This window comes from Streptomyces sp. NPDC102514 (assembly GCF_055584525.1).
This window is the reverse complement of the sequence record NZ_JBVJLW010000018.1, coordinates 1-40,820: the sequence shown is the minus strand read 5'-3', so window position 1 is coordinate 40,820 and position 40,820 is coordinate 1. Positions and strand designations below refer to the sequence as shown.

Here is a 40,820-nt window from a genome sequence, read left to right as displayed (position 1 = left end):
TCGTCGTACTCGGGCGCGGAGAGCAACTGCGTCGAGGTCGCCGACACGGCCGTCGGCGGTCGAGCGGTCCGCGACAGCAAGCAGCCGGAATCGGACGGCCCCCTGCTCACCGTCTCCCGCGAGAGCTGGCACGCGTTCCTGCGGCATCTCGGCTAGGCCGTTCCGCGTGGCTGCAGGCAGGCAGAGGGCTGCCCCCGTCCGCCCGGCATTCCTGGCCATGCGCGTCGGCTGACTGGCGCAGCGCGAGTACGCCACCCTGACGTGTCCCGGTATGACAGCTTCCGTGCCACGCTGACGCCTTCACAGCACCTTCGACGACACGACACGAAGGGGGACAGCTCATGCCATGGGAGGAGCTCAACCGGCGACTGAGGGACCTGAAAGCCCAGGTCCAGCGCACGGAGCCGTACTGGCTGGTGGAGTGGGGGGAGGACAGCTTCTCGGCGCACCCGGCGTTCCTGGACTCGCAGCGAGCTTCCGATGACTTCGCGGCCATGGTGGGCGGCGACGTCAATGTCCTGCACAAGAAGCGGGTGGTGACCAACGGGTGGCTGGCGCAGCAGATGCAGACGGTGTACAAGGCGCTCGGTGGAACCGCCCAGTACACCGACGTGAGCGACAAGATCCGTCTCCTGCGCCACTGGGATGGTGCCACGAAGATGGGCGTCTACCTCGGCGCCCAAAAGATCCTTCAGGATGCCGGTGCATTCGCCGTAGAACAAAAACCCACCACCTGCGCGGACTTCGTGCACGCGCAAGCCGCGTACCTGGCCGTCGGTCAGTCGCTGCCGCCGAACACGTACGTGTCCGGCGGTGACCAGTCGGAGCTGTTGAGGCGGTACCGCGTGGCGCTGGAGGCGGCGGGCATGGCGCAGCCCCTGCACATCGGAGACGAGAGCGTCTGGGCTGCCCACAGCCTCCCCTTCGCCGAGACACTGAAACAGCAATCGGGGAAGCTCACCTTCGGCAGCCCGCAGGTGGTCGTCGAGCACGCCCTCAAGCACCTGCCCCTCAATACGGGCGATCTGTCGGGGGAAGCGGGCGAGCAGCGGATACGCAGCCTCGTCGACGGCTATCTCACCGAGGCCACTGCCAAGATCCGCAATACCGATGCCGCGACGGTCACCAGCGCACTGGACCAGTGCGCAGGCAGCCGCACGTACTACTTCGGCGCGGGGGCGGAGGTGGCGATGGTCGCGGTGAGCCGCACCGGTCTGGTCTGGATCAGCACCTACTACGCGCCGCACCGGCGCTGAGCGGCTCAAGAACCCGTCCCCGGACGATGACGGGGCGCCCGGTATTGTCCGGGCGCCCCCATCGGCGTACGAGAAGTTCTACGCGAGAAGTTCTACGCGGAGAAGGTCAGAGCTTCTCGATCACGTAGTCGATGCACTTCGTCAGGGCCTCGACGTCCGACGGGTCGATCGCCGGGAACATCGCCACGCGGAGCTGGTTGCGGCCGAGCTTGCGGTAGGGCTCGGTGTCGACGATGCCGTTGGCGCGCAGGACCTTGGCGACGGCAGACGCGTCGACGTCGTCCGAGAAGTCGATCGTGCCGATGACCTGCGAGCGCTTGGCCGGGTCGGTGACGAACGGGTTCGCGTACTTGACGTCCTCGGCCCAGCCGTAGAGCGTCTGCGAGGAGGCGGCCGTGCGGCCGACCGACCAGTCCAGGCCGCCCTGGCCGTTGATCCACTCCAGCTGGTCGTTCAGCAGGAAGAGGGTGGCGAGCGCCGGGGTGTTGTACGTCTGGTTCTTGCGGGAGTTGTCGATCGCCGTGGGGAGCGAGAAGAACTCCGGTACGTGGCGCCCGCTCGCGTGGATGCGCTCCGCGCGCTCGATCGCGGCCGGGGAGAAGATGCCGATCCACAGGCCGCCGTCCGCCGCGAACGACTTCTGCGGGGCGAAGTAGTAGACGTCCGTCTCCGCGATGTCGACCGGGAGGCCGCCCGCGCCGGAGGTGGCGTCCACGAGGACGAGGGAGCCGTCGTCGGCGTTCGCGACCCGCTTGATGGGGGCGGCGACACCGGTGGAGGTCTCGTTGTGGGTGAGGGCGTAGACGTCCACGCCGGACTGGGCCACCGCCTCCGGGTGCGTACCCGGCTCGGAGGTGATGACGTCCGGGTCGGCCAGCCACGGCGCCAGCTTGGCGGCCTTGGCGAACTTCGACGAGAACTCGCCGAACGTCAGGTGCTGCGACTTGTTCTCGATCAGTCCGTGGGTCGCCACGTCCCAGAACGCGGTGGAGCCGCCGTTGCCGAGGACGACCTCGTATCCCTCGGGGAGCGAGAAGAGGTTGCTCACACCCTCGCGGACCTTCCCCACGAGGTTCTTGACCGGGGCCTGGCGGTGGGATGTGCCCATCAGGGACGTGCCGGTTGCGGCGAGCGCGCTGAGCGACTCCGTTCGCACCTTGGAGGGGCCCGCGCCGAAACGGCCGTCGGCGGGCTTGAGGTCTGCGGGGATCTGGATATCAGCCACAACGGGAGCGTAGCCGTTCCCGGAAACCTGGGTGAAACGTCGTCCGTCGGATGAGACACCCCGGGGGCTCGGAGTGGCGGGTTTTCGCCCCCGCCGCCCCTACCCTCCCCGTCACCGCATGGGGGCTCCGCCCCCTCGCCCCCGTCTGCGCAGTTCCCCGCGCCCCTAGATGCCCAGGGGCGCGCGGAACTGCGCAATGGGGGGGTAGGGGGCGGAGCCCCCATGCAGTGAACGGGAACGGGCAGGGGCGGCGGGGGCGACTGACGCCGTCAACCCCGCGGCGCCGTCGGCGTGAAGTGGACCGGCAATGTGGTCAGGCTGCCCAGCCAGGGGGAGGGGCGGCGGGTCAAGGAGGCCGTGGGGATCGCCAGGTCCAGGTCGGGGAGGCGGTCCAGGACCACCTCGATCGCCGTGCGCGCGACCACCTCCGCGATCTCCTGCGCCGGGAACGGACACCGGTGCTCCCCGTGCCCGAAGGAGAAGTGCGCGCTGTTCCCGCCGGTCAGGGCCGTGCCGTGCGTACGTATCTGCGGATCGTGGTTCGCGGCCTGGACACCGAGCAGCAGCAGATCCCCGGCGCGGACGGCCCGCCCGCCGAGCCGCGCGTCGCGGGACGCCCAGCGGCCGGCCACGGCCTGGGTGGGGGTGTCCTCCCACAGCACCTCGTTCATGGCCTCGGCGACACTGCGCCGCCCGCCGAACAGCGACGCGGCGAACCGCGCGTCCGTCAGCATCAGCCGCAGCGAGTTGCCGATCCAGCCCGCGGTCGGCTGCTGGCCCGCGGTCAGCATGACGATCAGGTCCTTGGCGATCTCCTCGTGCGTCAGCGCGGGGCCCGCCGCCGTACGCCCGGAGGCGAGCATGCGGCTGACCACGTCGTCCGCGGGCCGCACCGCCCGGTCCGCCACCAGCCGCGCCATGCACGCGGCCACGTGCAACTGCCCCGCGAGGGCGTCCTCGCGCCCGTCGACCATGTCGTTGAGCGCGGCGACGAGGCCCGGCCCCTGCTCGTCGGCGAATCCGTAGAGGCCGGCGAGGACCCGTACGGGGAGCAGGTCCGCGTAGTGCGCGACGAGGTCCGTCGTGCCGTCGGCGCACACCGCGTCGATCAGTTCGTCGGCGATCCGCTCGGCGCGGGCGCGCAGTTCGAAGGGGTCGACGGCTTCGAGGGCGCCGCCGATCACCGCCACGCGCGCGCGATGGCGTTCGCCGACGGTGTGCAGGACGGAGGAGTGCCCGCGCCCGATCATCGGCAGCAGCGGCCAGTCGTCGGGGACGCGCTCCCACTGGTTCCAGAGGCCCGAGTCACGGCTGAACAGCCCGGCGTCCCCGGTGACCTGGTGCAGCTCCCGGTAGCCGAGGACGAGCCACGCCGGGATGTCCGCGTCGAGCAGCACCGGGGCCACCGCGCCGAACTCCCGCCGCAACTCCCGGTACAGCGCGGCCGGTTCGGACCGGAACCGAAGACCGTCGAGGCGTACGGGGACGGGGTCCGGGCTCACGGGGACGCCTCCCGGTGACGGCACGCCCGGGAGGCGTCAGAGGTTGCGGAGTCCAACGAGCACCTGTTCCAGGATGTGGGGATCGGGCCGACCGCCGAGTTCGGCCCTGCGAGGATGGCGGGCGCTGACGCGGCCCTCGGCGAGCAGGTCGCAGAGCAGGATCTTCGTGATGGTGACCGGCAGCCGCAGCTCCGCGGCGACCTCGGCGACGGCGGTGGGCCGCCCGGTGAGGCGCAGGATCGCCGCGTGCTCCGACTGCATGCCGGGCACCGGATCGCACTCGGCGACGACGAGCGTCAGCAGGTCGAAGGGCGTGCCGGGCGCGGACCGGGTACGCCCCTGGGTGAGGGTGTAGAGCCGGTCGGGCGCGTCGTCTCTGCCCGGGCGGCTCATGGCAGGCGTGGTGGCGCGCTCAGGTGTCCGTCGAGTTGTTCCACGAGCTGACCCATGTTGTGTCCGACGAGCCCGGCGTCGGCCTCCTCGGCCGTGACCAGGGCCAGGTGCGCGCCCTCGCCCGCCTCGACGATGAACAGGATTCCGCCGTAGAACTCGGTCATCGCCGACCGTACGTCCCCGGTGCCGTCCCCGAACTGGAGCGAGGCCCCGTGGGACAGCGCCTGGATCCCGGCGGCGATGGCGGCGAGGTGGTCGGCCTGGTCGACGGAGAGTTCCGGCGAGCTGCACAGTTTGAGGCCGTCCCGGGAGAGCACGAGCGCGTGCCGGGCACCCGGCGTGCGCGCCAGCAGCCCCTGCACGAGCCAGCCGAGCTTCTCCTCGGTCGTCGACCTGGTGGAGGCGGCCGGGGCGGCGGAGGTGGTGTCGGTCGCCGAGGTGGTGCCGGTGTGGACGGTCATGACGTGGGGTCGCCTTCCGGGTGGGGGGTGGCAGGGCTCGTACGGGCCTGTACGGGCTCGTCCGCCGGAGGGCGGCGCACGGCTTGGCGGAAGCTGTTGAAGCGGGTGGCGCGGTTCATCACGTCGTCGGGGGTGCGGTCGGCGCCGGCCGGCCCCGTTCCCGCGGTGGCTTCCGCGGCGGCTTCCGTGGTGGCTTCGACCGCCGCCTCGGCCTCGGCGAGGGTGCGACCGCGGTGACGCCTGGGGAGCAGTTCGATGTGATCGGAATGGTCAGAGTGATCGGAACGGTCGGAGGTGCTGAGGGGGCTGGAGGGGTCGGGGTGGTCGGCGGGCCGGGGTCGGAAACCGTGGGCCGGAACCGGCTCAGGGTCCAGGTCGGGCACCGCGTGGGAAGCGGCGTACGACCCGTGGGAGCCGGACCAGGGGAACTCCTCCGGGTCGTCCGGGTCGGACCAGGGCCCGGGGCGCGGTCCGGGGAAGGGCGACGAGGACCCGCGTACGACCGGGGCGGCCGTGCCCGCCGGGCCCGTCGCGTCTGTGGCGTCTGTGGCGTCCGTGGCGTCCGTCGGGTCGGTCGGCTCGGGGATCAGGTACGGGGTCTGTACCGGGGGCGGGGTCGGGGCCGGGGCTGAAAAAGGTGCCCGGAACGGCGGTGGTGTCGAAGTGGGCGCGGAGGCCGTTGCGGCTGTCCGTCCGGACGTGGCTGTGGAAACGGGGGCCGGAGCCGACGCCGGGGTCGCGAGGATGTCCTGCGGGATGCGGACCAGGACGCCCGTGCCGCCGCGCGCCGAGGGGCGGAAGGAGACCGTCAGGCCGTACTTGCGGGCGAGCAGGCCGACGACCGTGAGGCCGAGCCGGGCGCCGGTGAGGCCGCCGAGCCCCGTCCGTGTACCGGAGACGGCCTGTTCGGCGCGGCGGAGCTGCGCCTCGCCCATCACCAGGCCGCTGTCCTCCACGGAGACGATGACCCCGGCCGGTACCTCCTCCACGTAGACGTGCACTTCGGCCGTCGGCGGTGAGAAGTTCGCGGCGTTGTCGAGGATCTCGGCGAGCGCGTGCATCACGGCCTCGGCGGCATGCCCGGCGACCGCCGCCTCGCTCGCCGAGTGGACGCGTACGCGCTGATAGCCGCCGATGCGGCCCATCGCGCCCCGCAGGATCGACTCCATGCCGATGGGCCGGGCCCAGCGGCGGCCGGAGCGCGCGCCCGTGAGGACGGCTACGGAGTCGGCGAGACGGCCCGCCTGCGCGGTGCTGTGGTCGAGGTGCAGGAGATCGGCGAGCACGTCCTCGTCGGCGTGCCGCTCCTCCATGGCACGCAGATCGGCCAGCATGCTCGTGGTGAGGGCCTGGAGGCGGCCGGCGGTGTTGGCGGAGGCCGAGATCGCGGTGGCCCGGTCGGTTCTCGCCTGCCGCAACTCGTCGGTCACGCGGGCGTTCTCGGCGCCGAGTCTGGTGCGCTCCCGGTCGAGTTCGGCGGCGAGCCGCACCTTCTGGTGGGCGTTCTGCTCGGCGAGCCGGGCGCGATCCCGGGTGAACTCGTCGGTGAGCCGGGCGTGTTCCCGGGCGGATTCCTCTGTGAGGGAGGCCTTCTCCTGGAGTAATCGGCCGGCTTCCTGGGAGACCGTTTCGAGTCGGCGGAGGAGTAATCGTGAGGTCTGCGCGGCATGGCCGGCCACGGCCACGGCCGTGCACAGCAGGAGGAGTGCCGCGCCCAGGCCCCAGCCGAGGGGGACGCGCGCCTGAGCGGGAGCCAGGGCGACCGCGGCTCCGACGGCGAATCCGGCCGGTACGACCGTCAGGAGCGGGGCGACCGCGACGGCACGCAGACGGGGGCGTGCGCTGCCGAGTTGTGCGAGGGACGGCCGATCTTTCGTGGGGCGCGCTTGCGAGGTGGGCGCGGTCATGAATCGTGTCCTCGGTCGTGTCCTGGGCGGGATGCGACACCTGGTGCTCAACTGGCGGTCACTATATGGGACTTCGTGATCGGAACGGGCACGTTCTGGCGCACTCTCACAATTCGTCCCCGAATCCCTGAGGAGCCGCCCCGGCGCACAACGGGGCGCACGAAACACCCCACCCCGGGCGCCCCCGTCAGGGGCGCGGGGAACGGCGCGCGCAACCACGACGGCGGTCGAGGCGGGGTCGAGGCGGGCGCCCCCGTTAGGGGCGCGGGGAACGGCGCGCGCAGCCCCGACGGCGGGCCAGCCGAAGCCCAGTCCCCAGGACACCCCTCCCCGCGCCGAAGGCGCACACTCCCGCCCATCCCCGGAGGGAGATGCATGCTTGGCCACATGAGGGAAACGGATCTCGGTACGCCGCAGCCGCAGCCGCAGCCGCAGCCGCAATCGAATCGCGAGCCGCAATTGAACCGCGGGCCGCAATCGAATCGCGAGCCGCAATCGAATCGCGGGCCGGAGCTGACACGTGAACTGACCGCCGCGCTCGCCAGAACCGTCCGCGGCGAGGTCACCTTCGACGCGACCGCGAGAGCCCTGCACACCATGGACGCGTCCAACTACCGCCGCGTCCCCCTGGGCGTGGTCGCCCCGAGAGACGCCGACGACGTGGCGGCAACCCTGTCGGCGTGCGCCGCACTGGACGTACCGGTCGTGGCCCGAGGCGCCGGCACCTCCATCGCCGGCCAGGCGACCGGCACGGGCGTCGTCCTCGACTTCACCCGCCACATGAACCGCGTCCTCTCCGTGGACGCGGACACCCGCACGGCCGTGGTCCAGCCGGGCGTCGTCCTGGACCGCCTCCAGGAGGCCTCCGCCCCGCACGGACTGCGCTTCGGCCCCGACCCCTCGACCCACGGCCGCTGCACGCTCGGCGGGATGATCGGCAACAACTCCTGCGGCTCGCACTCGGTGGCCTGGGGCACGACGGCGGACAACGTGAGCGAACTCTCCGTACTCACCGCCCAAGGCGTCCGCCTCCGTCCAGGACCCGACTGGGCGGGCGCGCCGGACGGCCTACGAGCCCTGGTGGAGGCCGAGTTGCAGACGCTCCGCACCGGCTTCCCCACCCTCCCGCGCCGCATCTCCGGATACGCACTCGACGCGCTGCTCCCCGAACGCGGCGCGGACGTGGCCCGCTTCCTCTGCGGCTCCGAGGGCACCCTCGGCATCCTCACGGAGGCGGTCGTACGCCTCGTGGAGGCACCACGCGCGCGTGCGCTCGCCGTCCTCGCCTACACGGACGAGAGCGCGGCGGCGGAGGCGGCGGCCGGCCTGCTGCCGCACGGGCCGCTGACGGTGGAGGGGATGGCGGCCGACCTCGTACCCCCGGACGCGGGGCTGCCGCGAGGCGGCGCCTGGCTGTTCGTGGAGACGGGCGGCGACACGGCGGCGCGGGCACGCGCGCGTGCCGAGGCGATCGCCCGCGCGGCGGACGTGACGGACTCCCTGGTCGTCACCGATCCCGCCGCCCAGCGCACCCTGTGGCGCATCCGCGAGGACGCCAGCGGCACGGCGACCCGGATGCCGGACGGCACCGAGGCCTGGCCCGGCTGGGAGGACTGCGCGGTGCCACCGGCCCGGCTGGGCGCGTATCTCCGGGACTTCCGGGGCCTGTTGACGTCGCACGGACTGCGCGGGGCGCCCTACGGCCACTTCGGCGACGGCTGCATCCACGTACGCATCGACTTCGACCTGCTGACATCCGCGGGCGTGGACCGCTTCCGCCGCTTCTCGGAGGAACTGGCCGAACTCGTCGTCTCGCACGGCGGCTCGCTGTCGGGGGAGCACGGGGACGGCCAGGCGCGGGCCGAACTGCTGCCGAAGATGTACGGGCCCCATGTCGTCGGTCTCTTCGAGCGGGTGAAGGACCTCTGGGACCCGGACGGCCTGCTCAACCCCGGCATGCTGGTCAGGCCGCACCGGCTGGACGAGAACCTGCGGTTCGCGGTCCTCCCGCGCGAACCGGTGGACGTCGAGTTCGGCTACCCCGCCGACGGTGGGGACTTCTCGGCGGCGGTACGCCGGTGCGTGGGCGTCGCCAAGTGCCGCACCACGACCGCGGCGGGCTCCTCGGTCATGTGCCCGTCCTTCCGCGTCACCGGTGAGGAGGAGCACTCCACACGGGGCCGCGCGCGGCTGCTGCACGAGATGCTGGCGGGCGAGGTGATCACGGACGGCTGGCGTTCCACGGAGGTACGCGACGCGCTGGACCTCTGCCTGTCCTGCAAGGGCTGCCGCTCGGACTGCCCGGTGGGCGTGGACATGGCCACGTACAAGGCGGAGTTCCTGCACCACCACTACAAGGGCCGCAGGCGCCCGGCCGCGCACTACGCGATGGGGTGGCTGCCGTGGTGGCTCCGCCTGGTGGACCGCACGCGTACGGCACGGCCGCTCAACTTCCTCGCCTCGGTACGGCCGTTGGCGGCGCTCGCCAAACGGCTGGGCGGCATCGCGCCGGAACGGGAGATCCCGCGGGTGGCGGGGGAGACGTTCAGCCGGTGGTGGGCCAGGGACGGCGGCGCGCGGACGGGACCCGGACCCGCGCACCCGGCGCCGGAATCCGCCGCGCCGAGGACGGTCCTCCTCTGGCCGGACACCTTCACGGAGCACCTCTCCCCGTCCGTCGGCAGGGCGGCCGTACGGGTCCTGGAGGCGGCGGGCCTGAACGTGACACCGGTGACCGCCGGCGGACGACCGTCCTCCCGCGGTCCCGGTCCGGGGGTCTGCTGCGGCCTGACCTACGTCTCGACGGGACAACTGGACCGCGCCCGTACGGTGATGCGCCGCACCCTCGACCTGATGGACCCGCTCCTGGACCCGGAGTCCGCCTCGGAACCCCCGCCCGTCGTCGTCCTCGAACCGAGCTGCGCGGCAGCCCTGCGTACGGATCTGCCGGAGCTGCTGCCCGACGATCCGCGCGCGCGACGTCTGGCGGCGGCGGTGGTGACGTTCGCGGAAGCCCTGGAACGCCACGCCCCGCACTGGACGCCCCCGCGTGTGGACCGCCCGGTCGTCGGCCAGACCCACTGCCACCAGCACGCGGTCCTGGGCGACGCGGCGGACCGCCGCCTGCGCGAGGCGGCGGGCCTGACCGGCACCCTGGCGGGCGGCTGCTGCGGTCTGGCGGGGAACTTCGGCTTCGAGAAGGGCCACTTCGAGGTGTCGACGGCCTGCGCCGAGGAACAACTGCTCCCGGCGATCCGAGTGGCGACCGAAGGAACCCTGATCCTGGCCGACGGCTTCTCCTGCCGCACCCAACTGCACCAGACGGCAAGGGCCCAGGCCCACCACTTGGCAGAGATCCTGGCAGAAGCCCTACCAGCCTCCTCCTAAGGAGGCTCATCTCTAAAGGGACGCGGGGAACGGCGCGCTCAGCCACAGCGGACCCGCACGGACCGTACGACGTCCACCCCCACCCCCTAAGGGGCGCGGGGAACGGCGCGCTCAGCCACGACGCACCGGCACCTCCCCACGCCCCGCACCCCCACCCCCAAGGGGCGCGGGGAACGGCGCGACCAGCCACAACGCACCCGCACCCCCCCCACGCCCCCATCCCCGCTCACAAGGGCACCCCACCCCCAGCGGAGCGCAAGCGTAAGCTCCAAACCCGCTTCACAACCCTGACGGAGTCCATTACCCTGGACTGGCAAGTCCACCACGATGTACACACCGTGCACCCACCCGAACTTCCTGGACGCCCCGTGACCATCCCCCGCGCCGACCAGCCCCTCCCGGTCGCCGACCCCGCGACCGCCGCAGCGACCCCGGACTCCATGTCCGAGCCGTCCGCGGAGGCGCCTCCCCGAGGCATCAGGGCTCTCGGCCCGGTCGGCCTGGTCCTGGCCGGCGGCATCAGCGTCCAGTTCGGCGGCGCCCTCGCCGTGAGCCTCATGCCACGCGCAGGGGCGCTCGGCGTGGTCTCCCTGCGCCTGGCGGTCGCCGCGATCGTCCTCATGGTCATCTGCCGGCCCAAACTGCGCGGACACTCCCGCGCGGACTGGGGCACCGTCGTCGTCTTCGGCATCACGATGGCCGCGATGAACGGCCTCTTCTACCAGTCGGTGGCCCGCATCCCGCTCGGCCCCGCCGTCACCCTCGAAGTGCTCGGCCCGCTGATCCTCTCGGTGGTCGTCTCGCGCCGGGCCGTCAACCTCGTCTGGGCGGGCCTCGCCCTCGGCGGTGTCTTCCTGCTGGGCGGCGGAGGCTTCAGCACCCTCGACCCCGCAGGCGTCGCCTTCGCCCTGTCGGCAGGCGCCATGTGGGCCGCGTACATAGTTTTCAGCGCACGTACGGGGCGTCGCTTCCCGCAGGCCGACGGGCTGGCGCTGGCGATGGTGGTCGCGGCCGTGGCGTTCCTGCCCCTGGGCCTCGTCGAGTCGGGCGACAAGCTCCTGAACCCGACCACGCTCGCCCTGGGCTCGGCCGTCGCGATCCTCTCCTCGGTCCTCCCGTACACGCTGGAACTGCTGGCCCTGCGCCGGATGCCCGCGTCCACCTTCGCGGTCCTGATGAGCCTGGAACCGGCCGTCGCCTCCATCGCCGGTTTCCTCGTCCTGAGCCAGACGCTGTCCGTCACCGAGGGCCTGGCGATCGGCCTGGTCATCGCGGCGAGCATGGGAGCGGTACGCACCCAGGTGGGCCGGGGCAAAGCCAGGAACGTGGCCTAGGACCTGTCCGGTCGATCACGGCGAAGACGCGGGGTGTGGCACGCACATCTGCGGCGTTGTCGTCGGTTGCCGACGCTCCGCGTCGACGCCCTCCTCCGCCTTGCAGCTGCACGCACCACACCCCGCTCACCGGCGCCCACACGGCACCGCAGCTTTCCTTCGCCGTGATCGACCGGACAGGTCCTAGTCGACCGCTGCGCGCCCGCGGACCGGAACGCTCCCCGGGGTGCGGGCCGGGGAGCCTTCGGGTTCTCAGGTTGCGGGTGCGACCGGCATCGGACCTCGATTCGGGTCCAGGCGGTGGGTCTTCGCCTGCTGCGACAGCTTCGTCAGGTAGGCGAAGGAGATGTTCTTGCTGGTGTACCCCAAGATGCGCAGGTAGACGAGAATGTCGAACAGGACCGTGTCCCAGTGGGTGATTGCGGTGGGGAGTCCGTACTCGACGCGCCCGTCTATGTGGTCGCGCACTTCGATGGGCAACGAGTTGTCGGCGGCGACGAAGGCTTTGACCTTGAGCAGGTTGGCTTCCGCGGTCTCGCACTGTGTGTCGAGGTTCTTGCCCTGCGAGCTGGTGTAGTGGAAGTTGTACGACCGCCAGACACCCCTCTCGTTCGGGTCGGGGTGCTGTTCGTAGAGGTTGTCCACGCTCACGTGCATGATCTCGTGCAGGATGCAGGCGGTGCGGAACGCCGTCTCGTCGATGTTGGCGTTTCCCATGGTGAAGGTCGAGTCGTAGGTGATTTTGGGGCCTGCGGCGGGAAACGTCGCATGGGCCACCTGCTTGTCCTGCACCTTGACGAAATTGATGGTGGGGAGCAACTGCGCGCACTCGTCGATGAGTTCGGTGAAGTGTGGCTCATCGGGTGTGTTGTCGGGCAGCGCTGTTCCGCCTGCGTCCTTGATGATGGCGTCCAGGGCTGAACTGCGCACCGGCTCTGCGTGGGTGCTCATGTGATCCTTCCCTTGACCTGTCGGAACCGGATCCGGATGGGGAGACGTGCGCCCCCGCCGTACACCGCATGCTGCTCCCGGGTGAAGTGTCCGGCAATGCCTGGAACGCACCTCAATAGGCGCATGTGTGTTGCCTGACCCATGAGGTCGCGACAATCCATGGCATGGGCCCACGTGTGCTCAGCCCCTGTGCCCGCATCAATCAATGCAAGCACGCTTGATTGTTTCTCCGGCCGCTGCCATGCTCCAGAACGCACCGCACGCCATGCACCGCGCACCGCACACCGTCGTGCCCCGAGGGGAGCGCCATCGTGTCCGACCCATCGTCCGTGATCGACGATCTGAGCCGGGAGAGCGAGCAACTCGACGCCCTGGTGGGTGAGTTGGGGGATGAGCGCTGGGCGCTCGCCACCCCGGCCCCCCGGTGGACCGTCGCCCACCAGATCGCGCACCTCGCCTGGACCGACCGTTCCGCCCTGCTCGCCGTGACCGACGGGGCGGCCTTCGCGCGGGAGGTCGAGAAGGCGCTCGCCTCGCCGGACGGCTTCGTGGACGAGGGCGCGGACGAGGGGGCCGCGCTGCCCCCGGACCGGCTTCTCGCGAAGTGGCGTGCCGGACGGCAGGCGCTGGAGAAGGCCCTGCGCGCGGCACCCGCCGGAACGCGCTTCCCCTGGTACGGGCCGCCCATGTCGGTGGCCTCCATGGCGACGGGCCGCCTCATGGAGACCTGGGCCCACGGTCAGGACATCGCGGACACCTTGCATGTGACGAGGCCACCCACGGACCGCCTCCGGCATGTGGTGCGCATCGGTGTGCGGGCCCGGAACTTCGCCTTCGGGGTACGCGGGCTCACCCCGCCCGAGGAGGAGTTCCGCGTCGAGCTCACCGCACCTTCGGGCGAGCTGTGGGCGTACGGACCCGAGGACGCGGCCCAGCGCGTCACCGGCCCCGCGCTCGACTTCTGCCTCCTGGTCACCCAGCGGGCGAACCGCGTCGACCTCGCGGTCCGGGCGGAAGGCCCCGACGCCGACCGCTGGCTGGACATCGCCCAGGCCTTCGCGGGCCCGCCCGGCACGGGCCGCGCACCGAAGGGGACCGCGGAATGACCGGCGGCCCCGCGACCGGTGACCCCACCACGGACGGCCCCACCAAGGGCGGCCCCGCCACCGGCGCACCCGGCCCGGCGCAGGGCCCGGTCACCCGTCCCCTGCGCATAGGCAACGCCTCCGGCTTCTACGGCGACCGTTTCGACGCCCTGCGAGAGATGCTCACCGGCGGCCCGCTGGACGTCCTGACCGGCGACTACCTCGCCGAACTGACCATGCTCATCCTCGGCCGCGACCGCCTCAAGAACCCGGCCGGCGGCTACGCCCGCACCTTCCTGCGCCAGCTGGAGGAGTGCCTGGGTCTCGCCCACGAGCGGGGCGTACGGATCGTGGCCAACGCGGGCGGCCTCAACCCGGCCGGACTCGCCGACGCCGTGCGGGAGTTGGCGGCCAGGCTCGGCATCCCGGCGCGGGTCGCCCACGTCGAGGGCGACGACCTCACCGCCCGCTACCCCGGCCCCGGGCACCTCGCCGCCCACGCCTACCTGGGCGGCGCGGGCATCGCCGCCTGTCTGCGTGAGGGCGCGGACATCGTCGTCACCGGCCGGGTTACCGACGCCGCCCTGGTCACCGGGCCCGCGGTCGCCCACTTCGGCTGGGCGCCCGACGCCTACGACCGCCTCGCGGGAGCCGTCGTCGCCGGACACGTGCTGGAGTGCGGTACCCAGGCCACCGGCGGCAACTACGCCTTCTTCGCCGAGCACGACCCGGCCCGGCTGCACCACCCGGGCTTCCCGGTCGCCGAGCTCCACGAGGACGGCACGAGCGTCATCACCAAGCACGACGGCACCGGCGGCGTCGTGGACCTCGGCACGGTCACCGCCCAGCTCCTGTACGAGACGGCGGGCGCCCGGTACGCGGGACCCGACGTCACCGCCCGCCTCGACTCGGTCCGCCTCACCCAGGAGGGGCCCGACCGCGTACGCATCGACGGAGTGCGGGGCGCAGGCGTGCGGGGCGAGGCGCCGCCGCCCACGCTCAAGGTCGGGCTCAACCGGCTCGGCGGCTTCCGCAACGAGGTCGCCTTCGTGCTGACCGGGCTCGACATCGAGGCGAAGGCCGCGTTCGTGCGGGCCCAGCTGGAGGCCGCGCTCGCGGGAGCCAAGTCCCGTCCCGCCGAGGTCCGCTGGGAACTCGTCCGCACCGACCGCCCCGACGCGCCCACCGAGGAGACCGCGAGCGCCCTGCTCCGGCTCGTCGTGCGCGACCCCGACCAGGACGCCGTGGGCCGCACCCTCAGCGGAGCCGCCATCGAACTGGCCCTGGGCAGCTACCCCGGATTCCATGTGATGGCACCACCGGGAAAGGGCGCCCCCTATGGGGTCTTCGAGGATGTGTACGTCCCCCATGTGGACGTGGACCATGTGGCGGTCCTCCACGACGGGCGCCGGATCGCTGTGTCGCCACCCCACGACACCCTCGTACTCCAGCCTCCCGGGCCCTCTCAGGAACCGTCGCTCCCCGCACCTCTCCCGACCGCCGGGTCCGCCGTGCGCCGTGCGCCCCTCGGCCTCGTCGCCGGGGCCCGAAGCGGCGACAAGGGCGGGAACGCGAACGTCGGCGTCTGGGTGCGCACGGACGACGCCTGGCGCTGGCTCGCCCACACCCTCACCACCGGGAAGTTCCGCGAACTCCTGCCGGAGACGGCAGAGTTGACCGTCGTACGGCACGTCCTGCCCAACCTGCGCGCCCTGAACTTCGTCGTCGAGGGGATCCTCGGCGAGGGCGTGGCCGCGCAGCACCGCTTCGACCCGCAGGCCAAGGCCCTCGGCGAATGGCTGCGCTCCCGCCACCTCGACATACCGGAGGTACTGCTGTGACGGTCCTGGCGTCCGCGCTGGACACCTCCTCCGCCGACTACGCGGCCCACCGCGAGACCATGCTCGGCAAGCTCGCCGACCTCGGCACCGAGCACGCCAAGGCCCTCGCGGGCGGCGGCGAGAAGTACGTGGCCCGGCACCGCAAGCGCGGCAAACTGCTCGCCCGGGAGCGCATCGAGCTGCTCCTCGACCCCGACACGCCGTTCCTCGAACTGTCGCCGCTCGCCGCCTGGGGGAGCGACTGGACGGTCGGCGCCTCGCTCGTCACGGGCATCGGTGTCGTCGAGGGCGTCGAGTGCCTGATCACGGCCAACGACCCGACCGTACGCGGCGGAGCCAGCAACCCCTGGAGCCTGAAGAAGGCTTTGCGGGCCAACGACATCGCGTACGCCAACCGTCTCCCGAGCATCAGCCTCGTCGAGTCGGGCGGCGCCGATCTGCCCTCCCAGAAGGAGATCTTCATCCCCGGGGGCGCCATCTTCCGGGACATCACCCGGCTCTCGGCGGCCGGCATCCCGACCGTCGCCGTCGTCTTCGGCAACTCCACCGCGGGCGGCGCGTACATCCCCGGCATGTCCGACCACGTGATCATGGTCAAGGAGCGCGCGAAGGTCTTCCTCGGCGGGCCGCCGCTGGTGAAGATGGCCACCGGCGAGGAGAGCGACGACGAGTCCCTGGGCGGCGCCGAGATGCACGCGCGCGTGTCGGGTCTCGCCGACTACTTCGCCGTCGATGAACGGGACGCCCTGCGGCAGGCGCGGCGGGTGGTGGCCCGCCTCAACCACCGCAAGGCGTACGCCGATCCGGTACCGGCCGAGCCGCCCAAGTACGACCCGGAGGAGCTGCTGGGCATCGTCCCCGGCGATCTCAAGCACCCCTTCGACCCGCGCGAGGTGATCGCCCGGATCGTCGACGGTTCCGACTTCGACGAGTTCAAGCCCCTCTACGGGACGAGCCTGACGACCGGCTGGGCGAGCCTGCACGGCTATCCCGTCGGTATCCTCGCCAACGCGCGCGGCGTGCTGTTCAGCGAGGAGTCGCAGAAGGCCGCCCAGTTCATCCAGCTCGCCAACCAGCGCGACATCCCGCTGCTCTTCCTGCACAACACCACCGGCTACATGGTCGGCAAGGAGTACGAGCAGGGCGGCATCATCAAGCACGGCGCGATGATGATCAACGCGGTGAGCAACAGCCGCGTCCCGCACCTGTCCGTCCTCATGGGCGCCTCCTACGGAGCGGGCCATTACGGCATGTGCGGTCGCGCGTACGACCCGCGCTTCCTCTTCGCCTGGCCCAGCGCCAAGTCCGCCGTCATGGGCCCGCAGCAGCTCGCCGGAGTCCTGTCGATCGTCGCCCGCCAGTCCGCCGCCGCGAAGGGTCAGCCGTACGACGACGACGCCGACGCGGCCCTGCGCGCCATGGTGGAGCAGCAGATCGAGTCCGAGTCCCTGCCGATGTTCCTGTCCGGGCGGCTGTACGACGACGGCGTCATCGACCCGCGCGACACCCGAACCGTCCTCGGCCTGTGCCTGTCCGCGATCCACACGGCCCCCTACGAGGGCGCGCGCGGCGGCTTCGGCGTCTTCCGGATGTGAGGGGCGTGACGGGCGTGACTGATGTGAGAGGTCCCATGATTTCGAGTCTGCTGGTCGCCAACCGCGGCGAGATCGCCTGCCGTGTCTTCCGCACCTGCCACGAGCTGGGCATCCGTACGGTCGCCGTGTACTCGGACGCCGACGCGAACGCCCTCCACGCGCGCGTGGCCGACTCCGCCGTACGCCTGCCGGGCAGCTCGCCCGCCGAGACGTATCTGCGCGGCGAGCTGATCGTGAAGGCCGCCGTCGCGGCGGGCGCCGACGCCGTGCACCCCGGCTACGGCTTCCTCTCCGAGAACGCCGACTTCGCGCGGGCCGTCCTCGACGCGGGCCTCGTCTGGGTCGGACCGTCCCCCGAGGCGATCGAGGCGATGGCCTCCAAGACCCGCGCCAAGGAGCTGATGGCCGCCGCCGGGGTGCCGCTGCTCGCACCCCTGGACCCGGACGCCGTGACCGAGAAGGACCTGCCGGTCCTGGTGAAGGCGTCGGCGGGCGGCGGCGGACGCGGTATGCGCGTCGTCCGCGAACTCGTCGACCTGAAGAATGAGCTGGCGGCAGCCTCCGCGGAGGCCGAGAGCGCCTTCGGGGACGGCACCGTCTTCGTCGAGCCGTACGTCGAGCACGCGCGGCACGTCGAGGTGCAGATCGTCGCCGACGGCCACGGCACGGTGTGGGCGCTCGGCACCCGGGACTGCTCCCTCCAGCGCCGCCACCAGAAGGTCATCGAGGAGGCCCCCGCGCCGGGCCTCGGCCCCGAGACGGAGCAGCGCCTGCTCTCGGCGGCCACGGCCGCCGCCCGCACGATCTCCTACACGGGCGCCGGCACGGTGGAGTTCCTGGTCTCGGCCGGCGGAGCCGACGGGGACCGCGTCCACTTCCTGGAGATGAACACCCGCCTCCAGGTCGAACACCCCGTGACGGAAGCCGTGTTCGGGACGGACCTGGTCGCCCTGCAACTGCGCGTCGCCGAGGGCGGCACCCTGGACGGCGACCCGCCGGCCCCCTCCGGCCACGCGGTCGAGGCCCGCCTCTACGCCGAGGACCCCGCCCAGGACTGGGCCCCCCAGACCGGCACCCTGCACCGGCTGGCCGTACCCGGCGTCCGCCTGGACACCGGGTACGGCGACGGCGACACGATCGGTGTCCACTACGACGCCATGCTCGCCAAGGCCGTCGCCCACGCGCCCACGCGCGCGGAGGCGATCCGCCGGCTCGCCGGAGCCCTGGAGCGGGCGACCGTCCACGGCCCGGTCACCAACCGCGACCTCCTCGTACGCTCCCTGCGCCACGAGGAGTTCACGGCGGCCCGGATGAACACGGCCTTCTACGCGCACCACCTCGCCGACCTCACCGAGGCGACCCCGGACCCGTACGCCCCCCTGGCCGCGGCGCTCGCCGACGCGCACGGCCGCTCCCGTTTCGGCGGCGGCTGGCGGAACCTGCCCTCGCAGCCGCAGAGCAGGCGCTACCTGGTGGCGGGCGAGGAGCACGAGGTCCACTACCGGCACACCCGGCAGGGCCCGGCCGCCGACGGCGTCCACGTGGTCCAGGCGGACGCGGACCTCGTCGTGCTCGAAATAGAGGGCGTACGCCGCAAGTTCGCGGTGTCCCGGTACGGCGACCGGGTCCACGTGAACGGCACCACGCTCACGGCCCTGCCCCGCTTCCCCGCCCCCGAGCCCGACCACGCGCCAGGCTCCCTCCTGGCCCCCATGCCCGGCACGGTCGTCCGCCTGGCGGAAGGCCTCGGGGAAGGAACCCCGGTCCGGTCGGGCCAGCCCCTGATCTGGTTGGAGGCGATGAAGATGGAACACAAGATCACGTCCCCGACAGCGGGCACACTGACGGCCCTGCGCGTGAGCACGGGCCAACAGGTGGAGGTCGGCACCTTGTTGGCAGTGGTCGAGCCCACATAGGGGCGCGGGGAACGGCGCAATCCTTTGCCTTCGTCTTTCAGGGGCGCGGGGAACTGCGCGACCGGCCACGACGCACCCGCACCCTCCACCCGACACCAGCCCCCTCCCCCCGAGGAGCCCTCATGGCAACGGTCCTGGAATCCGACGAGCACAAGGCCCTCCGCGCAGCGGTGTCCGCCCTCGGCAACCGCTACGGCCGCGAATACCTCGCCAAGGTCATCGCGGAAAAGTCCCACCCCACAGAACTGTGGGCGGAAGCCGCCAAGCTCGGCTACCTCGGCGTCAACCTTCCGGAGGAACACGGCGGCGGAGGCGGGGGCATAGCCGAACTCTCCATAGTCCTCGAAGAACTCGGCGCCGCGGGCTGCCCCCTCCTCATGATGGTCGTCTCACCGGCCATCTGCGGCACGGTGATCGCCCGCTTCGGTACGGAAGAGCAGAAACAGGAGTGGCTCCCGGCCCTCGCCGACGGCACCCGCACCATGGCCTTCGGCATCACCGAGCCCGACGCCGGCTCCAACAGCCACCGCATCACGACCACCGCCCGCCGCGCGACCGGCGGCCCGGCAGGACAACCGGAGGACCGGGCCGACTGGATCCTCACCGGCCGCAAGGTGTTCATCTCGGGCGTCGACATCGCCGACGCCACCCTCATCGTCGGCCGCACGGCGGACGCCCGCACGGGCAAGCTCAAGCCGTGCCTGTTCATCGTCCCGCGCGACGCCCCCGGCTTCGGGCGGCGGCAGATCGACATGGAACTGCACGGCGCGGAGAAGCAGTTCGAGCTGACCCTGGACGACGTACGGCTGCCCGCCGACGCGCTCGTCGGCGACGAGGACGCGGGCCTGCTCCAGCTCTTCGCGGGCCTCAACCCCGAGCGCATCATGACCGCCGCCTTCGCGATCGGCATGGGCCGCTACGCGCTCTCCAAGGCCCTCGTCTACGCCCGCGAGCGCACCGTCTGGCGGGAGCCCATCGGCGCCCACCAGGCCATCGCGCACCCCCTCGCCCAGGCCCACATCGATCTCGAACTCGCCCGCCTGATGATGCAGAAGGCCGCCCTCCTGTACGACTCGGGGGACGACGTCGGCGCCGGGGAGGCCGCCAACATGGCGAAGTACGCGGCGGCGGAGGCCTGTGTGAAGGCCGTCGACCAGTCCGTGCACACGCTCGGCGGCAACGGCCTGACCGGCGAGTTCGGCCTCGCGTCGCTCATCACCGCGTCCCGGGTGGCCCGTATCGCACCCGTCAGCCGCGAGATGATCCTCAACTACGTCTCGCACCAGACCCTGGGCCTGCCCAAGTCCTATTAGGCACCATCTTCCGTACAGCCTCCATCTCCCGTACGGCCTCCGGCTTCCGTGCAACTTCCGGCTCCTGGAAAGGGCCCGCCATGGTGTTCCGCAGCGAGTACGAAGACGTTCCCGCGGTCGAAGAACCCATCCACGAGGCGGTGCTGGGCCATGCCGCCTCCCGGGGCGACGCACCCGCGCTGATCGACGGCGTGAACGGCATGACCCTCACCTACACCCAACTCGACACCTTCCACCGCCGCATCGCCGCCGCGCTCGCCGAACTCGGTGTCCGGAAGGGCCACGTACTGGCCCTGCACAGCCCCAACACGGTCGCCTTCCCCACCGCGTTCTACGCCGCCACGCGCGCGGGGGCGTCGGTCACCACCGTGCACCCCCTCGCCACGCCCGAGGAGTTCGCGAAACAGCTGCGGGACTGCGGCGCCCAGTGGATCGTCACCGTGTCGCCCCTCCTGGAGACGGCCCGCGCGGCGGCCGAACTCGCGGGCGGCATACGCGAGATCCTCGTCTGCGACCAGGCCGAGGGACACCGCTCGCTGCTCGACATGCTGGGCTCCACCGCCCCCGAGCCGCGGATCGACATCGACCCGGTGGCGGACGTGGCGGCCCTCCCGTACTCCTCAGGGACGACCGGCACCCCCAAGGGGGTGATGCTCACCCACCGGAACATCGCCACCAACCTCGCGCAGCTGACGCCCACCATGCCGATGGGCCCCGGCGACCGCATCCTCGCCGTGCTGCCGTTCTTCCACATCTACGGGCTGACCGCCCTCATGAACGCACCCCTCAGGCAGGGCGCCACCGTCGTCGTGCTGCCGCGCTTCGACCTCGACACGTTCCTCGCGGCCATCGAGAAACACCGCATCACCGGCCTCTACGTGGCCCCGCCGATCGTCCTCGCCCTCGCCAAGCACCCGGCCGTCGAGGGGTACGACCTGTCGTCCCTGAAGTACGTCATCAGCGCGGCGGCCCCCCTGGACGCCGAACTCGCCGAAGCGTGCGCGCGCCGGCTCGGCCTGCCGCCGGTCGGCCAGGCGTACGGCATGACGGAACTCTCGCCCGGCACCCATGTGGTCCCTCTGGAGGAGACGAACCCGCCCCCCGGAAGCGTCGGCAAGCTCATCGCCGGCACGGAGATGCGCATCGTCTCCCTGGACGACCCCGGCAAGGACCTCGGCGTCGGCGAACGCGGCGAGATCGTCATCCGCGGCCCCCAGGTCATGAAGGGGTACCTCGGCCGACCCGTCGAGACGGCCGCGATGATCGACGACGACGGCTGGCTCTCCACCGGGGACGTCGGCCACGTCGACGCGAACGGCTGGCTGTACGTCGTCGACCGGGTCAAGGAACTCATCAAGTACAAGGGCTTCCAGGTGGCCCCCGCCGAACTCGAAGCGCTCCTGCTGACCCACCCCGGCATCGCCGACGCGGCCGTCATCGGCGTCTACGACACCGACAACAACGAGAAGCCGCACGCGTACGTGGTGCGTCAGCGGAACGCGCCGGACCTCACGGCGGAGGAGATCATGGAGTACGTCGCCGGGCGCGTCGCCCCGTACAAGAAGATCCGGCACGTCACGTTCCTCGACACGGTGCCCAGGGCGGCCTCCGGGAAGATCCTCCGACGAGAACTGCGGGAGCGCGCATGACCACGGTGCGGCGGTCCTACGAGCGCGGGATCACCACTCTCGCGCTCGACGCGCCCGAACGGCGCAACGCCCTCTCCGCCCGGCTGGTGGGAGACCTGGCGGACGCGCTGACGGAAGCCGGCAAGGACGGTGACGTACGCGCCGTCGTCCTCACCCACACCGGCAACACCTTCAGCGCGGGCGCGGACCTCAACGACCCGCCGCACCCCGACACGCTCGTCGCCCTGCTGCGGCAGATCGTCGAACTGCCCAAGCCCGTCGTCGCCCGCGTCACCGGACACGTCCGCGCGGGCGGCCTCGGACTGCTCGGCGCCTGCGACCTCGCGGTGGCCTCCCAGGAGGCCACGTTCGCCTTCACGGAGGTACGCATCGGGGTCGCCCCCGCCGTGATCTCGCTGCCCCTCCTGCCGCGCCTCGACCCGCGCGCGGTGGCCCGCTACTACCTCACCGGCGAGAAGTTCGACGCGGCCGAAGCCGCCCGTATCGGGCTCGTCACGGTGGCCGGAGCGCCGGGGGAGGACGTGGACGGCGTACTCGCGCCGGTACTCGACGGACTGCGCCGCGCCTCCCCCCAGGGGCTGGCCGAGACCAAGCGGCTGCTCACGGCTAAGGTGCTGGACACCTTCGACCGGGACGCGGCCGACCTGACCGCGCTCTCGGCCCGGCTGTTCTCCTCCGCGCAGGCCCGCGAGGGAATGACGGCCTTCCTCGAACGACGGGATCCCTCATGGGTGTGGTGAACGGCGCGGCACAGGCGCCGGTGGAGCGCGTCCCCAAACAGGACCGCAGCCGCGCCACCCGGCAACGCCTCCTAGAAGCCGCGGTCGCCTGCCTCGCCGAACGCGGCTGGGCGGGCTCCACGGTCTCCGTCGTCGCCGAACACGCCGGGGTGTCGCGCGGCGCCGCCCAGCACCACTTCCCGACCCGTGAGGACCTCTTCACGGCGGCCGTCGAGTACGTCGCCGAGGAACGCTCCACCGCGCTGCGCGCCCTCTTCCCCGAGGGCGCCACGGACCGCCGAGCCGTCGTCGTCGCCCTGGTCGACCTCTACACGGGCCCCCTGTTCCGCGCCGCCCTCCACCTGTGGGTCGCCGCGTCGAACGAGGCCCAGCTGCGCACCCGCGTCACCGAACTGGAGGGCCGCGTCGGCCGCGAGACCCACCGCATAGCCGTGGACCTCCTGAACGCCGACGAGACCCGCCCGGGCGTACGCGAAACGGTCCAGGGCTTCCTGGACATGTCCCGAGGCCTGGGCCTGGCCAACCTCCTCACGGACGACGCAGCCCGCCGGGACAGAGTGGTCACCCAGTGGGCAGCAATCCTGGACAACGCACTGGGCTGAGGTTTTCTTGCCTCTGGGGGCGCGGGGAACGGCGCGGTCTTCATGTCTTTGTTTTCAGGGGCGCGGGGAACGGCGCGACGAGCCACGACGGCGGATCAGACGCAATCAGGCCCAGGCGGCACCCCCTACAGCGAGGGGGTCAGAGGGGCACCCCCTCAGGGACTGAGCCTCTCAACCCGCCAGCCCCCGTCCTCCTGGGCCACGTACCGCAACCGGTCGTGCAGCCGGTTCTCCCGCCCCTGCCAGAACTCGACCGCCCGGGGCGAAACCCGGAACCCACCCCAGTGCGGCGGCACAGGCACCTGCTCCCCCTCGGGATAGCGCGCGGCCAACTCCGCGTACGCCGCGTCCAACTCGTCCCGCGACCCGACCACGGAGGACTGCGCACTGGCCCACGCCCCGAGCTGCGACCCATGAGGCCGCGTCCGGAAGTACGCGGCCGTCTCGTCCCGCCCCGTACGCCGCGCCGTGCCCGTGACGATGACCTGCCGCGCCACCGAATGCCACGGGAAGAGCAACGACACGTGCGGATTCTCGGCCAGTTCGCGCGCCTTGCGGGACGCGTAGTTGGTGTAGAAGACGAACCCCCGCTCGTCGTACTGCTTCAGCAGCACCGTGCGGGAACCGGGCCGCCCCTCGGCGTCCGCCGTGGAGACGACCATCGCGTTCGGCTCGTACACCCCGCCCTGCGCCTCACCGTGCGCCGCGGCCTGCACGAACCAGCGCGCGAACTGCTCCATGGGGTGGTCGGCCAGCTCGGTCTCGTCGAGTCCCGCGGCCCGGTACTGCTTGCGCATCGACGCGGGGTCGAGCGAGGGGCCGAGAAGGGGGTCACTGTCGGTCACCCGGTCATCCTGCCGTACGCGTCGCCGGGCGTGGGCTTCATCACTGACTGGCACTGAGTGCCGCGTACTCTCCCCAAAGGTGACACCAAGGGATATCGTCCTGCTGCCAAGAGGTTGGGTGACCGCCGACCGCACGGGGCATGACCGGAGTGACGTACGGACCGCGAGTCCACGAGGCGACCGCGTAACCGCACGCTCGCACCCACCAGGGACACCGCACCACCCACCCCTCGCACAGCTCACCCCGCACAGCGCACATCCCACACATCGTCTGTCGCACACATCATGAGGAGCCGCCTGATGTCCGACTTCGTACCCGGACTTGAGGGAGTCGTCGCTTTCGAGACGGAGATCGCCGAACCGGACAAGGAGGGCGGCGCCCTGCGGTACCGGGGCGTCGACATCGAGGATCTGGTCGGCCACGTCTCCTTCGGCAACGTCTGGGGGCTGCTCGTGGACGGAGCGTTCAACCCCGGCCTGCCGCCCGCCGAGCCGTTCCCGATCCCCGTCCACTCCGGTGACATCCGCGTGGACGTCCAGTCCGCACTTGCCATGCTCGCCCCCGTGTGGGGCCTCAAGCCGCTCCTCGACATCGACGAGAAGCAGGCGCGCGCGGACCTCGCCCGCGCCGCCGTCATGGCCCTGTCGTACGTCGCCCAGTCCGCCCGCGGCCAGGGCCTGCCGATGGTCCCGCAGCGGGAGATCGACAAGGCGCAGTCCGTCGTCGAACGCTTCATGATCCGCTGGCGCGGCGAGCCCGACCCCAAGCATGTGGCGGCGGTCGACGCCTACTGGACCAGCGCCGCCGAGCACGGCATGAACGCGTCGACGTTCACCGCCCGCGTCATCGCCTCCACCGGCGCGGACGTCTCGGCGGCCCTCTCCGGGGCCGTCGGCGCCATGTCGGGCCCGCTGCACGGCGGTGCCCCCTCGCGGGTCCTCGGCATGATCGAGGAGATCGAACGCACGGGCGACGCCGACGCGTTCGTCAAGCAGGCTCTCGACAAGGGCGAGCGCCTGATGGGCTTCGGCCACCGGGTGTACCGCGCCGAGGACCCCCGCGCGCGCGTGCTCCGCCGTACCGCCCGGGAACTGGGAGCCCCCCGCTTCGAGATCGCCGAGGCCCTGGAGAAGGCGGCCCTCGCCGAACTGCACGCCCGCCGCCCGGACCGCGTCCTGGCGACGAACGTCGAGTTCTGGGCCGCCATCGTCCTGGACTTCGCCGAGGTCCCGGCCCACATGTTCACCTCGATGTTCACGTGCGCCCGTACGGCCGGCTGGTCCGCGCACATCCTGGAGCAGAAGCGCACCGGCCGCCTCGTACGGCCCTCCGCGCGCTACATCGGCCCCGGCACCCGCAACCCGGCCGAGATCGAGGGCTACGGAGACATCGCCCGCTGATTCCGTATGGGTGCACGGCCTATGTGCACGGCAGGTGTGGCGGCGCTCTCCATGAGTTCATGGGGCGCCGCCACATGTGCGACAACCAGTACGACCAGGTAGCGGCCGTCCCTTCCGGTTCCGGCCGCCCCGAGAACGCAGACGACCCGCGTGCTCGGGTCCCCTCCGAGGAGGGGGCCGGCCGGACTTACCGGCAAGCACGCGGGTCGGGTGACTGCTGAGATTGGGCCGGCCGCACGCTCGTCTCACGCGCTGGTCCGGCACCGCACTGTGTGTGGTGACGGGCCGCTAGCCCGCAGCCACCTCGCTGGTCCGGGTTTCAGACATGTACCCGATCACCTCCTTTCGGCGTGCGACACACACTAAGAAGCGTCGCGGCTTCGCTCAAGTGATTTTCCGGGACGGCGATTTTCGGGGTCGCCGACGCGTTGACGGCGCCGACGAGGGAAGCGATCTTGTGGAGGGGGCCGGGACGACGGAGATCCGGCCGACCGGGGGTGAAGTGCCCGCGCACAACGATTTCCGCAATCTTGCGGGAACCAGATGTGGGCTGCGTCACGTTCGAGTTGAATGATTCCTAGTGAGTGATTCGTAGTGAGTGAACAGACGCGCGGGCACACCGCGCAGGACACGCCGACACGGCCTGCAGGGGGTGCCAGGTGAGTGCTTCGCGGCGTAGCGGGACCACGGACGAGCTCGGGCCGGACGAGCCGGAGCGGGACGGGGCCGATCTGCTGGCCGCTCTGCTCGACGGGATGGACGCGGCGCTGTGCGCGTTCGACGCCGACGGAGTGGTGACGCACTGGAACCGGGAGGCCGAGCGCATCCTCGGCTGGACCGCGGCCGAGGCGGTCGGGCGGCACGGGTTCGCCGGCTGGGCCGTGCGGGCCGCGGACGCCGAGGAGATCGAGAGCCGGCTGCTGTCCGCGATGCAGGCCCCTGGACGGCAGGTCCACGAGTTCGCGCTGCTCACCAAGGAGGGCGGCCGGGTGCTCGTACGGACCCAGTCGGCCGCCGTGCCGGGTCCCGACGGGAAGCCGGCCGGGGTGTACTGCGCCTTCAGCGAGGTGCACACGCAGATCGATCTGGAGCGGTCGATCGCCCTGAGCGAGGCCCTCTTCGACGACGCCTCCTGGGGTGTCGTCCTCGTCGACGCCGATCTGCGGCCCGCCGTGGTCAACGGACACGCCGCGCGGGCGCTCGGCACGGGGCGTACGGCCGTACTGGGCCGTCCCCTGGGCGAGTTGATCGCGCAGGGCGTGGAGGAGCTGGAGAGCGCGCTCACGCACGTTCTCGCGGAGGGTGCGCCGCCGGCGCCCGCCGAGATGTGGGTGACGCTGCGGACCGCGGAGGGGGAGCGGCGCCGTTGCTGGCGCAGCGGTTTCGTGCGGCTCGCCTCACCGCTCACGGAGGAACCGGTTCCGCTCGGTGTGGGGTGGCTGTTCCAGGATGTGACCGAGAGCAAGCAGACCGAGCAGGAAGCGGCACTGCTGCGCTTCCGGACGAATCAGCTGCACCGGGCCGCGCGGGCCGCCGCCGAGTGCGAGGACCCCGCGGAGGGGGCGTCCGTCCACCTCGACTTCGCGCTGGCCGGATTCGCCGACCACGCGCTGATCGACCGGGTGGCCGGGGGTTCGGTGGCGGACGGCGAGGGTCCGGTCCGGCTCGTACGGGGGCCCGCGACGCCCTCCGGAGCGCCTGGCCCCAGCCTGCCCGCGGGCCGGGCCGGGCTGCCGGTGCGGTACTCCGACGGGCATCCGGCGCTGCAGTGCGTCGAGCGGATCGGTTCCGTACGGGCCAGTGCGGGGTCGACCGAGCCCGAGCGCATGCGCGACTGGGCCGTGGCCCGGCAGTGGCCCGCCGACTCGGTGCACGCCCTGTGCGTCGTGCTGCGCAGCCGGGGGCGGACGCTGGGCGTCGTCACGTTCCTGCGCGGTGCGAGCCGTACGCAGTTCGAGAGGTTCGACGCGACGTACGCGGAGGATGTCGCCGTCCGGATCGCGGCGGCGCTGGACCTGGCGGCAACCCTTCCGTGACGCCCCTGGGGGCTGCGCCCCCAGACCCCCGCATCGGCCTGAACGGCCTCGTCCTCAAACGCCGGACGGGCTGAAGCCCCAGGGGCGAAGCCCCGTCTCCTCAGGGGCGCGGGGAACTGCGCGACCGGCCACGGGCGACCCGCACCCGGCAGCGAACGGGGGCAGGGGCGAAGCCCCGCCCGTCAGGGGCGCGGGGAACTGCGCGATCAGCCACGAGCGACCCGCACCCGACGACGTGCCCGGTGCAGGGGCGCAGCCCCGCACTCAAGGCGCGCCCGCCGGCAGGCTAGCGCTGCCAGTAGAAGATCCGGTCCCCGTACTCCGCGAACACCCGGTCGTTCCACTCCAGCCCGCCTTCCACGTTCCCCGACCGCAGAAGCGGAGGTTCGAACCCGCGGTCCGCGAGGACACCCGCCGCCGTCGCCATGACGGACTGGAGGAGCGCCGAGGTCACGACCGTGGACGCGGACGCGAACGGCGCCGGAATGGTGTCGAGCGTGAGCTCCGCGTCACCGATCGCGATCTTCGAGTCGAGAACGACGTCGCAGTGGTCCTTGAGGTACGTCCCCGACGCGTGCCGGGACGCCGTCTCGGACGCGTACGCGACCGACGTGACCCCGATGACCCTGAGCCCGAGCGCACGGGCGCTCATCGCCATCTCGACGGGCAGCGCGTTGCGCCCGGAGAGGGAGATGACCACCAGGAGGTCCCCGGAGCGGGCGGGGCTGGAGCCGAGGACCGCGCTCGCGAGCCCGTCGACCCGTTCCAGCGCGGAGCCCAGCGTCGCGGGCATGACGTCGACGCCGACGGCGCCCGGCACGGCGAGCAGGTTCATCAGCGCGAGACTGCCCGCGCGGTAGACGAGGTCCTGCGCGGCCAGCGACGAGTGCCCGGCACCGAAGGCGAAGAGCCGCCCGCCGTCGGCGACCGTGTCGGCGATCATCGTCCCGGCGGCCTCGATCGACGCGGCCTCCTCGTCCCGTACCCGCTGCAGCAGGCCGATCGCGGCGTCGAAGAACTGCCCGGCCAGCTTGCTGTCGCTCATCGGCGAAGCCCCTTCCGCTGTCGTGTCGCGGATCACGTTGCGGTCTGGACCACTGCTGTGTCAATACGCTCCGCAGGGGCGACACTGGGTTACGAGGGTCCCTCTCCGCCCGGCCGGGTGCCGGGCCCGGCCGCATCGCGCAGGCACTCGTCACCACGTGGTTCCAACGGCGCGGCACGGTTGTCAGTGGGATGCGTCAGAATTGTCGCCAGGGCCAGCGCACACGCCGGTGAGCCACCCAGCCTCCGGCAGAGCTAATCGAGGGGCACGTATGTCCGGACTGATCGACACCACGGAGATGTATCTCCGCACCATCCTTGAGCTGGAGGAGGAAGGTGTGGTCCCCATGCGCGCCCGGATCGCCGAGCGGCTCGACCAGAGCGGGCCGACCGTCAGCCAGACCGTGGCGCGCATGGAGCGCGACGGTCTCGTGGCTGTCGCAAGCGACCGCCATCTGGAGCTCACGGAGGAGGGACGCCGGCTGGCCACGCGCGTGATGCGCAAGCACCGCCTCGCCGAGTGCCTGCTCGTCGACGTGATCGGCCTGGAGTGGGAGCAGGTGCACGCGGAGGCCTGCCGCTGGGAGCACGTGATGAGCGAGGCGGTCGAGCGCCGCGTGCTCGAACTGCTGCGGCACCCGACCGAGTCGCCGTACGGCAACCCGATCCCGGGCCTGGAGGAGCTGGGCGAGAAGGACGGGGCGGACCCCTTCCTGGACGCGGGCATGGTCTCGCTGGCCGACCTCGACCCCGGCCTCGACGGCAAGACGGTCGTCGTACGCCGCATCGGCGAGCCGATCCAGACGGACGCGCAGCTGATGTACACGCTGCGCCGGGCGGGCGTGCAGCCCGGTTCGGTCGTGAGCGTGACGGAGTCCGCGGGCGGGGTGCTCGTGGGCAGTGGCGGCGAAGCCGCGGAGCTGGAGTCGGACGTGGCGTCCCACGTGTTCGTGGCGAAGCGGTAGGAGCGAGAAGAGCTGAAGGACTACTGCCTGTCGACCGCTGTGCGCTGTGCGCACAGGCCCGTACGGGCAGCGGGGCCATCCTGGGGCCCGTCCCGGGCCGGTCGTGCGGTTCCCCGCGCGCCTGTCCGGGCGCCGTCGTGCGCGGCGGCGTACACCGGAGCGTGCCGGGAGGCGCGGCCCTGACCAGGGCCTCTCGCGGCCGGTTCTCCCCGGTCCGAAACACGCCGTCAACTCCCTTAACGGGGCCCTCAGTTGCCCCACCTCGGCGTTCCCGCAGAAACAGAGATTCACTGCGCGGAATCGCAGCGAACGGGCCGTTCCCATGCGAGGCTGTCGCGAAAGGCATATGACCTGAGGGCTCTGGACCGGGACGGCAGCGGGGCCGACGCGCGGTCGGGGAGGGGGCGCAAGGATGTGCCGCGGACGTGAGGAGGGCCTCGGCGCCCTGAGGCGCCGAGGCCTGTCCTCCCCTGTGCTGACCCGGAGCCCCGAGCTCCCAGGGTCATCCCCTTCGGACCGTTTTCCCCGAGCGGCCCGCCTCCCGTTGAAGATCTCCCCTCGGCGGCGGCGGTCAATCCTTGGTCGAGGTCACTCGAAGGAGGGGTGTTACCGCCGAGAAGCCCACTTTCGAATACGCATTCGATAGCGTATGGGTGACGGATCGACCACTGATTACGCAGGAACAACCAGCAGGAGCAGCGGCACGGCGAACGGTACGAGTGGACCGGCGGGCTTGTGCGGGACGAGCCGGCCGAGCGGATCAAGGGGGGTGCCAGCGTATGGTGCGGCGCATCGACGTGACCGGTGCGAGCGGAATACGCCTCGCTGCCTGGGAGTTCGCCGATCCTCCCAAGACCGATCCGGGCAGGGGCGGTGCGGGCACGGCGCGGGCCGGCGGGAGCGAGCAGACGCCCGGCGTGCTCTTACTCCACGGACTCATGGGCCGCGCCTCGCACTGGGCGTCCACCGCCCGCTGGCTCGCCGAGCGGCACCGGGCCGTGGCGCTCGACCAGCGGGGCCACGGACAGAGCGCGAAGCCGCCGGAGACGGAGTACACGCGAGGGGCGTACGTCGAGGACGCGGAGGCCGCGCTCGAAGAGCTGGGCCTCGCCCCGGCCGTCCTCATCGGGCACGCCATGGGCGCCCTGACGGCCTGGCAGCTCGCCGCCAGGCGGCCCGACCTGGTGCGCGGCCTGGTCATCTGCGACATGCGGGCCTCGGCGCTGGGGGCGGCCTCGCAGCGCGAGTGGGAGGAGTGGTTCAAGTCCTGGCCGGTCCCGTTCGCCACGCTCGCGGATGTCCGGAAGTGGTTCGGCGAGGACGATCCCTGGGTGGAGCGGCCGAACACCTCGCGCGGTGAGTTCTACGCGGAGGTGATGGCCGAGCACGAGGACGGGTGGCGGCCGGTCTTCGAGCCCGGGCAGATGCTCAAGTCGCGGGAGGCGTGGGTGTACGACGCGCACTGGGAGGAACTGGCGCAGGTGCGGTGTCCCACGCTGGTCGTCCGGGGGCTCGACGGGGAGTTGGGGCGGGCCGAGTCCCAGGAGATGGTTCGGGTGCTGCCCGATGGGCGGTATGCGGAGGTGGTCGATGCGGGGCATCTTGTCCACTACGACCAGCCGGAGGCTTGGCGGGCTGCGGTTGAGCCGTTCCTGGACGACGTGCTCCGGTAGGGGGCGGGGGGTGTGTCGTCCGGCTGCGGGCCCGGTGGGGGCTGGTCGCGCAGTTCCCCGCGCCCCTAAAAGACTGCGCCGTTCCCCGCGCCCCTGAAGACAAAAGATTGCGCCGTTCCCCGCGCCCCTGGGGGGAGGAGGAGGCTGTGCTGTTCGCCGCGGCGCTGTGGGGTGGGAGGTCGAAAAGATTGCGCCGTTCCCCGCGCCGCTAAGGGCAGGAAGCTGCGCCGTTCCTCGCGCCCCTGAGAGCGGTGGGGGTCAGCCCTTGCTTACTGCTGTCAGGATTTCTGGGAGGTGGCGGGAGGTTCGGGGGGCGGCCAGGCGGAGGCCGGACAGGGTGAGGAGGGTGCCGTAGGCCGTGCCCAGCGGGAGCAGGAGCCAGGTCCAGTTCTCGCCGTTGGACGTGACGTTCAGCCAGATGGTGAGGGCGATGACGGGCGCGCACAGCAGCGCCGCCGCGACCATGCCGCCGAAGATCGCGATCCAGGCCAGCCCCGCCTGCCCGGGAGCGACGTTCTTGTAGCCCTCCTGCGGGATCGAGTACGGGAAACGCGCCGAGGACCAGGCACCGGTCGCCAGCATCGCGCCGAGCAGCGCGAAGGAGAGCCCGAGCACCTCGGGCAGGGCCGCCCAGTCGCCGAGCAGCGCCGTCGTCAGGACGGTGACGAGAGCCGTGTACGGGAGAGTGATCAGGAGGAGGGCCAGCGCCCGGCCCCGCAGTTCGACGTACGCGTCCCTGGTCGAGGAGATCGTCATCGCGACCATCCAGAACGCGGACGTGTCCTGCCCGAACTGGTTGTACATCTGGATGCCGAGCATCCCCGCCGCGAAGCACGCGAAGTAGATCGAGCCGGTCCCCTGCAACGCGTTGAACACCGGCACGATCAGACCGATCGCGAGCGACGTCACCCACGCCGCCTTCGTCTTCGGATCCCGCCACACATACCGCAGGCTGCGTTCCATGACCGTGCCCGTGCGCCCCGCGGGCAGCAGCCGGCCGAGCCCGGAGGACCGCCCCGCCTTGTCCCGTACGGGCTCCGCGGCCTGCAGGGTCGAGCCGTCCGGCGAGGTCATCAGCCGGGTGAGGGTCCGCTGCCAGTAGCTCAGCAGCGCCGCGAGGGCCAGGCCGCTCAGGGCGAGCTGGGCGAGGGCGACGGCGTACGAGCCCTCGCTGACGGAGTCCACGGCGCCCAGCGCGGACGCGGGCGGCACCCAGCGCAGGACGTCCACCGCCGGGTCCAGCGTCGCCAGGCCCGACGAACCGAGCCGCTGCGCGCCGAAGTTGACGACCTGGGCGCCCACCGCGATCACCAGGCCGCTCAGTACGGCCAGGTCACGGCCCTTGCGGCTGGTCAGCAGACGCAGGTTGGCGGTCGCCACGGCCCGTGCGAGGGCCACGCAGACCAGCAGCGCGAGAACGATCGCGACGACGCCGGTGACGTACGCCGCCGCCCCGTGGGCCGTCGCGATCACCGAGCCGACGAGCAGGCACAGCGTGAACAGCGGCCCTATGCCGACGAGTGACGCCGCCAGGAGCGCCCGTACGAGAGGGCGGGGACGCAGCGGGAGCATCACCAGGCGGGTGGGGTCGAGGGTCTCGTCGCCGCCGGGGAAGAACAGCGGCATCACGGCCCAGCCGAGGGCCAGGACGGCCGTCAGCAGCACGGTGACGTTCAGCGCGTGCGGGTGGCCGCGCAGGGCGATCAGGCCGAGGAGCTGGAGTGCGGCGAAGAGGAGCACGACGACGAGCGAGGCCACGTACGCGGCCCTGCGCCCGGACGACTGCCGCAGACCGTTGCGCAGGAGGGACAGCTTCAGCCGTACGACGACGGAGGTGACCGAGTCGGCCTTCACCGGGCGCCGCCGCCCAGCCAGTCGAGGTCGGAACCGGTGGTGCGGCCGTTCGCGCCGACGAGTTCCAGGAAGGCCTCCTGGAGGGAGGGCGCGGCGCCGCGCACCTCGGCGAGGGGGCCGTGGGCGCGGATGCGGCCCGCGGCCATCACGGCGACCCAGTCGCAGAGCGACTCGACGAGCTCCATCACGTGGGAGGAGAAGACGACGGTGGCGCCGGAGGCGGTGTAGCGCTCCAGGACTCCGCGGATGGTCTGGGCGGAGACGGGGTCGACGCCCTCGAACGGCTCGTCCAGGAACAGCACTTCCGGATTGTGGAGCAGGGCCGCGGCCAGGCCGATCTTCTTGCGCATGCCGGTGGAGTAGTCGACGACCAGTTTGTGCTGGGCTCCTGCGAGGTCGAGGACGTCGAGGAGCTGGGTGGCGCGCTTGTCGACCTCCGCGCCGGGGAGGCCGCGCAGGCGGCCGGTGTAGGCGAGCAGTTCGCGGCCGGAGAGGCGTTCGAAGAGGCGCAGGCCCTCAGGGAGTACGCCGATGCGGGCCTTGACCTCTGTGGGGTCGCGCCACACGTCGTGACCTACGACCTCCACGGTGCCGTGGTCCGGGCGCAGCAGCCCGGTCACCATGGAGAGGGTGGTGGTCTTCCCCGCCCCGTTGGGGCCGACGAGGCCGATGAACTGGCCCGCGGGCAGCTCCAGATCGATCCCCGCGACGGCGATCTGCTCCCCGAACCGCTTCCAGAGCCCGTGTACACGCACCGCGACCGTCATGCTCGGCACGATACGTGGCGGGGGCGGATGTTGTTCGTACGTGCGGGCCGGTGGGGGTCGCCCGCGCAGTTCCCCGCGCCCCTGGGAGGTGGGGCCGCGCGTGGTCTGTACGTGCGGGCCCGGTGGGGGCTGATCGCGCAGTTCCCCGCGCCCCTTAAGGGGCAAAAGGCAGGGGCGCAGCCCCGTCTTTCAGGGGCGCGGGGAACTGCGCGGCCAGCCCCCACCGGGCCGCACGTAGCCCCAGGGGTGCTGGGAACGGCGCGGCCAGCCGCCGTGTACCCGCACGTAGTCCCAGGGGCGTGGGGAACGGCGTGGTGGGCGTCACCGACGGGCGTCGCGGCCGCACGCGTAGGACAGCGGGGAGATCAGTTCTTCCGCATCCGGCAACCACCGATTCGCAGGCGTAGGCCGGCAGGCCCACTGCACAGCCCCCCGCGCCCCGAACCGCGTGGGCGGCGCAGCCACATACGCGCCCTCCCCGAGCACGTTCAGGTCGAGGGACGCAAGCGGCCACCCCAGCTTCCGGACGAGCTCGGGCACCTTCGCCGCCGCCCCGGGAAGCACGAAGAACTGCATGCGCCGATCCGGCGTACACGTCACCGGCCCGAGCGTCAGCTCCATCCGCCGCATGCGCGCGAGCGCGAGAAAGCCCGCGGTCTCGGGCACGTCGAGCGCGTCGAACGTCCGCCCCGTCGGCAGCAGGATCGACGCCATGGGCTGCTTCGCCCACAGCCGGCGCGCGACGGTCACACTGCCCGTGGCGACCGTCGCCCAGTCCTCGCGCGCCGGGTGCGCGCCGGGCACCGCGCACGAAGGATCGCCGCACGAGCAGCACTGCACGCCCTCGACGGCCTCCAGCCAGGTGCCGGGGAACACGTCCCAATGGCGTTCCTCGGCATAGCGCGCGGCTGTGTCCTGCAGCGACTCGCCGCGCTGCTTCGGGATCTGGGCGGTCTCGGTGCCTGCGATCGTCTCTTCCACGCTGAACTCAACTCCCGCACCCATCAGGGGTTACGGGCCCTGCGCGCGCGGGGGAGGAGCACCGATCCCACGCGTGGGGCGCATGGATGCATCTGTGGGGGCGCGCATGGGAGGCGGCAGCGGGTGGTGGGTAGCCCTGTGTGGGGCGGGCAGCAGCCTTTACCCGGCAATCCTCGCATGTCTCGCATCTTCGGTATGTCCGCGGGGCATTGATCTTCGAGGCCGGACTTTTCGCTCCTCACCAGGGGGCGGGAGGGCCCGGTCACTGAGGGCTCATCAACTCGGTGCGCGTGGGCAGGCACCGCAGCCACAGGGGGTACGCCAATGGCCGCAAGGCCTCTCGTCGCGCGGCAGCCGAACGAACGACTGCAGGCGCTCATTCAGGAAGCGGGCTGTTCCAACGCCGGTCTGGCCCGCCGGGTCAACATGTGCGGCGCGGAACACGGTCTCGATCTGCGCTACGACAAAACGTCCGTGGCGCGCTGGCTGCGCGGACAGCAGCCACGCGGCAGGGCGCCCGCGATCATCGCCGAGGCGCTGGGCCGCAAGCTGGGCCGGACCGTCACGATCGACGAGATCGGCATGGCGAACGGCAAGAACCTCGCCTCCGGCGTGGGTCTGCAGTTCTCGCCGACGGTCCTCGGCGCGATCGAGCAGGTCTGTGAGCTGTGGCGCAGCGACGTGGGCCGCCGGGACTTCCTGTCCGGTTCGTCCGTCGCGGCCTCCGCGCTCGTCGAGCCGAGCCGGGACTGGCTGATCTCCTCGCCGGACGCGCAGGTCTCGCGCTCGGCCGGGCCACGGGTCGGGCAGTCCGACGTGGCGGCCGTGACCGCGATGACGCAGGCGCTCGTCGACCTCGACCACCAGTACGGCAGCGGGCATGTGCGCCCGGTCGTCGTGCACTACCTGAACAGCGTCGTCTCCGGGCTGCTGGCGGGTTCGTACCGGGAGGCGGTCGGGCGTGAACTCTTCGCGGCGGTCGCCCGGTTGACGGAACTCGCCGGGTACATGGCGATCGACACCGGGCAGCCGGGCCTCGCGCAGCGCTACTACATCCAGGCGCTGCGGCTCGCGCAGGCGGCGGGCGACCGTGGATACGGCGGATACGTGCTCGCCGCGTCCATGAGCCACCTGGCCGCACAGCTCGGAAACCCCCGGGAGATCGCCCAGTTGGCGCGGGCGGCGCAGGAGGGGGCGCGCGGGCGGGTCACACCGCGCGCGGAGTCGATGTTCCACGCCGCGGAGGCGCGGGGCCATGCCCTGCTGGGCGACGCGCGGTCGGCACAGTCGGCGTCCGGCCGGGCCGTGGCGGCGCTGGAGCAGGCCGATCCGGAGTCCGGGGACGACCCGCGCTGGATCGCGCACTTCGACGAGGCCTATCTCGCCGACGAGTTGGCGCACTGTCACCGTGACCTGGGGCAGGCCGAGGCGGCCGCGCGGCGCGCGCAGGAGTCCCTCGACGGGCACCCCGAGTCGCGGGCCCGCCGGCGCGCGATCGGGTACGTGCTCCTGGCGAGCGCGCAGGTCCAGCAGCGCGAGGTGGAGGAGGCCTGCCACACGGGTCTGCGCGCGGTCGAACTGCTGGGCACGCTGCGCTCCAACCGCGGCGCCGAGTACCTGGACGACCTCCAGCAGCGCCTGGAGCCGTACCGGGACGAGCCAGTGGTGCGGGAGTTCGGGGCGCGGATGGAGCTTCAGGCGGCGGCCTAGGTCCTGTCGTCGAATTCCCGACGTCCGCCCGGAGGGCTGGTCCGGGCGGGCGGGGCGTGAACGTGTGAGAAAAGAAGCACGCGTTGGGAAAGGAGGCGCAAAAAGGGGGCTCGAAGAGCTTTCCGGGGGCGGTTTGTCACTCACTGTCCCCGGTGGCGGGTGTCACGTCCCGTGCTGCGTGGCACCGGCTCCTGGGGACCCGGTAGCGTGAACCGACGATTCCGAAGGTCCCCCATTCGTAGGAGTCCCGGTGACGCACAACGGACAGGGCGACGAGCCCTCGGCGCGACCCGCGCGCGAAGGCATCGTGCTGCCGTCCGACGGCGGCGAGCCCCTCCTGCCGGGCCAGACCGGCGACCGCGCGGTCCCGGCGGGCGGTCAGGCCTGGGACCAGCCGTGGGGTCCGCGGTCCGCTCCGCAGACCGACGAGTGGGGCAGTGCGGGTGGCGCGGGCGGCACGGGTGGCGGGGCCGGTACCGGTGGCGCCGCTCAGGCGCCCGATACGCAGATATCCAGCTGGAGCGCCGGGCCGCAGGGTGCCGGTGGCCAGGGTGCGCCGGGTTCGGGCTGGGGCGCGTCCGGTGGTGGCGGGCAGGTCTCGCAGTACACCGAGCCGCCCGCCGGTCCGTACGGGGCGCAGGGCCAGGGCGGTCAGTGGGGAGCTGCCCCGCAGGCGCCCGGCGGCGCGATACCCCAGGCACAGCCGCAGCAGCAGTCACACCAGCAGCCTCAGCAACAGCAGCCTCAGCAGCAGTACGACGGCCGGACCGGTAACGGGTACGGCGTCTCGCAGACGCAGAATCCCGGCAGCTCCGGCTCCGGCTCGCACGGACAGGGCGGCTACGGCTACCCGGACGTCTCCGGAGTGGGTGCGGGCGCGTTGCCGCCCGCCGCCCCCATGGACGAGGGCGCGACCCAGTTCCTGCCGCCCGTCAGTGGTGCCGCTCCCATGGACGAGGGCGCCACGCAGTTCCTTCCGCCGGTCGGGCCCGGGGCGTTGCCCCCGGAGATGCCCGCGGCGGGTGCGGCAGGCGCGGGTACGGCTCCCGGTGACTCCACGCAGTACCTCGGGCGGGTTCCGTCGGACGGTCCCGGGCCGCTGCCCGCCGCCGCCGATCCTGACGCCCAGCCCACACAGTTTATGGCGCCGGTGCCCTCGCAGCCCGGTGCGGCCGGCTTCGGGGTGCGGCCGGGCGGGCCCGGCCAGGGCCAGGGACAAGGGCCTGGGCCGGAGGACCGGCAGCAGCCGCCCGCCGAGTTCGACAATCTCTTCCGGGCCGACGGCGGAGGCGCCACGCAGCAGCTGCCGCCGGTCGACCAGCCGCGGGGGCGGCGGGGCAGACAACCGGGCGGTGCCTCGCCCGAGTTCGGTGCTCCGGCCGGTTTCGGTACGCCCGGCGGCTTCGGCGCCTCCAGCGGCGCCGGTGCGCCCGCGGGCCCCGAGGGTCCCGGCGGGCGTGGCGCACGCCGGGTCGCGGCGGACGGTGACCACGGCCGTGGTGGCCGGTCCCGGTCGCGCGTTCCCCTCATCGCCGCCGTCGGCGTGGGCATCGCCGTGCTCGGCATCGGCGCGGGCGCCCTGCTCAGCGGTGGCGGGGGCGAGGAGGACAAGGGCGACGAGAACACCACGGTCGCGGCGACCGCGCCGGCCACCGACGGCTCGGGCTCGTCCTCTGCGGGGCCGGAGGAGAAGCAGGCCGTGGCCCTGGACAAGCTCCTGGCGGACAGCGGCAACAGCCGTGACTCGGTGGTCAAGGCCGTCGACAACGTACGCAAGTGCACCAACCTCGGCCAGGCGGCCTCCGATCTGCGCAACGCCGCCGAGCAGCGCAACGGGCTGGTCACGCGTCTCGCGGAGCTGTCCGTGGACAAGCTGGAGAACCACGCGCAGCTGACCGCCGCGCTCAAGAGCGCGTGGAAGGCCTCCGCCGCGGCGGACACCCACTACGCCGCGTGGGCGGACCAGGCCGCGGGCAAGAAGGGCTGCAACAAGGGGCAGGCCCGGTCCACGGGGCAGACCGCCGCGGGCAACCGCGAGAGCGGCACCGCGACCACGCAGAAGGCCAAGGCCGCGAAGCTGTGGAACTCCATCGCGCAGACCTATGGGCTCACGGAGCGGCAGCCGGGGCAGCTTTGATTCGTCCGGCCGGTTCGATCTCGGTACCGGATTGATCTAGGTACCGGTTCTATCCGGGGATCGGTTTGCTCTAGGGCCGGTTCGATCTAGGGATCGGTTTGATCGAGGGGACGGTTCGATCAGGGGGGCGGTCACGATGTCTGGGTTGTTTCCAGGACCTCTGAGACGTTCACGAAACCCTTTCGCTCCGTGACCAGCTTGCCCTTGCGCACCACCTGGAAGGTCACGTCCGCGTTGACCAGCCGCGCGAAGCCGCTCGCCGCGATCAGGTCCTGGAAGCTCCAGTTCAGGGTCGGGGTGAGCCCGCCCGTGTCGACCTTCAGTCCGTCGTCCAGCGTGCGCCTGATCGACCGCGCGGTCACGTCGCCGTCGCCCAGCGACTCGATGGCCTTCTTCAGGACGGTGTACGCGATCCAGGTCGTCTGCACGCCGGGATCGGAGGCGTCGATCCGGTTGTCGCCGAACGCCTCCTTCTGGATGACCTTGCGCATCGGACTCCACCGCTTGTCGCTCGACGCGGGGTACCAGCCGGTGACGTACGAGCCCTCGTACATGTTTCCCGTCGCGTCGATCATCGACTGGTCGATGCTGCCCAGCACGGAGGCCGTCCGGACCGTCGGGAAGTCCTCGCGGGTCCGCCGGAACGAGTCCATGAAGGTGTCGGTGCGGTCGCCGAGAGCGGGGATCACGCAGCCCTCCTTCTGCGGGTCCTTCGTGACCCGCTCCAGGGCCCGCTGCGCGTGTCCCGAGAACTCCGTGGCGTCCTCGGCGGCCCGCTGGTCGACGGAGGCGCGGTGGCCGCCCGAGGTCAGCCCCGAGTCCAGGAGGACGGGCAGTTCGTCGCCCGCGATCGTGTCGGGGCGGACGAGTGTCACCGGGCCGCAGGAACCGGCCAGCTGCTGGCCCAGGCCGACCAGCAGGGACGGCTGGCCGCCGTTCACCGGGTACGAGAGCGGGCTCGTGAACTCGTCGTCCGTGACACCGTATCCGCCGAGGTACGGGATGCCGGCCGCCTCCAGCGGAGCGAGGAAGGAGCGGGCGTGCTGGCTGTACGAACCGACGACCGCGACGACGTTCTCCGCGGCGGCGCGGCGGGCGCAGCTCGCGGCCGACACGGTGTCGTTGTGGTCGTTGCAGGTGAGGACCTTGAGCTTGCGGCCGTTGATGCCGCCTTGGGAGTTGACCCAGCGTGCGTACGCCTTGGCCAGGGCGGGCATTCCCGGCTTGTTGGTTGTTTTCGTCTTCTCCGGGGCCCACGTCATGACGGTGATCGTGTCGTCCCCGGAACCCCCTGTGACACCGGGGACGACACCGCAACCGACTGCCGTCGACAGACACACCGCCAGCGCGCCCGCCGACAGCACTCTCGCCTTGGCCACGGGGAGGCGCAGGCGGGGGCGGAGGTGCAGGACGGGGAGGAAGCTGCGGGTGCGTCGCCGGCCGGTCATGGTTACGCACGATTCCGTCACACCGCTACGGCCGGTGTGACCCTTGGTCAACGCACGGTGACGTCCGGGTGAACACCGGGGTGCGGGGCGGGCCGGTTCGGCGGGAACGTACGATCGGTGACCGTGCAAGGTTCGGAGAACTCTTCCCGTCGCGGGCGTCGCTCATCCACCATGGGCGGCATGCCACTGAACGATATGCCGTGGTGGCGCTGGCGCAGCAATGTGCGCTCCGCGCTGCACATGCTTTCCGACACCGAGTTCCAGCGGGGGATATGGCTCGCGGGGGTCGACGGGTACGGGGATGTGACCGACGCCGTCTATCGCCTTGTCGAGGACACCTGGCTGGACAACTGGTCCGCCGAGAAATACGTGGGGACGATCTTCCGGGACTCCCAGGAGGCGGCGCTGGTCGACTCCGCGGTGTTGCGGGTGCTGCGGATCATGCATCAGGTGGGGCCTGATGCGGCTGTCTCCGTGTATCTCGAACATGCCGGGTGGGCCGATGCGGTTCGGGCTGCGCGGGATGCGCATGTGCGGATGGCTGTGAGCGACGGGGAGGATCCGGACGTTCCGCCCCGCACGCTGGAGGTACTGCAGATCATGACCCGCTCCGCCTGACCCTTCGTCCCACGCGCGCCTCCGGTGGGGGCTGAGCGCGCAGTTCCCCGCGCCCCTAAAAGCGGGGCTCCGCCCCAGCTGTGCCCCTAACTGATCGTTTCAGAATGATGTTCGGAGGCGGCGCAAGCAGATGATGCTGCAGGCGAGTTGGAGCAGGCCGAGGTGGAGGTCGGCCCGTATCTCG

The 40,820-nt window shown here is 71.8% G+C and carries 31 protein-coding genes; 19 read left to right on the top strand and 12 right to left on the bottom strand.

Annotated elements, in window-relative coordinates; genetic code table 11:
- Positions 1–156 (top strand): DUF397 domain-containing protein (locus ACZ60E_RS36070; protein WP_469446261.1); only part of this gene is annotated, 156 nt, incomplete at its 5' end.
- A gap of 185 nt (positions 157–341) precedes the next feature.
- On the top strand, positions 342–1,256 hold the full coding sequence (locus ACZ60E_RS36065; protein ID WP_469446077.1) for a hypothetical protein: 915 nt from the start codon (positions 342–344) through the stop codon (positions 1,254–1,256).
- Between the two features lie 106 nt (positions 1,257–1,362).
- On the opposite strand, the gene serC is transcribed toward ACZ60E_RS36065, so the two are convergent.
- The 5 genes from serC to ACZ60E_RS36040 form a co-directional block, all read right to left on the bottom strand.
- Complete coding sequence (gene serC, locus ACZ60E_RS36060) at positions 1,363–2,481, bottom strand: phosphoserine transaminase (protein WP_385834626.1); 1,119 nt, start codon at positions 2,479–2,481, stop codon at positions 1,363–1,365.
- A 269-nt stretch (positions 2,482–2,750) separates the two neighbouring features.
- Positions 2,751–3,983: a cytochrome P450 gene (locus tag ACZ60E_RS36055; RefSeq protein WP_469446075.1), complete on the bottom strand. Its 1,233-nt coding sequence runs from the start codon at positions 3,981–3,983 to the stop codon at positions 2,751–2,753.
- Positions 3,984–4,019: 36 nt separating this feature from the next.
- On the bottom strand, positions 4,020–4,376 hold the full coding sequence (locus tag ACZ60E_RS36050) for a DUF742 domain-containing protein (RefSeq protein WP_210881077.1): 357 nt from the start codon (positions 4,374–4,376) through the stop codon (positions 4,020–4,022).
- Complete coding sequence (locus ACZ60E_RS36045) at positions 4,373–4,837, bottom strand: roadblock/LC7 domain-containing protein (RefSeq protein ID WP_384806451.1); 465 nt, start codon at positions 4,835–4,837, stop codon at positions 4,373–4,375. The genes ACZ60E_RS36050 and ACZ60E_RS36045 overlap by 4 nt, the downstream gene beginning before the upstream one ends.
- The gene (locus tag ACZ60E_RS36040; protein ID WP_469446074.1) at positions 4,834–6,744 is read right to left on the bottom strand and encodes an ATP-binding protein; all 1,911 of its coding nucleotides are present in this window, start codon (positions 6,742–6,744) and stop codon (positions 4,834–4,836) included. Before ACZ60E_RS36040 ends, ACZ60E_RS36045 begins: the two co-directional genes overlap by 4 nt.
- A 387-nt stretch (positions 6,745–7,131) precedes the next feature.
- On the opposite strand from ACZ60E_RS36040, the gene ACZ60E_RS36035 reads away from it, so the two are divergent.
- The gene (locus ACZ60E_RS36035) at positions 7,132–10,131 is read left to right on the top strand and encodes an FAD-binding and (Fe-S)-binding domain-containing protein (protein WP_469446072.1); all 3,000 of its coding nucleotides are present in this window, start codon (positions 7,132–7,134) and stop codon (positions 10,129–10,131) included.
- Positions 10,132–10,571: 440 nt separating this feature from the next.
- Positions 10,572–11,465: an EamA family transporter gene (locus ACZ60E_RS36030; protein WP_469446259.1), complete on the top strand. Its 894-nt coding sequence runs from the start codon at positions 10,572–10,574 to the stop codon at positions 11,463–11,465.
- A gap of 252 nt (positions 11,466–11,717) precedes the next feature.
- Here the strand turns inward: ACZ60E_RS36030 and ACZ60E_RS36025 are convergent, their stop codons facing one another.
- Entirely contained in the window at positions 11,718–12,416 is a 699-nt protein-coding gene (locus ACZ60E_RS36025) for a hypothetical protein (protein WP_469446071.1), read from the bottom strand.
- Positions 12,417–12,727: 311 nt separating this feature from the next.
- Here ACZ60E_RS36025 and ACZ60E_RS36020 point away from each other — a divergent pair, with 311 nt between their 5' ends.
- From ACZ60E_RS36020 to ACZ60E_RS35985, 8 genes are all read left to right on the top strand, one after another.
- Entirely contained in the window at positions 12,728–13,522 is a 795-nt protein-coding gene (locus tag ACZ60E_RS36020; RefSeq protein ID WP_469446069.1) for a TIGR03084 family metal-binding protein, read from the top strand.
- Positions 13,519–15,342, top strand: a complete 1,824-nt coding sequence (locus ACZ60E_RS36015) for an acyclic terpene utilization AtuA family protein (protein WP_469446068.1) — start codon at positions 13,519–13,521, stop codon at positions 15,340–15,342. Before ACZ60E_RS36020 ends, ACZ60E_RS36015 begins: the two co-directional genes overlap by 4 nt.
- Complete coding sequence (locus ACZ60E_RS36010; protein WP_469446066.1) at positions 15,339–16,937, top strand: acyl-CoA carboxylase subunit beta; 1,599 nt, start codon at positions 15,339–15,341, stop codon at positions 16,935–16,937. Before ACZ60E_RS36015 ends, ACZ60E_RS36010 begins: the two co-directional genes overlap by 4 nt.
- A 35-nt stretch (positions 16,938–16,972) precedes the next feature.
- A complete protein-coding gene (locus tag ACZ60E_RS36005; RefSeq protein WP_469446063.1) occupies positions 16,973–18,853 on the top strand; it encodes an acetyl/propionyl/methylcrotonyl-CoA carboxylase subunit alpha in 1,881 nt (626 codons plus the stop codon).
- A gap of 122 nt (positions 18,854–18,975) precedes the next feature.
- Positions 18,976–20,166 (top strand): acyl-CoA dehydrogenase family protein, encoded by a 1,191-nt coding sequence (locus tag ACZ60E_RS36000; protein WP_469446061.1) that lies wholly within the window; start codon positions 18,976–18,978, stop codon positions 20,164–20,166.
- Between the two features lie 83 nt (positions 20,167–20,249).
- On the top strand, positions 20,250–21,815 hold the full coding sequence (locus ACZ60E_RS35995) for a 4-coumarate--CoA ligase family protein (RefSeq protein WP_469446258.1): 1,566 nt from the start codon (positions 20,250–20,252) through the stop codon (positions 21,813–21,815).
- The gene (locus tag ACZ60E_RS35990; protein ID WP_469446058.1) at positions 21,812–22,555 is read left to right on the top strand and encodes an enoyl-CoA hydratase family protein; all 744 of its coding nucleotides are present in this window, start codon (positions 21,812–21,814) and stop codon (positions 22,553–22,555) included. The genes ACZ60E_RS35995 and ACZ60E_RS35990 overlap by 4 nt, the downstream gene beginning before the upstream one ends.
- Positions 22,543–23,157: a TetR/AcrR family transcriptional regulator gene (locus ACZ60E_RS35985; RefSeq protein WP_469446057.1), complete on the top strand. Its 615-nt coding sequence runs from the start codon at positions 22,543–22,545 to the stop codon at positions 23,155–23,157. The genes ACZ60E_RS35990 and ACZ60E_RS35985 overlap by 13 nt, the downstream gene beginning before the upstream one ends.
- Before the next feature lie 155 nt (positions 23,158–23,312).
- Here the strand turns inward: ACZ60E_RS35985 and pdxH are convergent, their stop codons facing one another.
- On the bottom strand, positions 23,313–24,002 hold the full coding sequence (gene pdxH, locus ACZ60E_RS35980; protein ID WP_384806429.1) for a pyridoxamine 5'-phosphate oxidase: 690 nt from the start codon (positions 24,000–24,002) through the stop codon (positions 23,313–23,315).
- 300 nt (positions 24,003–24,302) lie between these two features.
- On the opposite strand from pdxH, the gene ACZ60E_RS35975 reads away from it, so the two are divergent.
- Entirely contained in the window at positions 24,303–25,403 is a 1,101-nt protein-coding gene (locus ACZ60E_RS35975) for a citrate synthase 2 (RefSeq protein WP_384806427.1), read from the top strand.
- 659 nt (positions 25,404–26,062) lie between these two features.
- A complete protein-coding gene (locus ACZ60E_RS35970; RefSeq protein ID WP_384806425.1) occupies positions 26,063–27,439 on the top strand; it encodes a PAS domain-containing protein in 1,377 nt (458 codons plus the stop codon).
- 286 nt (positions 27,440–27,725) lie between these two features.
- On the opposite strand, the gene ACZ60E_RS35965 is transcribed toward ACZ60E_RS35970, so the two are convergent.
- The gene (locus ACZ60E_RS35965; RefSeq protein WP_469446054.1) at positions 27,726–28,484 is read right to left on the bottom strand and encodes an SIS domain-containing protein; all 759 of its coding nucleotides are present in this window, start codon (positions 28,482–28,484) and stop codon (positions 27,726–27,728) included.
- A 271-nt stretch (positions 28,485–28,755) separates the two neighbouring features.
- Here ACZ60E_RS35965 and ACZ60E_RS35960 point away from each other — a divergent pair, with 271 nt between their 5' ends.
- Together ACZ60E_RS35960 and ACZ60E_RS35955 are read left to right on the top strand one after the other, a co-directional pair.
- Positions 28,756–29,448 (top strand): metal-dependent transcriptional regulator, encoded by a 693-nt coding sequence (locus tag ACZ60E_RS35960; RefSeq protein WP_107015407.1) that lies wholly within the window; start codon positions 28,756–28,758, stop codon positions 29,446–29,448.
- A 779-nt stretch (positions 29,449–30,227) separates the two neighbouring features.
- Positions 30,228–31,121 carry an alpha/beta fold hydrolase gene (locus ACZ60E_RS35955; protein ID WP_384806421.1) on the top strand — a complete coding sequence of 298 codons (894 nt, stop codon included), beginning with the start codon at positions 30,228–30,230 and terminating at the stop codon, positions 31,119–31,121.
- A 258-nt stretch (positions 31,122–31,379) separates the two neighbouring features.
- On the opposite strand, the gene ACZ60E_RS35950 is transcribed toward ACZ60E_RS35955, so the two are convergent.
- The 3 genes from ACZ60E_RS35950 to ACZ60E_RS35940 form a co-directional block, all read right to left on the bottom strand.
- On the bottom strand, positions 31,380–32,975 hold the full coding sequence (locus ACZ60E_RS35950) for a transporter (RefSeq protein WP_469446052.1): 1,596 nt from the start codon (positions 32,973–32,975) through the stop codon (positions 31,380–31,382).
- On the bottom strand, positions 32,972–33,742 hold the full coding sequence (locus ACZ60E_RS35945; protein WP_384806417.1) for an ABC transporter ATP-binding protein: 771 nt from the start codon (positions 33,740–33,742) through the stop codon (positions 32,972–32,974). Before ACZ60E_RS35945 ends, ACZ60E_RS35950 begins: the two co-directional genes overlap by 4 nt.
- A 321-nt stretch (positions 33,743–34,063) precedes the next feature.
- On the bottom strand, positions 34,064–34,747 hold the full coding sequence (locus ACZ60E_RS35940; RefSeq protein ID WP_384806415.1) for a bifunctional DNA primase/polymerase: 684 nt from the start codon (positions 34,745–34,747) through the stop codon (positions 34,064–34,066).
- A gap of 300 nt (positions 34,748–35,047) precedes the next feature.
- Between ACZ60E_RS35940 and ACZ60E_RS35935 the strand changes: the two genes are divergently transcribed.
- The gene (locus ACZ60E_RS35935; RefSeq protein WP_384806413.1) at positions 35,048–36,433 is read left to right on the top strand and encodes a transcriptional regulator; all 1,386 of its coding nucleotides are present in this window, start codon (positions 35,048–35,050) and stop codon (positions 36,431–36,433) included.
- Between the two features lie 250 nt (positions 36,434–36,683).
- Positions 36,684–38,570, top strand: a complete 1,887-nt coding sequence (locus ACZ60E_RS35930; RefSeq protein WP_469446049.1) for a hypothetical protein — start codon at positions 36,684–36,686, stop codon at positions 38,568–38,570.
- Positions 38,571–38,701: 131 nt separating this feature from the next.
- Here ACZ60E_RS35930 and ACZ60E_RS35925 read toward each other — a convergent pair whose 3' ends face one another.
- A complete protein-coding gene (locus tag ACZ60E_RS35925; RefSeq protein ID WP_384806409.1) occupies positions 38,702–40,018 on the bottom strand; it encodes an ABC transporter substrate-binding protein in 1,317 nt (438 codons plus the stop codon).
- A 117-nt stretch (positions 40,019–40,135) separates the two neighbouring features.
- Between ACZ60E_RS35925 and ACZ60E_RS35920 the strand changes: the two genes are divergently transcribed.
- Positions 40,136–40,636 (top strand): SCO4402 family protein, encoded by a 501-nt coding sequence (locus ACZ60E_RS35920; RefSeq protein WP_107015415.1) that lies wholly within the window; start codon positions 40,136–40,138, stop codon positions 40,634–40,636.
- Positions 40,637–40,820 lie beyond the last annotated feature (184 nt).

Excerpts from the sequence above, each read along its gene's own strand:
- ACZ60E_RS35990 (WP_469446058.1), top strand. The coding sequence starts at position 21,812 with ATGACCACGGTGCGGCGGTCCTACGAGCGCGGGATCACCACTCTCGCG.
- ACZ60E_RS36005 (WP_469446063.1), top strand. The coding sequence starts at position 16,973 with ATGATTTCGAGTCTGCTGGTCGCCAACCGCGGCGAGATCGCCTGCCGT.
- ACZ60E_RS35935 (WP_384806413.1), top strand. The coding sequence starts at position 35,048 with ATGGCCGCAAGGCCTCTCGTCGCGCGGCAGCCGAACGAACGACTGCAG.
- ACZ60E_RS35940 (WP_384806415.1), bottom strand. The coding sequence starts at position 34,747 with ATGGGTGCGGGAGTTGAGTTCAGCGTGGAAGAGACGATCGCAGGCACC.
- ACZ60E_RS36015 (WP_469446068.1), top strand. The coding sequence starts at position 13,519 with ATGACCGGCGGCCCCGCGACCGGTGACCCCACCACGGACGGCCCCACC.
- ACZ60E_RS35960 (WP_107015407.1), top strand. The coding sequence starts at position 28,756 with ATGTCCGGACTGATCGACACCACGGAGATGTATCTCCGCACCATCCTT.
- ACZ60E_RS36035 (WP_469446072.1), top strand. The coding sequence starts at position 7,132 with ATGAGGGAAACGGATCTCGGTACGCCGCAGCCGCAGCCGCAGCCGCAG.
- ACZ60E_RS36040 (WP_469446074.1), bottom strand. The coding sequence starts at position 6,744 with ATGACCGCGCCCACCTCGCAAGCGCGCCCCACGAAAGATCGGCCGTCC.
- ACZ60E_RS35945 (WP_384806417.1), bottom strand. The coding sequence starts at position 33,742 with ATGACGGTCGCGGTGCGTGTACACGGGCTCTGGAAGCGGTTCGGGGAG.
- ACZ60E_RS35955 (WP_384806421.1), top strand. The coding sequence starts at position 30,228 with ATGGTGCGGCGCATCGACGTGACCGGTGCGAGCGGAATACGCCTCGCT.
- ACZ60E_RS35925 (WP_384806409.1), bottom strand. The coding sequence starts at position 40,018 with ATGACCGGCCGGCGACGCACCCGCAGCTTCCTCCCCGTCCTGCACCTC.
- ACZ60E_RS36045 (WP_384806451.1), bottom strand. The coding sequence starts at position 4,837 with ATGACCGTCCACACCGGCACCACCTCGGCGACCGACACCACCTCCGCC.
- ACZ60E_RS36030 (WP_469446259.1), top strand. The coding sequence starts at position 10,572 with ATGTCCGAGCCGTCCGCGGAGGCGCCTCCCCGAGGCATCAGGGCTCTC.
- ACZ60E_RS36065 (WP_469446077.1), top strand. The coding sequence starts at position 342 with ATGCCATGGGAGGAGCTCAACCGGCGACTGAGGGACCTGAAAGCCCAG.
- ACZ60E_RS35965 (WP_469446054.1), bottom strand. The coding sequence starts at position 28,484 with ATGAGCGACAGCAAGCTGGCCGGGCAGTTCTTCGACGCCGCGATCGGC.
- ACZ60E_RS36050 (WP_210881077.1), bottom strand. The coding sequence starts at position 4,376 with ATGAGCCGCCCGGGCAGAGACGACGCGCCCGACCGGCTCTACACCCTC.
- ACZ60E_RS35985 (WP_469446057.1), top strand. The coding sequence starts at position 22,543 with ATGGGTGTGGTGAACGGCGCGGCACAGGCGCCGGTGGAGCGCGTCCCC.
- ACZ60E_RS36000 (WP_469446061.1), top strand. The coding sequence starts at position 18,976 with ATGGCAACGGTCCTGGAATCCGACGAGCACAAGGCCCTCCGCGCAGCG.
- ACZ60E_RS35975 (WP_384806427.1), top strand. The coding sequence starts at position 24,303 with ATGTCCGACTTCGTACCCGGACTTGAGGGAGTCGTCGCTTTCGAGACG.
- ACZ60E_RS36025 (WP_469446071.1), bottom strand. The coding sequence starts at position 12,416 with ATGAGCACCCACGCAGAGCCGGTGCGCAGTTCAGCCCTGGACGCCATC.